This is a genomic window from Micromonospora sp. CPCC 205561, assembly GCF_036906775.1.
In the GTDB taxonomy this organism is placed as follows: Bacteria; Actinomycetota; Actinomycetes; order Mycobacteriales; family Micromonosporaceae; genus Micromonospora.
On the sequence record NZ_JBAKHV010000001.1, the window covers coordinates 401048 to 457931 of the forward strand.

49 protein-coding genes and 2 tRNA genes (1 of these 51 only partly in view) are annotated in these 56884 nt (G+C 72.6%); 32 read left to right on the plus strand and 19 right to left on the minus strand.

The window, feature by feature from the left end; all coding sequences use genetic code 11:
* The 4 genes in view from V6V16_RS01805 to V6V16_RS01820 are tightly spaced (at most 31 nt apart) and all read right to left on the minus strand, a layout consistent with a single transcriptional unit that may run on beyond the window.
* A protein-coding gene (locus V6V16_RS01805) for a hypothetical protein (RefSeq protein WP_334558889.1) crosses the window boundary here: on the minus strand, window positions 1-911 show its 5' portion. It extends 187 nt beyond the left edge of the window; only the first 911 of its 1098 coding nucleotides appear in the window; it begins with the start codon at window positions 909-911; the stop codon falls past the left edge of the window.
* Window positions 908-1624: a DsbA family protein gene (locus V6V16_RS01810; RefSeq protein ID WP_334558890.1), complete on the minus strand. Its 717-nt coding sequence runs from the start codon at window positions 1622-1624 to the stop codon at window positions 908-910. The genes V6V16_RS01805 and V6V16_RS01810 overlap by 4 nt, the downstream gene beginning before the upstream one ends.
* The gene (locus V6V16_RS01815) at window positions 1617-2141 is read right to left on the minus strand and encodes a MauE/DoxX family redox-associated membrane protein (RefSeq protein ID WP_334558892.1); all 525 of its coding nucleotides are present in this window, start codon (window positions 2139-2141) and stop codon (window positions 1617-1619) included. Before V6V16_RS01815 ends, V6V16_RS01810 begins: the two co-directional genes overlap by 8 nt.
* Window positions 2142-2172: 31 nt before the next feature.
* Window positions 2173-2763 (minus strand): sigma-70 family RNA polymerase sigma factor, encoded by a 591-nt coding sequence (locus V6V16_RS01820; RefSeq protein ID WP_334558893.1) that lies wholly within the window; start codon window positions 2761-2763, stop codon window positions 2173-2175.
* A 107-nt stretch (window positions 2764-2870) separates the two neighbouring features.
* On the opposite strand from V6V16_RS01820, the gene V6V16_RS01825 reads away from it, so the two are divergent.
* The 4 genes from V6V16_RS01825 (at window position 2871) to V6V16_RS27820 (ending at window position 7312) form a co-directional block, all read left to right on the plus strand.
* Complete coding sequence (locus V6V16_RS01825; RefSeq protein WP_334558895.1) at window positions 2871-3515, plus strand: zf-HC2 domain-containing protein; 645 nt, start codon at window positions 2871-2873, stop codon at window positions 3513-3515.
* A gap of 114 nt (window positions 3516-3629) precedes the next feature.
* Window positions 3630-5294, plus strand: a complete 1665-nt coding sequence (locus V6V16_RS01830; protein WP_334559002.1) for a copper resistance CopC/CopD family protein — start codon at window positions 3630-3632, stop codon at window positions 5292-5294.
* Window positions 5295-5310: 16 nt separating this feature from the next.
* A complete protein-coding gene (locus V6V16_RS01835; RefSeq protein WP_334558896.1) occupies window positions 5311-6054 on the plus strand; it encodes a YcnI family copper-binding membrane protein in 744 nt (247 codons plus the stop codon).
* Window positions 6055-6193: 139 nt separating this feature from the next.
* Window positions 6194-7312: a hypothetical protein gene (locus tag V6V16_RS27820; RefSeq protein WP_442934005.1), complete on the plus strand. Its 1119-nt coding sequence runs from the start codon at window positions 6194-6196 to the stop codon at window positions 7310-7312.
* A 191-nt stretch (window positions 7313-7503) separates the two neighbouring features.
* On the opposite strand, the gene V6V16_RS01845 is transcribed toward V6V16_RS27820, so the two are convergent.
* Window positions 7504-8772 (minus strand): glycosyltransferase family 87 protein, encoded by a 1269-nt coding sequence (locus V6V16_RS01845; protein WP_334558897.1) that lies wholly within the window; start codon window positions 8770-8772, stop codon window positions 7504-7506.
* 68 nt (window positions 8773-8840) lie between these two features.
* Between V6V16_RS01845 and orn the strand changes: the two genes are divergently transcribed.
* Window positions 8841-9437: an oligoribonuclease gene (gene orn, locus V6V16_RS01850; protein WP_334558899.1), complete on the plus strand. Its 597-nt coding sequence runs from the start codon at window positions 8841-8843 to the stop codon at window positions 9435-9437.
* A gap of 130 nt (window positions 9438-9567) precedes the next feature.
* Window positions 9568-9640 (plus strand) — tRNA-His (locus V6V16_RS01855).
* 50 nt (window positions 9641-9690) lie between these two features.
* Here the strand turns inward: V6V16_RS01855 and V6V16_RS01860 are convergent.
* Window positions 9691-10989 carry a L,D-transpeptidase gene (locus tag V6V16_RS01860; RefSeq protein ID WP_334558901.1) on the minus strand — a complete coding sequence of 433 codons (1299 nt, stop codon included), beginning with the start codon at window positions 10987-10989 and terminating at the stop codon, window positions 9691-9693.
* Window positions 10990-11358: 369 nt separating this feature from the next.
* Window positions 11359-12624, minus strand: a complete 1266-nt coding sequence (locus V6V16_RS01865; RefSeq protein WP_334558902.1) for a L,D-transpeptidase — start codon at window positions 12622-12624, stop codon at window positions 11359-11361.
* 186 nt (window positions 12625-12810) lie between these two features.
* On the opposite strand from V6V16_RS01865, the gene V6V16_RS01870 reads away from it, so the two are divergent.
* Window positions 12811-12886, plus strand: a tRNA-Lys gene (locus tag V6V16_RS01870).
* A 678-nt stretch (window positions 12887-13564) separates the two neighbouring features.
* Here the strand turns inward: V6V16_RS01870 and V6V16_RS01875 are convergent.
* Window positions 13565-14746: a right-handed parallel beta-helix repeat-containing protein gene (locus V6V16_RS01875; RefSeq protein WP_334558904.1), complete on the minus strand. Its 1182-nt coding sequence runs from the start codon at window positions 14744-14746 to the stop codon at window positions 13565-13567.
* A gap of 740 nt (window positions 14747-15486) precedes the next feature.
* Here V6V16_RS01875 and V6V16_RS01880 point away from each other — a divergent pair.
* Window positions 15487-16014, plus strand: a complete 528-nt coding sequence (locus V6V16_RS01880; RefSeq protein ID WP_334558906.1) for a GNAT family N-acetyltransferase — start codon at window positions 15487-15489, stop codon at window positions 16012-16014.
* A 72-nt stretch (window positions 16015-16086) separates the two neighbouring features.
* Here V6V16_RS01880 and rfbD read toward each other — a convergent pair whose 3' ends face one another.
* The 4 genes from rfbD to V6V16_RS01900 form a co-directional block, all read right to left on the minus strand.
* A complete protein-coding gene (gene rfbD / locus V6V16_RS01885) occupies window positions 16087-17091 on the minus strand; it encodes a dTDP-4-dehydrorhamnose reductase (RefSeq protein WP_334558908.1) in 1005 nt (334 codons plus the stop codon).
* Between the two features lie 422 nt (window positions 17092-17513).
* The gene (locus tag V6V16_RS01890; protein WP_334558910.1) at window positions 17514-18080 is read right to left on the minus strand and encodes a dTDP-4-dehydrorhamnose 3,5-epimerase family protein; all 567 of its coding nucleotides are present in this window, start codon (window positions 18078-18080) and stop codon (window positions 17514-17516) included.
* 677 nt (window positions 18081-18757) lie between these two features.
* A complete protein-coding gene (locus V6V16_RS01895) occupies window positions 18758-19897 on the minus strand; it encodes a hypothetical protein (protein WP_334558911.1) in 1140 nt (379 codons plus the stop codon).
* A 30-nt stretch (window positions 19898-19927) separates the two neighbouring features.
* A complete protein-coding gene (locus V6V16_RS01900; RefSeq protein WP_334558912.1) occupies window positions 19928-20797 on the minus strand; it encodes a hypothetical protein in 870 nt (289 codons plus the stop codon).
* Window positions 20798-20899: 102 nt separating this feature from the next.
* On the opposite strand from V6V16_RS01900, the gene V6V16_RS01905 reads away from it, so the two are divergent.
* The 3 genes from V6V16_RS01905 to V6V16_RS01915 are packed head-to-tail and all read left to right on the plus strand — an operon-like array spanning window position 20900 to window position 23144.
* Window positions 20900-21247 (plus strand): hypothetical protein, encoded by a 348-nt coding sequence (locus V6V16_RS01905; RefSeq protein WP_334558914.1) that lies wholly within the window; start codon window positions 20900-20902, stop codon window positions 21245-21247.
* The gene (locus tag V6V16_RS01910; RefSeq protein ID WP_334558916.1) at window positions 21244-21870 is read left to right on the plus strand and encodes a tetratricopeptide repeat protein; all 627 of its coding nucleotides are present in this window, start codon (window positions 21244-21246) and stop codon (window positions 21868-21870) included. The genes V6V16_RS01905 and V6V16_RS01910 overlap by 4 nt, the downstream gene beginning before the upstream one ends.
* Window positions 21867-23144: a glycosyltransferase gene (locus V6V16_RS01915; RefSeq protein ID WP_334558917.1), complete on the plus strand. Its 1278-nt coding sequence runs from the start codon at window positions 21867-21869 to the stop codon at window positions 23142-23144. The genes V6V16_RS01910 and V6V16_RS01915 overlap by 4 nt, the downstream gene beginning before the upstream one ends.
* A 542-nt stretch (window positions 23145-23686) precedes the next feature.
* On the opposite strand, the gene V6V16_RS01920 is transcribed toward V6V16_RS01915, so the two are convergent.
* Window positions 23687-24703: a glycoside hydrolase family 11 protein gene (locus V6V16_RS01920; RefSeq protein WP_334558919.1), complete on the minus strand. Its 1017-nt coding sequence runs from the start codon at window positions 24701-24703 to the stop codon at window positions 23687-23689.
* Window positions 24704-25459: 756 nt separating this feature from the next.
* On the opposite strand from V6V16_RS01920, the gene V6V16_RS01925 reads away from it, so the two are divergent.
* The 7 genes from V6V16_RS01925 (at window position 25460) to V6V16_RS01955 (ending at window position 33685) form a co-directional block, all read left to right on the plus strand.
* On the plus strand, window positions 25460-25732 hold the full coding sequence (locus V6V16_RS01925) for a GlsB/YeaQ/YmgE family stress response membrane protein (RefSeq protein WP_334558920.1): 273 nt from the start codon (window positions 25460-25462) through the stop codon (window positions 25730-25732).
* A gap of 627 nt (window positions 25733-26359) precedes the next feature.
* Window positions 26360-27643, plus strand: coding sequence for an MDR family MFS transporter (locus V6V16_RS01930; protein WP_334558921.1), 1284 nt, complete (start codon window positions 26360-26362; stop codon window positions 27641-27643).
* Between the two features lie 370 nt (window positions 27644-28013).
* The gene (locus tag V6V16_RS01935; protein ID WP_334558922.1) at window positions 28014-28817 is read left to right on the plus strand and encodes a phytanoyl-CoA dioxygenase family protein; all 804 of its coding nucleotides are present in this window, start codon (window positions 28014-28016) and stop codon (window positions 28815-28817) included.
* A 155-nt stretch (window positions 28818-28972) separates the two neighbouring features.
* On the plus strand, window positions 28973-30022 hold the full coding sequence (locus tag V6V16_RS01940) for a PLP-dependent cysteine synthase family protein (protein WP_334558923.1): 1050 nt from the start codon (window positions 28973-28975) through the stop codon (window positions 30020-30022).
* A 67-nt stretch (window positions 30023-30089) separates the two neighbouring features.
* Window positions 30090-31307: an ATP-grasp domain-containing protein gene (locus V6V16_RS01945; protein WP_334558925.1), complete on the plus strand. Its 1218-nt coding sequence runs from the start codon at window positions 30090-30092 to the stop codon at window positions 31305-31307.
* Between the two features lie 27 nt (window positions 31308-31334).
* Window positions 31335-32354, plus strand: a complete 1020-nt coding sequence (locus V6V16_RS01950; protein WP_334558927.1) for an ATP-grasp domain-containing protein — start codon at window positions 31335-31337, stop codon at window positions 32352-32354.
* 14 nt (window positions 32355-32368) lie between these two features.
* Complete coding sequence (locus V6V16_RS01955; protein WP_334558929.1) at window positions 32369-33685, plus strand: hypothetical protein; 1317 nt, start codon at window positions 32369-32371, stop codon at window positions 33683-33685.
* Window positions 33686-33843: 158 nt separating this feature from the next.
* On the opposite strand, the gene V6V16_RS01960 is transcribed toward V6V16_RS01955, so the two are convergent.
* Window positions 33844-35223: an MFS transporter gene (locus tag V6V16_RS01960; protein ID WP_334558930.1), complete on the minus strand. Its 1380-nt coding sequence runs from the start codon at window positions 35221-35223 to the stop codon at window positions 33844-33846.
* Window positions 35224-35328: 105 nt separating this feature from the next.
* Between V6V16_RS01960 and V6V16_RS01965 the strand changes: the two genes are divergently transcribed.
* Together V6V16_RS01965 and V6V16_RS01970 are read left to right on the plus strand one after the other, a co-directional pair.
* Complete coding sequence (locus V6V16_RS01965; RefSeq protein ID WP_334558931.1) at window positions 35329-35913, plus strand: TetR/AcrR family transcriptional regulator; 585 nt, start codon at window positions 35329-35331, stop codon at window positions 35911-35913.
* Between the two features lie 164 nt (window positions 35914-36077).
* The gene (locus V6V16_RS01970) at window positions 36078-36314 is read left to right on the plus strand and encodes an MbtH family protein (protein WP_442934006.1); all 237 of its coding nucleotides are present in this window, start codon (window positions 36078-36080) and stop codon (window positions 36312-36314) included.
* Between the two features lie 160 nt (window positions 36315-36474).
* Here the strand turns inward: V6V16_RS01970 and V6V16_RS01975 are convergent, their stop codons facing one another.
* Entirely contained in the window at window positions 36475-37413 is a 939-nt protein-coding gene (locus tag V6V16_RS01975; RefSeq protein ID WP_334558934.1) for an isopenicillin N synthase family dioxygenase, read from the minus strand.
* Between the two features lie 152 nt (window positions 37414-37565).
* On the opposite strand from V6V16_RS01975, the gene V6V16_RS01980 reads away from it, so the two are divergent.
* The 7 genes from V6V16_RS01980 to V6V16_RS02010 all read left to right on the plus strand — a co-directional run bounded on the left by V6V16_RS01980 (window position 37566) and on the right by V6V16_RS02010 (window position 46785).
* The gene (locus tag V6V16_RS01980) at window positions 37566-38507 is read left to right on the plus strand and encodes a helix-turn-helix transcriptional regulator (protein ID WP_334558936.1); all 942 of its coding nucleotides are present in this window, start codon (window positions 37566-37568) and stop codon (window positions 38505-38507) included.
* A 242-nt stretch (window positions 38508-38749) separates the two neighbouring features.
* A complete protein-coding gene (locus V6V16_RS01985; RefSeq protein ID WP_334558937.1) occupies window positions 38750-41764 on the plus strand; it encodes a non-ribosomal peptide synthetase in 3015 nt (1004 codons plus the stop codon).
* Window positions 41764-42522, plus strand: a complete 759-nt coding sequence (locus V6V16_RS01990) for a leucyl/phenylalanyl-tRNA--protein transferase (RefSeq protein WP_334558938.1) — start codon at window positions 41764-41766, stop codon at window positions 42520-42522. The genes V6V16_RS01985 and V6V16_RS01990 overlap by 1 nt, the downstream gene beginning before the upstream one ends.
* An 18-nt stretch (window positions 42523-42540) precedes the next feature.
* Window positions 42541-43284, plus strand: a complete 744-nt coding sequence (locus tag V6V16_RS01995; RefSeq protein WP_334558940.1) for an N-acetyltransferase — start codon at window positions 42541-42543, stop codon at window positions 43282-43284.
* Window positions 43281-44330, plus strand: a complete 1050-nt coding sequence (locus V6V16_RS02000; RefSeq protein WP_334558941.1) for a methyltransferase — start codon at window positions 43281-43283, stop codon at window positions 44328-44330. The genes V6V16_RS01995 and V6V16_RS02000 overlap by 4 nt, the downstream gene beginning before the upstream one ends.
* A gap of 95 nt (window positions 44331-44425) precedes the next feature.
* The gene (locus tag V6V16_RS02005) at window positions 44426-46153 is read left to right on the plus strand and encodes an acyl-CoA dehydrogenase family protein (RefSeq protein WP_334558943.1); all 1728 of its coding nucleotides are present in this window, start codon (window positions 44426-44428) and stop codon (window positions 46151-46153) included.
* Window positions 46153-46785, plus strand: a complete 633-nt coding sequence (locus tag V6V16_RS02010; protein WP_334558944.1) for a hypothetical protein — start codon at window positions 46153-46155, stop codon at window positions 46783-46785. Before V6V16_RS02005 ends, V6V16_RS02010 begins: the two co-directional genes overlap by 1 nt.
* Window positions 46786-46812: 27 nt before the next feature.
* On the opposite strand, the gene V6V16_RS02015 is transcribed toward V6V16_RS02010, so the two are convergent.
* Genes V6V16_RS02015 through V6V16_RS02025 form a run of 3 tightly spaced genes read right to left on the minus strand, consistent with a single transcriptional unit; the run spans window position 46813 to window position 48661 of the window.
* Window positions 46813-47301, minus strand: coding sequence for a pyridoxamine 5'-phosphate oxidase family protein (locus V6V16_RS02015; protein WP_334558945.1), 489 nt, complete (start codon window positions 47299-47301; stop codon window positions 46813-46815).
* 2 nt (window positions 47302-47303) lie between these two features.
* Window positions 47304-47801 carry a YbaK/EbsC family protein gene (locus V6V16_RS02020; protein ID WP_334558947.1) on the minus strand — a complete coding sequence of 166 codons (498 nt, stop codon included), beginning with the start codon at window positions 47799-47801 and terminating at the stop codon, window positions 47304-47306.
* Window positions 47798-48661: a 3-hydroxybutyryl-CoA dehydrogenase gene (locus V6V16_RS02025; protein ID WP_334558948.1), complete on the minus strand. Its 864-nt coding sequence runs from the start codon at window positions 48659-48661 to the stop codon at window positions 47798-47800. The genes V6V16_RS02020 and V6V16_RS02025 overlap by 4 nt, the downstream gene beginning before the upstream one ends.
* A gap of 243 nt (window positions 48662-48904) precedes the next feature.
* Between V6V16_RS02025 and V6V16_RS02030 the strand changes: the two genes are divergently transcribed.
* From V6V16_RS02030 to idi, 5 genes are all read left to right on the plus strand, one after another.
* Entirely contained in the window at window positions 48905-50137 is a 1233-nt protein-coding gene (locus V6V16_RS02030; protein WP_334558950.1) for a cytochrome P450 family protein, read from the plus strand.
* 759 nt (window positions 50138-50896) lie between these two features.
* A complete protein-coding gene (locus V6V16_RS02035; protein WP_334558951.1) occupies window positions 50897-51070 on the plus strand; it encodes a hypothetical protein in 174 nt (57 codons plus the stop codon).
* 51 nt (window positions 51071-51121) lie between these two features.
* Window positions 51122-51922 carry a thioesterase II family protein gene (locus tag V6V16_RS02040; RefSeq protein WP_442934007.1) on the plus strand — a complete coding sequence of 267 codons (801 nt, stop codon included), beginning with the start codon at window positions 51122-51124 and terminating at the stop codon, window positions 51920-51922.
* Window positions 51923-51966: 44 nt separating this feature from the next.
* The gene (locus V6V16_RS02045) at window positions 51967-54699 is read left to right on the plus strand and encodes a helix-turn-helix transcriptional regulator (protein ID WP_334558955.1); all 2733 of its coding nucleotides are present in this window, start codon (window positions 51967-51969) and stop codon (window positions 54697-54699) included.
* Window positions 54700-54747: 48 nt separating this feature from the next.
* Window positions 54748-55332, plus strand: coding sequence for an isopentenyl-diphosphate Delta-isomerase (gene idi, locus V6V16_RS02050; protein ID WP_334559004.1), 585 nt, complete (start codon window positions 54748-54750; stop codon window positions 55330-55332).
* A gap of 13 nt (window positions 55333-55345) precedes the next feature.
* On the opposite strand, the gene V6V16_RS02055 is transcribed toward idi, so the two are convergent.
* Entirely contained in the window at window positions 55346-56530 is a 1185-nt protein-coding gene (locus tag V6V16_RS02055) for a sensor histidine kinase (protein WP_334558956.1), read from the minus strand.
* Window positions 56531-56884 lie beyond the last annotated feature (354 nt).

Here is a 56884-nt window from a genome sequence, read left to right on the forward strand (position 1 = left end):
ACCCCGGCGAAGAGCGCCAGGCAGGCCCCGGCCAGCGCCAGCGCGAAGTCGGCGGCCGGCCGCCGGGCCAGCGCGAAGAGCCCGGCGGCGATCGCGCCGAGCCCGGTCAGCAGCGCCCAGACCTGCCCGCCCAGCAGGCCGGTCAGCACCCCGCCCACTCCCCGCGCGCCGGCGTCCAGCTCCCGACCCACGGTGAACACCACCGCGGCCACCCCGCCGACGACGAGCAGCCCGCCGAGCCCGGCCAGCGCCCGCGCGCCCGGCCCGGACCCGGCCGGCAGCAGCCCGAGCGCCCCCACGGCGAGCAGGCCGACCGTGGCCGCCACCCACCAGACGTACGCGTCCGGCGGCGGCACCCAGTCGAGGGTGCCGCGGATCTCCCCGGTGTCGGTGCCGACGCGCAGCGGCACCGCCCAGTCCCGCACCCGGTGCTCCCGATCCGGGGCGGCCCGGACCTGCGGCGGCGGCGCCGCCTCCCGCCAGAGTGCCCGCTGGTCGTGCCAGCGCACCGTGGTGGAGCCGTCGACCCGCCGCCACTCGGGGGCGGCCGCCGGGTCGGCCTCGGCCGGCAGCCTGGTGTCCCCGGCGATGGTCCGGTTCAGGTACGTCGCGGGCGAGCGGACGTTCTCGTACACGCCGTCCGGGGCGACGCGCAGGTAGGGCTCGCCCGAGTAGCCGATCACCTCGACGGGTCGCTCGCCGGCGTTGGTCAGCTCCAGTCGCGCGCCCGCCTCCACCACCCGTACGGTCACGCCGGGCAGGGTCGGGCCGACGGCGCTCACCCGGGTGCGGTAGTCGGTGCCGTCGGGGGCGTCCGCGCCGTGCGCGAGCGCCGGCGCGGCGAGCGCGAGCACGCCGGCAAGCGCGCCGGCGAGCACCAGACCGGCGCGGGTCATCAGGTCGCGGATCACCTGCCGGCCGCCTCCACCGCCGCCCTGATCCCCTCCGGGCTGCGGTCGGCGACGGGCCGGCCGTCGACCAGGATGGTCGGCGTGCCGGTGATGCCGGCCTTGCTGGCCTCCTCGGTCACGTGCTCGGTCCACGGCTTGAAGGTGCCCTCGCGCAGGCAGGAGGCGAACCCGTCCCGGTCGATGCCGGTGGCCGCCGCGATGTCGACCAGCTCGTCGTCGCTGAGCCCGGCGCCGCCCTCGGGCGGCTGCCGCTCGAAGAGCGCCTTGGCGTACGGCCGGTACCGGCCGCCCTCCGCCGCGCAGCCGGACGCCGCCGAGGAACGGGTCGAGTATCCGGTGGTGGAGAAGCGGTCCAGGTACGCCACCGGGTGGTAGACGACCCGGACCCCGCCATCGCTGATGAGCTGGTCGAGTGTCGGGCCGGCGGCCTGCTCGAACTGCTTGCAGGCGGGGCAGAGGAAGTCCGCGTAGACGTCCACGGTGACCGGGCCCGATCCGGCGACGACGCCCGTGCCGGCCTCGTTCGAGCCGGTCGGCGGGGTGAAGTCGTCGGAGCGCTGGCTGGTGTAGACGCTCCAGCCGACGAGCCCGGCGATCACCAGGACCGCCACGGCGGCCACGGAGACCCAGATCGTCCGCCTGCGCCGCTGTTCCCGGGCCAGCTGCTCGCGGACCACCCGGGCGGCGCCCTTCTGCCCCTTGCGACTACTCATCGTCGTCCTCCACGGGTGCGTCCCCCGTCAGCCAGCCGTCCACCGAGACGGGGGTGCGGGGCCAGATCAACAGGAACCCGGCCAGCGCCAGGAAGCCCAGGTCGCGGAGGATCTCCGGGAGGTAGCTCGGGGCCTGCCCCTCGGGGAGCTGCCCGCCGCTGCCGAAGCAGCCGCAGTCGATGGCGAGCCCCCGGCTCCAGGCGGAGACGATGCCCACGACGAAGACCACCAGCAGCGCCGCGGAAACCCCCGCCGTCAGCCGGGTGGCCAGCCCCAGGAGCAGCAGCAGACCCAGCGCCAGCTCGACGAAGGGCAGCGCCGCGCCGATGACCATGGCGAGGTCGTACGGCATGACCTGGTACGCGTTGACGGCGCGGCCGGAGGCGGCCAGGTCACCGACCTTGCTGCCGCCGGCGAAGAGCCACACGGCGGCCAGGCCCAGCCGTACGGCGACGCCGAGCCAGGGGCGGACGGCGGGCCAGCGGGCGGCCCGGGCGGGCGGTGCGGTCACGATCATTGGTCGTCCCCTCCCCGGCGGAAGTTCCCGGTCATCCGGCGCGGGCGTCGCCGACCGCCTCGACGAGGTCGTTGCGGGCCCGGGCCACCCGGGAGCGGATGGTGCCCACCGGCACCCCCTCCACGGCGGCGGCCTCGGCGTACGACAGGCCGAGCAGCTGGGTGAGCACGAACGCGGAGCGGCGTTCGGCGGGGAGCCGGCGGATCAGGTCGGCGGCGCCGAGCTGGCCGGCCGGGTCCGGATACGCCCGGTCGTGCCAGGCGTCGGCGGCGAGCCGCTCGCCGAGCCGGCGCCGACGCACGACGGTCCGTAGGTGGTCGGCGCACGCCCGGCGGGCGATGCCGAGCAGCCAGGTGCGCGCGGTGGAGCGCCCCTCGAACGCCGGCAGCGCCCGGAACGCCCGCAGATAGGTCTCCTGGGTCAGGTCGTCGGCGCTGTCCGGATCGACCAGCGCGGCGGTGAAGCGCCACACCTCGGCCTGGGTGAGCCGGACGAAGGCGGCCTGGGCGACGGGGTCGCCGTCGCGGGCCGTCAACGCCCACTCGGTCGCGGAATCCCGCGCGGCGTCGCCCGCGTCACCGGTCGGACGGGCGGCGGGGGTCTCGCGCGGAGCGGGGATCACGACAGTCCAGGTTACGCGGCGCGCGGGAGCCGGGCGGGGCCCTTCGGCCCTTCCATGGCCTGCGCCACGCCGGGAACTATTCCGGCCGAGCGGCCGACTACCCCCTCATGACATGCGACGACGTACGCGCGGCGCTGTCTGCGCGGCTGGACGGCGAGGACGCGTGGGCGGCGTCGGCCGTGTTGGACGCGCACGTGGAGAGCTGCCCCACCTGCCGCGCCTGGCTGGCCCGGGCAGAGCAGGTGACCCGACTGGTCCGGGTGCAGGCGGTGGCGGTGCCCGACCTGACCGCGTCGGTGCTGGCGGCGGTGGCCGCCGACTCGCTGGCGCCCGGGCGCGTGCGTACCGCGACCCGGGCGGCCCGCTGCCAGGTGTTGCGGGTGGCGGTCGCGGCGGCCGCGGTCGCCCAGCTGACGATCGCCCTGCCGGTGCTGCTCGCCGGGCTCGGCGTGACCCTCGACCCGCACACCAGCCGCGAGATGGCCTCCTTCGACGTGGCGTTGGCCGTCGGCTTCGCGCTGGCCGCCTGGCGGCCCGAGCGGGCCCGGGCGTTCGTGCCGGTGGCCCTGGTGCTGGCGGTCTGCCTGGCCGGCACCAGCGCGGTGGACATCGCCAACTCGACCACCGCCCTGGTGCACGAGGTCGGCCACCTGGCCGCGGTGGCGCAGGCGGGTCTGCTCTGGGCGCTGGGGCGGGTCAGCGACGACCCGCACCGCGAGGCCCCGATCACGCTGCTGGCCCGCCATGGTTGACGTCGCGTCGGCCACCCGGGCCCGACGCGGCCCGGCCGCGACGGCGCGACCTGGGCGGGCTCCGGCGGGGCTCGGCACGGCCGGACTCGCGCCGGGCGGTTCGCGTCCGGAAGCATTGCCGGCATGAGTGTCGCCAACCGCCGCCGGATCGCCCGGCTGATCGCCACCGCCGGCCTGCTGGTCACCGTCGTCGCCCTGCTGATCGCTCCCGCCGGCCCCGCCAGCGCCCACGCCGTGATGGTGAGCAGCAGCCCCGCCTCCTCCACGGTGGTGCCGAACGGGCCGTCCGAGGTCGTGCTGACCTTCAGCGAGTCCGTGCGCAAGGTGCCGGGCAAGATCCGGGTGATCGCGCCGGACGGCTCCCGCGCGGACCGGGGCGAGCCCACCTTCGAGGGCAGCGTGGTCAGCATCCCCGTCGATCCGGCCGGTGCCCGCGGCACCTACCTGGTCAGTTACCGGGTGATCTCCGCCGACAGCCACCCGGTCTCGGGCGCGCTCACCTACTCGGTCGGCGCGCCTTCGACGCCCCCCGTGGACAGCGGGGACGACAGCCGCGCCGACCCTGTCGTCGGCAACGCGATCAAGGTCGTCAAGTCCCTCGGCTACGCGGGGCTGCTGCTGCTCGTCGGCCCCGCGCTGGTGCTCGCCGCGCTCTGGCCCCGGCGGCTGTCCCGGCGCGGCGCCGGGCGCCTGGCCTGGGTGGGGCTCGGCCTGGTGGCGTTCTCCACCGTGTCGAACCTCTGGCTCCAGGTGCCCTACACCGCCGGCGGCGGCGTGTTCGACGTGACGGGCGAGGGCCTGAGCGAGGTGCTGGGCACCTCGTTCGGCGCCGCGCACCTGGTGCGGCTCGGCCTGCTGCTCGCGACGGCCTTCCTGCTCCGGCCCCTGCTGGGGGGGTCGGTCGAGCGGAGCGACCTGGTCATCCTGGGCGTCATCGGCGGTGCCGCGTTGGTGACCTGGCCGCTGGCCGGGCACCCGGCGGTCTCGCCCGCCCCGGCGGTCTCGGTCGTCGTCGACGCGGTCCACCTGGGCTCCATGGCGGTCTGGCTGGGCGGGTTGGTGATGCTCGCCGGCTTCCTGCTGCCCCGGGCCGACGAGCGGGAACTGGGCGCGATCCTGCCGATCTGGTCGCGCTGGGCGGCGCTCTCCGTCTCGGCGCTGCTGCTCGCCGGCACCGTCCAGGCGCTGATCGAGGTGGCCACCCCGAAGGCGCTGTTCGACACCACCTACGGGCGGCTGGTGCTCGCCAAGGTCGGGCTCTTCGCGCTGGTGATCGCGGTGGCCGCGTACTCCCGGCAGCTGGTGCGCCGACGTATCGCGGCCGGCCGGCCGACGCCGATGCGACGGGCGGTCTGGGCCGAGCTGGCGATCACGGCGGTGGTCCTCGGCCTCTCCGCCGTCCTGGTGCAGACCACCCCGGCCCGCACCGCCGGCGCCGACGTGGCCGGCGCCTCCGAGGGCTACTACAACGCGACGCTCTCCAGTCCGAACTTCTCGGTGCAGGTCGAGATGGACCCGGCCGAGCGAGGCAACAACACCATGCACTTCTACGCGTACACCAAGGAGAACAGTCCCCAGCCGGTGGTGGAGTGGCGCGCCACGGTCGCCCTGCCGTCGGCGGGGATCGAGGCGATCCAGGTCCCGCTCCTGCCGCTGACCGACAACCACGCCACCGGCGAGATCAACCTCCCGGCGGCGGGGGAGTGGCAGCTGCGCATCACCGTCCGCACGTCGGACATCGACCAGGCCACGGTGACCGCCACCGTGCCGATCGGATGACAGGAAGGCCCGTACCATGATCCGTCACCGGCGCACCGCAGGCGTCGCCGCCGCGCTGGCCCTCGGCGCCGTCGCCACCGCCGTCCTCGGCTTCGCGGCGCCCGCCTCGGCCCACGTCACGGTCAACCCGCAGGAGGCGACGCAGGGCGGCTACGGCCGGTTCGCCTTCCGGGTGCCGAACGAGAGCGACACGGCCTCCACCACCAAGCTGGAGGTGGTGCTGCCGGAGAACGCGCCGGTCGGCTCCGTGTCGACCATGCCCGTGCCCGGCTGGACGGTGGCGGTGGAGAAGCGCAAGGCCGACCCGCCGATCGAGGTGCACGGCAGCCAGCTCACCGAGGTCGTCGCCAAGCTCACCTGGACCGCCACCGGCAACGCGGCGGTGAAGCCGGGCCAGTTCCAGGAGTTCCCGGTCTCGATGGGGCCGCTGCCGCGGGTCGAGACGATGGTCTTCAAGACGCTCCAGACCTACTCGGACGGCAACGTGCAGCGGTGGATCGAGGAGCCCGTCCCCGGCGGCGAGGAGCCGGAGAGCCCGGCCCCGGTGCTCACCCTCACGGCGGCCGCGCCGTCGGCCGGCCCCACCGGCGGCCCCATCGCCGCCGCCGCGGCGCCCGCGGACGACGATGACGACGAGGGCGAGGGCGACGGCCCCGCCACCGGGCTCGCGGTCGCCGGGCTGGTCGCCGGCGTCGGCGGGCTGCTGCTCGGCGGGCTCGCGTTCGCGCGGACGCGGCGGGAGCCGACGCCGAAGGCCTGATCCCGCACCCGCCCACCGGCCCGTCGGAGCACCCGGCGGGCCGGCCGCTTTCCGGGTCCGTGCCGTGGATATCCGCTGATCGGCCGCCCCGCGTCGGTAAGGTCGGCCGGGTATCCGGACACGGAGGGAGACGAGGCGAATGCGGTTCGTGCGGACGCTCGTCGGCATGCTGCTGCTGACCGTCGGGATCACGGCGCTGCTCGCCGGCGGAGGGCTCGCGCTGCTCGCCCGGCAGGCCGACCCGGGCGGCGCCTTCAGCGCCCGCTTCGAGACCGTGCGCACCTCGGGGCACGCGGTGGTCGTCCGGGACGTCGACGAGCTGCTGCGGGCCGAGGCGCCGTTCGTCCGCGCCGGGCAGGCCCGGCTCCGGCTCGAGGCCCGTACCCCCGACGGCCCGGCCTTCGTCGGGCTGGCCCCGGCCGACGAGGTGCGGCGCTGGCTCGACCCGGTCCCGCACGCCGAGGTGCGCCGGGTGGCGCTGGCCCGGGGACCGCTGCCGGTCCGGCTGGAGCCCGCCGGTGCGGCGCCGTCCGCCGCCGCGGCCCCGCCCGCCGGGCCGATCGGCCGGCCCTTCTGGGTACGCGAGGGGATCGGCGCGGTGGAGTGGTCGCCCGCGGAGCTGGCCGACCGGCGGCTGAGCCTGGTGGTGATGCGGCCCGACGGGCGCGCCGACCTCGCCCTGGAGCTGCGGGCGGGTCTGCCCGCCGGCTGGGCCGCCCCGGCGGGCGTGGGCCTCCTGGCCGCCGCGGTCCTGGCAGCGGCGACGGCCCTGCTCCTGCTGCGCCCGGTGCGACCCCGCGAGGTGGTCTTCGTGGTCGAGCCCGACCAGGTGCCGGTCCTCGCCGGCCGCCTCGGGGTGACCTCGCTCAGCGGCCTCGGCGCCCAGCCGACCCGGGACGACGACCGCTCCCGCCTGGTCGGACGCCAGCTCGCCTCGGTGGGCGCGGCTCCCGTGGCGGCCCGTACCGCGATCGGGCCCGTGCCAGCGCGGCGTCCCGAGACGCTCGCCGACCTCGCCGAGGGCGGCCCGGCGATCCGGCTGCCCGAGGTGAACCTCACCCTGGCCTGGCCGCCCGTCGCGCCCGGGGTGAGCGGTCCCGGGGACGGCGTCTCCGGGGTCGAGTGCCCGGCCGACGATCGCGGGGACGGCGTCGCCGGGGCCGAGGGCGGGCGCCCGGCCGGCCCGGTCCCGGCCGAGGGTCACCTCCGCCCGGCCGCGCCACGCGCGGAACGGCGGCCGCCCGGCTCCTCGGACTGATCAGGGGCCGCCCGGCTCCTCGGACCGATCGGCGGGGCAGGACCGATCGGCGGGGCGGGGCCGGTCCGGAGCGTGGCCGCGACGGCGGACGGCCCTCCGCGCTGCCGACGCGGAGGGCCGTCCTCACCGGGGGATCGGTGCTACCCGAGAGGCGTCAGAGGTAGTTGTGACCAGGTTAGCGACGAAGAGGGCTACTTGGGAAGACTGTCCAGTTGTCGCGACCTGTCGCCCTGGCGCCGCACGGGCAGGCCGACCAGCAGCAGGAGGCTCAGCAGCACGTACGTGTTGCGCACCAGGAACTCGCCCGGCGAGTCGGTACGCGCCGGGGCGACCCCCCAGTCGTAGAAGGTCACCACCCCGTACACGATGAGGACCGACGTGCCGACGGCGAGCGCGGCCAGCCGGCGACGCCGACGGACTCCCTCACCCGTGGCGGGGTCGACGCTCAGCGCGGCGTCCGCCAGCACCACGACCGCCGGGATGAACCAGTAGATGTGGTGGGTCCACGTGATGGGGCTGACCAGCGCGCCGACCAGCCCGGTGAGGGCGAGCCCCGCGAGCGGGTCCCCGGCGCGGGCGGCCCGCGCGGCGCGCCACAGCCCGTACCCGGCGACGACCGCCACCAGCAGCAGCCAGAGCAGCTGGCCCGGCTTCTCCGGCGCGGTGATCCGGCTGAGCAGGCCGAAGAGCGACTGGTTGCCGGTGTAGTCGGTGCGGCCGACCCGGTCGGTCGCCCACAGCTCGTGGGTCCAGAACCGCCAGGAGTCGCGCGGCGCGACCGCCGCGGCGAGCAGGGTCGCGGCGGCGGCCGTCCCGCTCGCCACCGCCGCCGCCCGCCACCGGCGGGTGACCAGCAGGTAGACGATGAAGATGCCCGGGAAGAGCTTGAGCGCCGTCGCCAGCCCGACGCCCACGCCGGCCCAGCGACCGGACCGGGGTACGGCGAAGAGCAGGTCCGCCAGGATCAGCACGACCAGCAGCATGTTGATCTGACCGAAGGTGATCGTCTCGCGGGTGCTCTCGACGGCCAGTACGAGCAGCACGGCCACGGTGAGGCTGAACACACGGGGCAGGTCGTGCCGGGCGATCACCGGGGCGAGCAGCCACCGGGTCGTGACCACCACCGCCAGTCCGGTCAGGACCGTGAAGATCGTCACGGTGACGCCCAGCGGCAACAGCGCGAACGGGCGCAGCAGCAGCGCGCTGAACGGTGGGTAGGTGAAGTAGAGCTCGCCCTGCACCCGGTCGGGCTGGACGTAGTCGTAGAGCGGGTGGCCGGCCGCCCACCAGTCCATCGCCCGCATGTAGATCTTCAGGTCGAAGAAGTCGTGCACCAGGCCGGGCAGGTAGAGCGCCGGAAGCACCGCGGCCAGCGCCAGCACGGCCACGAGCCGGCGGACCGTACGGCCACCGGGAGCGTCGTCGGTGACGGCGGGCAGTGCGGCGGGTTCGGCTGGCACGGGGAAACCCTAGCGGTCACCTCGCGCCTCGGTGCGCGGGCGCGCGGCCGGTGGGCTGCGCGTAGGCTGTGCCGGTGGCTGATCTTCTCGTCTGGATCGACTGTGAGATGACCGGGTTGGACCTCGGCAGCGACAAGCTGATCGAGGTCGCCGCGCTCGTCACCGATCCCGATCTCAACGTGCTCGGGGAGGGCGTCGACGTGGTGATCCACGCCGACGACGCGGCGCTGGAGGCGATGCCGGAGATCGTGGCGACCATGCACGCCAAGTCCGGCCTGACCGAGGAGGTCCGGCGCTCGACGGTGACCCTCGCCGAGGCCGAGCAGATGGTCCTGGAGTACGTGGCCAGCCACGTGAAGGATCCCCGTACCGCCCCGCTGTGCGGCAACTCGATCGCCACCGACCGGGGCTTCATCACCCGGGACATGCCCCGCCTCGACGCCCACCTGCACTACCGGATGATCGACGTCTCGTCGATCAAGGAACTGTGCCGCCGCTGGTACCCCCGGGTGTACTTCGGCCAGCCGCAGAAGGGGCTCGCGCACCGGGCCCTTGCCGACATCCGCGAGAGCATCCGGGAGCTGGAGTACTACCGGCGGACCGTCTTCGTGCCACTGCCGGGCCCGGACGTGGAGACCGCCAAGGCGATCGCCGCCGAACTCTGAGGCGCCCGACTGAACCCGCTGGACGCGGCGGGCGGGGGTGGGGCTATTATTGATCCGCACCCAGCCCGGGGCGATCGACCGGGCGCGGATCCATCGGGTGTGAACGGATCCATCGGGTGTGAACGGCATGGTGGCTGTAGCTCAGTTGGCAGAGCACCGGGTTGTGGTCCCGGTTGTCGTGGGTTCAATTCCCATCAGTCACCCGGAGACCGAAGGCCCCCTCCGCGCGGAGGGGGCCTTCGGCGTTTCCGGCTCAGGGCGTCGGGGTGGCGGCGGGCTCGCCGCTCTCCTCCGGGGCGGTATCGGACGGCGGCTCGTACGGCAGCGCGCTGCCCTTGACGTACTGCTCCCAGCTCATGTTCCAGTCGGTCCAGCCGTTGCCGTTCTGGAGCCTGCGCTCGGTGCCCTTGACCGTGATCGGATCGCCGACGCGGGTGTTGGCGAACAGCCACGCCCCGTTGGCCATGGAGACGTTGACGCAGCCGTGCGAGACGTTCACCCGGCCCTGCTGCCCCTCCGACCAGGGCGCGGCGTGGATGAACTCGCCGCCCCAGGTCAGCCGCTGGGCGTAGTCGATCTTCGTGCGGTAGCCCTCCTCGGGGCCCAACTCCTCGAAGGTGTCGAAGACCGTCTTGCGCAGCTTCTCGATCACCACCATCGTTCCGCTGGAGGACGGGGTGCTCTTCTTGCCGAGGCTGACCGGGATGGTCTTGACCACGGAGCCGTCCCTGGTGACGGTCATCCGCTTGGTCTTGTTGTCCACCGTCATGACCACCGCCGGGCCGACCTTGACGTCGACGGTGAGGTCCGCCCGGCCGTACCAGCCGTCGCCGAGCGGCAGGCCGCCGGCCTGGACCCGGTACGAGACCTTGCTGTTCGCCTGCCAGAACTCCTTCGGGCGGTAGCGGACCTCGGTCGGGCTGACCCAGTGCCAGATCCCCTCCTGCGCCGGCGAGGAGGTGACCGTCATTCGGCTCTGCACGTCGTCGCGGTAGTCCTCGGCGATCGCCCGGCCGAACTTGACGATCAGCGGCATGCCGACGCCGACGACCTGGCCGTCACCGAGGAAGCTGGTGACCCGGACCTGCTTGTCGGGCTTCGCCATGGTGGTGAAGGTGCTGCTCGTCGTGGCCGGCCGGCCGTCGTCGCCGGTCGCGGTCACCGTCGCGGTGTACGTCTCGCCGTACTCCAGCGCGCCGGCGGGCAGCCAGTTCCTGCCGTCGGCGGCGAGCGTGCCCTCGACGGCCTTTCCGGCGGAGTCCTTCAGCTCGACGGTGGTCTCCTGGGCGTCCTTCGTGGTGAAGGCGATGCCGGTCGAGGCGGGCACGTCCTTCGCGTCGGGCGCGGGCTGGACGATCGTGGCCGCCGCCTTCGGTGCGGCGGGCTGGTCGTCGCCGTTCTGCCAGCCCGACGGCTTGCCCCCGCCGCCGCCGTCGGTGCAGGCGGAGGCCAGCACGAGCGTCACGGCGAGCACCGCCGCCGCGAACCCGCGGCGTCGGCCACCCCGCCGCTCGCCCCCGCGCCGGATCAGCTGGTCCTGGACAGCTCGCATGATTTCCTCACAGTCGTGTTCCCCGGTTGCCCATCGTCCCTCACTGACGCACGCGGACAGATACCCGTTCCGGAAGGTGAACCGAAACACTCCGTACGAGATGTCCGGATGCTGATAGAAGCGGCGGCCGGGAGAGGGCGCTTCCGGAGCCGCTGGCGGGCGGCGGAGGCGGCCGCGGCGGGCGGGCGCCGCAGGGGCGCGGGCGGTGCAGGGGCGCGGGCGGTGCCGACGCCGCCGGCTGACGGCGGAGGCATCGGCGGCGGAGGCGCGGGCGGTGCGCGGGTGGTGCGGGGACCGTCCGGACCCCGCGACGGCGCCGACCGGCCCGCGCGGGTGCGGACCGGTCGGCGATCGTAGGCAGGGGCCGGGTCAGAAGGTCGGGGTCTCGCCGCCCTCGGGTACGGGCACGGCGCTGCCCTTGACGAACTCGGACCAGCTCTGGCTCCACGCCGTCCAACCGTTGCCGGGGGCCAGCTTGCGCTCGGTGCCCTTGATCGTGATCGGGTCGCCGATCTTGGTCTTCCCGAACAGCCATCTCGCGTTCGCCGTGGAGACGTTGACGCAGCCGTGTGAGACATTCACCCGGCCCTGCTGCCCCTCCGACCAGGGCGCGGCGTGGATGTACTCGCCGCCCCAGGTCAGCCGCTGGGCGAAGTCGATCTCCGTGACGTAGCGGTTCGCCGGATCCGGATCGTCGCGGGTGTCGAAGACCGTGGACTCCATCTTCTCCATCACCACCATCGTGCCGCTGGAGGAGGGGGTCTTCTTCTTGCCCAGGCTCACCGGCACGGTGCGGACGACCTGGCCGTCCTCGTACACCGTCATCTTCTTTGTGGCGTTGTCCACCTGCATCTCGAAGGCCCGGCCGATCTTCGCGGTGGCCGACCGGTCGACGTTGCCGTGCCGGCCGTTGCTGAGCGGGATGCCGGCCAGCGCGATCCGGACGGTGAGCGTGGTGCCGGGCTTCCAGTACTCCGGCGCGCGGTAGTAGGCCTGGGTGCCGTTCGCCACCCAGTGCCAGGCGCCCGGCTGCGGCGGGTCGGTCTGCACGAACATCCGCCTCTGCACCGCGGCCCGGTCCTTCTTCGGAATCCCCGGATGGAACTCGGTGACCACCGGCATCGCCACCCCGTACGTCCGGTCGTCGAAGAGGTAGAGGCCGGAGCTGATCATCGACCTGGGCTTCGCCATCGTCGTGAAGCTGCTGGTGCCCTGGCTGGTCGAGCCGTCGGCGCCGGTGGCGCTGACCGTGGCGGTGTAGCGGGTGCCGTACTTCAGCGGCTTCGACGGCACCCAGGAGGAGCCGTCGGCACGCAGCCGCCCCTCGACCCGGCTGCCGCTCGCCGTGGCCAGCGTCACGGCCGACACCTTCGCGCCGCCGGGCAGCACGGCGCTGATCTCGGCGCTGACCGGCCTGTTCTTGGCCCCGTCCGCCGGGCTCACCGTCAGCGGCGGACCGCTCGGCGCGGCGGGGGAACCGGACTCGACCGCCGGACCCGGCGACGTGGACGTGGCCGGCGCGGTGGCGCCGACGAACTCCGCCTTCTTCTGCTCCGCGCCGCAGCCCGTCAAGGCCAGCGACGCCACCAGGCCGAGGGCACCCACCATCGCCCCGGCCCGCGCGAACATGCCCATCCCCACCTCTGTTCTCGCGTACCTGGCGCACATCGTGCCGCATGGCCGGCGGATCCCCCGCCCCGTCGTCCTCCACCCGGCGGTTTTGCCCCCCGATGCCCGTTAAGCTCGACCGAAGGGGGGAGCCGGGGATCGGATTGGAAACCCGTTCAGAGGGCGTGCTAGTGTTCTCCCCGTTGCCAACGAGCGCCGCTAGCTCAACTGGCAGAGCAGCGGACTCTTAATCCGCGGGTTCGGGGTTCGAGTCCCTGGCGGCGCACCAGCAATAAAGGCTCTGGCCTGGTGGTTCACACCGGGTCAGGGCCTTTTCGCGTACGCCGTTGGTGGGTGGTCGCTCGGTGGGTGCTCAGGAGCCGTTGGACCGCTCTGGCGTTGCAGGACTGGACGCAGGCTCGTGGACGCGCGGCGCACACCGCTGGTTCTTGCCCGGTGCGGGCCAAGATCGAATGACACCGATGTTGGTTCAACATCCCTGGCGGTTGCGGGCGTTGAATTTCTGGCGAGGGGGTTGATCGCACGACGAGTGCGGTGAGCAGTCATCGGATCTCCGGTGCCCTGTAGCCGATCATCATGCCGTCGGCGAGGCTGGTTCCCCTTCTGCGAAGGGATCGGGCCGCGGACAGCCAGGCGTGGCCGGCCATGGTGACCTCAACCAGGAGGGTTACGCCGAAGTCGCGATCGGTCACCCGAAGCAGAACCGGATCTACGTGATGTACGGCGGCCCGGACGGCCGCGACACCCTCGAGTCCCGGCGCGACCAGCTGGGCACGCTCGGCGGTCCGACCGGGGCAGCTTCGGCAAGTACCTCGTCGGCTGAAGGGCCGACCCGATCGGTCGGCCCTTCGCCGTACCTCTGCGCAACTCACCAGTTCAAGCGGGGTTGCTTCGTCGGTCGACCCGGCCCCCGGAGGCCTGGCCCGGCGAGCCCCCGCAGCCACGGTCAGCCGAGGACCGACACCGAAGAGTTGGCACCGACCGTGCCGGAGATCAGCCGCTGGAAGGGGGTGGGCCGGCCCGCCCCGGTGACCAGTCGGACGGAGAGGTAACTGCTGCCTGGGGCCAGGAAAAGGGCGCACCGCATGCCCGGCTCGTTGCTGACGATCCACCTCGCACCACCGCCGGACCGCTGGAACGAGCCGCCCTCGATGCTCACCGCGGACGCGGCCACGTAGAAACCCGCCGACTCCGAGTCTTCGCCGGTGCTGCCGCGCCCGGTCGAGTCGGCGGTGCAGCCGGAGAGCGTGACGTTAGCGGCGCGGATCTCGAAGCCGTTGCCGATGGTGTCCTGGGCTTCGCAGCCCACGACGGTCGCGCGTGCGGAGTCGATCCGGAAGGCGGGGGCGGAGGTTGCCGCGGTGCCGATGCCGTACGCCTTGCTGCCCCACATCTTGATGTTGCCGCCCCCGAGGAGGTAGCCGCCGCCCGCGCAGCCCTGGGCCGAGCATCCGCTGACGAAGCCGTCCGACGCCTGGAAGTTGTAGGCCCAGCCGCCCACCTTCTCGACCCGACAGTCGGTGATCTTGAACTCTCGCTGCCCACCCGCGTACGTGCCGCCGAGGAAGAGACCGTCGCCGGTGGTCCGGGTGACGAAGACCCGGGTCAGCCACGGCGCCGGGTCCGGCCCGAATGAGGCCGGCTCGGCGTTCATCTGGAGGTTGACCCCGTTGGCCACCCGGTTCGCCCCGTCCAGCCCGATGTCGGTCACGCACTGCCGGGTCGCGCCGGCCTGGGCGCCGGACCACGGGTTGACGACCAGGGCCGCCCCGCTGAAACCTGAGGCTGCGGTCAGCATCGTGACCAGCGGGCCGGCGCCGATCAGGGCCTGCTTGTCACCGAGCACTACCGGGGCCTTGAGGTCGTAGCTGCCGGGGGCGACATAGACGGCCCGCCGGCTGCTCGTGCCCAGCGCCGCGTTGATGGCCGCCTGGGCGCCCAGGGTCTCGTTCACCTCGAAAGTGGCACCGGAGCCCGCCGGACCGACCCAGGGGATCGCGCCGGTGGTGGCGAGCGCGGCGGCCTGGGCGGGCGTGACGCCACCCAGCGCGGGCGCCACCACGGCGGCACCGGCGGTGACCGCCGCGGCCCGGAACAGTTCGCGACGCGGCGAACGCTTCTCCTGCATGCTTCCTCCTGAGGGGTGACCGCCCTGGTCAAGGCCGGTCGAGGTGCTGATGGGCACGAGGAAGCGGACCGGTCGACGACCAGCCCGGCGCGCGCCGGGCTGGTGTGGTCTATCCGGTTGTGACGATCCCCCGTGGCGGCGCCGTTCCGGCGCCATCAGCGGCCATCTTTCCATCTCCCGGGCGATCCGTGGTTCCCGCCGCTCCCCGGCACCGGGCCCGACCAGCATCGATGCGGGTGCGCGTGGTGACGCGTCGACCCACCGTCCCGAGCCGTCCAGGCGGGTGGCTCCGGACGCTCCACCGGCCGCCGCGACCACCACCGCACCCGACGGTCCGACCGGGCCCGCGCCGTCCGGCGCCCCGGAGGCAGGTGCGGCGGCAGATCGAGGAGATCGGTGCCCGCGGCGGCGCGCCGGACGGGCAGGGTGCCGGCGTAGTCGCCCTCGACGAGCCAACCGCCGCTGGCCACGAGCGCTTCCTGGTGACTCGGAAATCCCCGCGACGAACGACCCGAGGGTCGATACGCTGGCGCCTCGATCGATCATCGCGGATCCTGCCCGCAGGCGGGCCCGGTCTGCTCTCCAGGTGCGATCTCGTCCTGGGGCCGCGCCGCGCCCGGGGGCGACAGTGGTGTGGCACGGGATCTCCACGGGACGTGGCCGTCGCCTCGCGGACGTGCCGAACCGTGGCGTACGGGAGGTGGGGTCGAGATTTGTTGTCGATCTTCGGGGGAGGGCTTGTGAACGCGTTGGGTGAGCTGGTGGAGCTGCGGGCGATGCGCCCGGGGGACGCCGACGCGCTGTGGCGGTGGAACCATGATCCGGAAGTCATGCGGTACATGTGGGAGGGATATCCGCAGACGCCGGAGTCCGTTGCGAAGAGGCTCGCCGAGCGGCCGCGGAACTCGTACGGTGACACGCTCTTCGGGGTGGAGAGCCGAAAGGACGGCAAGCTGATCGGCCTGATCGCGCTGCACGGCGCGGAGCCGGAGACGGGGACCGCCGAGCTCGACATCTACCTCGGTGAGAAGGACTACTGGGGTCAGGGGTACGCCACCGACGCCATGCGGACCGCCTGCCGGTACGGCTTCAACAAGATGCGTCTGCACCGCATCTGGCTGACCGTGGTGGTCGGGAACGAGGCCGCGCACCACGTCTACCAGAAGATCGGTTTCGTCGACGAGGGACGGCTCCGCCAGGCGTTCCGCCGGGACGGAGTGTGGATGGACGCGTACCTGATGGGCCTTCTGGCCGGCGAACTGCGCTGAACGTGCCACGGCGGCCGGGCCGGTGTCTCTCCGCCCGGCTCACGCTCGGACGCTCAGGCCGACAGGCGGTGCTCACCCGAGTTGCGGACCGTCACCCGAGTTCGCGGCCATCTTCGCGGTGGAGGGTGTCTTCGACCTCGCACCGGGCGCGACGCCCCTGCCCGGTGGTGCCGCGCCGGCCTTGACCGCTCTCGCGGCCTCGGCCAGTTCGGCGAGGCCGGGGCGGCGCAGAGCGGCCCGCAGTTGGCTGCGCCAGTCGTCCATCAGCTCGAGACCGGCTTCCGCCCACCGTCGGCGGGCGAGCACGCTGAATGCCGGCCGACGCGCCGGACGCGGGAACCGGTCGGTGGTGGTCGGCCGGACGCGGTCCGGGTCCAGACCGCATTCCTCGTACACGGCGCGCGCCAGGCCGTACCAGGTGGTGCGCCCTCCGGCGACGCCGTGGTAGATCCCGGCGGCGAGCCGGCCGGCACGGGCGGCGCCGCCGAGGTCGACGATCCCCTCGGCGAGCGCCGCCGACCACGTCGGCTGCCCGTGCTGATCGGCCACCACCCGCACGTCGGGGCGGCTCGCCGCGAGCAGGAGCATGGTGGCCACGAAGTTGGGGCCGTGCTCGCCGTAGAGCCACGCCGTGCGTACCACGTGACCGGTGTGCGGCAGGACGGCGCGCACCGCCCGCTCGCCGGCGAGTTTGCTGCGCCCGTACGCGTTGACGGGTGCCGGCGGAGCCGCCTCGTCCAGCGGTGCGTCCCCGTCCCCCGTCAGCACGTAGTCGGTGGATATGTGGACCAGGTGCACGCCGTTGTCGGCGCAGGCGCCGGCCAGGTGTCCCACGGCGTGGCCGTTGACCGCCGTGGCGAGATCCTCCGCCGCCTCGGCGCCGTCCACATCGGTCCAGGCGGCGGCGTTGACCACGATGTCGTGCCCCGGGACGGCCCGGGCGACGGCCGCCGCGTCGGTGATGTCGAGCTCGCCGTGACCGGCGGCGGTGACCACCGCCCCCGGGCGGGTCCGCAACACCTCGACGATGTCACGCCCCAGCATGCCGCCGGCCCCGGTGACGAGCCAGCGGGTCATCGGGTCGCCGCAGCGGCCGTGGGCGGGCGGTCTGGCACAGCCGCCGGACCGGGCGGGGCCGCCACCTCCCGGGGCGCCGCGGCGGCGGCCTCGGCGAGGACGGGTCTGCCGGGCAGGTGCTGCACGTCCAGGGCCGACAGCAGGCCCTCGGCTCCGGCTCCGGCGACGGAGGCGGTGGTCGCGCTCGGTAGGTCGCGACCGGCCGCTCGGGCCGCCCCGACGAGAGGCACGACCGGCAGCACCGGACCGCATCCAGGCCCGGCGGAGAAGACGACTCCCACGAACGGACGGTCACGCATTCCTCGCCCTCCTCCACAAGCCCTGCGACGAGGAGGTACGGCACCCCGGCGACCGGTGCGCGCTGCTCCGGGAAGCGGGTTCCCGCCGTACGGTGCGTACCGGCACGCCCGTCGTGCCGCTCGTCACTCCCACTTGGGGAGCAGGCCCGAGTCGGCCATCTCCGCCAGGGAGCGGGCGCCACGGTCCTTCTCCGACATCACCGGCGGCCCGGGCAGCTCCCACGGCAGGGCGAGCTGCGGATCCAGAGGATCGACCTCCAGTTGGGCGGCGGGGTCGAAGAGCGTGGACACGGCGTACAAGACGCAGGTGTCGTCGGCGCGGACGTGGAAGGCGTGGCCCACGCCGTCGGGGATGTAGAGGGCCCGTCCCCGATCCTCGACGAGTTCCGTGACCACGTACCGTCCGAAGGCCGGCGAGCCCATCCGCAGATCGACGATGATGTCGCGGATGCCACCCCGCAGGCAGGTGACGAACTTCTCCTGTCCCGGCGGCACGGCCGTGCTGTGGATACCGCGCAGAGTGTTCCGGCGCGAGACCGAATAGTTGATCTGCCCCACGACGAAGGAGTGCCCCAGGTGGGGTTCGAGCAGGTCGGCGCGGAGCAGTTCGAAGAACGCACCCCGGTCGTCCGCGTGGGGCTCCAGGTCTATGACGTACGCCCCGGGAATCGCCGTCTCGGTGATCCGCATCTGAGGTTCTCCTAGTAGTGCTTCGTCATCAGCTGAGCCGGGCGGCGGGCTCTTGAGATCAGCTGGATCATCACGAGGACGGTGCACTCCAACCTCGTCCCTGGTGGTGTCAACGAGGCTGACTCCGCTGTCCGTACTAGCCTTCATCAAAACGTGACAAAGCACTACGAGTGCGAAGACCCCAGGCGAATCGGCCTCGGTCGGCGTTCGTTGGGGCATGCCGGGTACGGGTTTGACGTTGACCGGCGGGCCGGGAGTTGGCCGTCGCACGCGCTGAGGGCCTGGTTCCGCCGGGCGAGGCCGCGGCGGCGTGGTGCGTCGGCGCGTACGGCGTGGTCGCCACCGGGATGACCGCGATCCGGCGCGGGCGGTGTCAGCTGGACCTGCGCGCGCATGGGGCGGAGGCTCATCCTCGGGTCAGCCCGGGTCTGCCGTACCCGAGGACGCGGATGCCGGAGCCCGTCACCTTATCGAAAGAAGGACTCACCTTCGCCTGAAAACGTCGAGATGCCGCCATAAACACCTCGGCGGACGAATCCGTCCAATACGGTACAAGTCGTCGACGGGCAACCGTACATCACCAGTAGGTAGCTGGGTGCGTCCGAGGTGGCTCTGGAGGGATCGTGAGCAACAACCGACGGCTACGGCGAGGGCTGAAGCATGGCCGCGCCGCCGCTTCAGGGCTGGGTTCTGCCCTGCTGGTAGTCGGGATGACGGGTGGGCCCGCAGCCGCGGCGCAACCTGAAGAGGCGAAAGCGTCTCCTCTGGGCATGCACATCGGTACGCCCGGTCCGCTCGGCCAGTTCGGCGGGCAGGCGTCGTACTGGTCGGCTGTCCACCGGGACGGCGACGGACCTGACGATTCCTGGAAGCCCGACCCCGACAGGCCACCGGACTACGGGCCGCAGGGCTGGCAGGGCCCGTGGGGTGGGCACGACGGGGGCAAGCGGCCGAAGCGGGGCTACCCGCATGGCTCCAAGGGCAGTCAAGGCCCTCAAGGCCCTCAAGGCGACGCAGGCGCCCAAGGCGCGCGGGGCGACACCGGCGCTCAGGGTGCCCAGGGCGACGCGGGCGCTCAAGGCAGCCGGGGCGCTCAAGGTTTCCAGGGCGTTCAAGGCGACGCAGGCGCCCAAGGCGCGCGGGGCGACACCGGCGCTCAAGGTGCCCAGGGCTTCCAGGGCAGCCAGGGCGAGACCGGTGCGCAAGGCACCCAGGGCGCTCAGGGCGAGTCTGGAGCCCAGGGCGCGCAGGGCGATACGGGCGCTCAAGGCGCTCAGGGGTCTCAGGGCGACACGGGCGCTCAGGGCGCTCAGGGGTCTCAGGGGGCACAGGGTTTTCAGGGCACGCAGGGTGACGTAGGTGCTCAAGGTGCCCAGGGTGCGCAGGGCGACACTGGCGCTCAGGGGGCCCAGGGCTTTCAGGGGAGCCAGGGCGAGACCGGCGCTCAGGGGCCGCAGGGCGTTCAAGGTGCGCAGGGCGACACGGGTGCCCAGGGTGCCCAGGGAGTTCAGGGTGCTCAAGGCGACGCGGGTGCTCAGGGGGCCCAGGGCTTTCAGGGGAGCCAGGGCGAGACCGGCGCTCAGGGGCCGCAGGGCGTTCAAGGTGCGCAGGGCGACACGGGTGCCCAGGGTGCCCAGGGAGTTCAGGGTGCTCAAGGCGACGCGGGTGCTCAGGGGGCCCAGGGCTTTCAGGGGAGCCAGGGCGAGACCGGCGCTCAGGGGCCGCAGGGCGTTCAAGGTGCGCAGGGCGACACGGGTGCTCAAGGTGCCCAGGGTGCCCAGGGTGATGTAGGCGCTCAGGGGGTTCAGGGTTTTCAAGGCTCTCAGGGCGAGACCGGTGCTCAGGGGTCACAGGGCGTTCAAGGCAGTCAGGGCGAGACCGGCGCTCAGGGGCCGCAGGGCGTTCAGGGTGTGCAGGGCGTCACTGGTGCTCAGGGCGCGCAGGGTGACGTGGGCGCTCAGGGGGCTCAGGGTTTTCAAGGCAGTCAGGGCGACACTGGCGTCCAGGGGCCGCAGGGCGTTCAGGGCGCGCAGGGCGTCACCGGCGCTCAGGGTGCTCAGGGCGATGTAGGTGCTCAAGGCGCTCAGGGCTTTCAAGGTAGCCAGGGCGAGACCGGCGCTCAGGGGCCGCAGGGTGATGTAGGCGCTCAGGGGCCGCAGGGGGTTCAAGGCAGCCAGGGCGACACTGGCGTCCAGGGGCCGCAGGGCGTTCAGGGCACGCAGGGCGACACCGGTGCCCAGGGCGCGCAGGGCGAGACGGGCGCTCAGGGACCGCAGGGCGTTCAGGGTGTGCAGGGCGAGATTGGTGCTCAGGGCGCCCAGGGTGACGTGGGTGCTCAAGGTGCTCAGGGTGACGTGGGTGCTCAAGGTGCTCAGGGTGACGCGGGTGCTCAGGGGGCTCAGGGTTTTCAAGGCGTGCAGGGCGAGACGGGCGCTCAGGGGTCGCAGGGCGTTCAAGGTGTGCAGGGCGACACTGGTGCTCAGGGGTCGCAGGGCGTTCAGGGCGTGCAGGGCGAGACTGGCGCGCAGGGCGACGTGGGCGCTCAGGGCGCCCAGGGTTTTCAGGGCGCCCAGGGCGAGACCGGTACCCAAGGGCCCCAGGGCGCCCAGGGCGCGATTGGCGCCCAGGGAATCCAGGGCGCCCAAGGCGACGCGGGCGCTCAGGGATTTCAGGGGGCCCAGGGTTTCCAGGGCGCCCAGGGCGACACCGGTGCCCAAGGGCCCCAGGGCGTTCAGGGCGACACCGGCGCCCAGGGGATTCAGGGCCCCCAGGGCGATACCGGCGCTCAGGGACCGCAGGGCGCTCAGGGAGTGCCGGGGGTGTCGGGTAACGGAATTGACGCCGCCTACATCCAGGGCCCGCTGACCGTGATCGCGGACACCCCCGTTGATTTCGGTTGCCAGGCCGGAGACATCGCTGTGGGAACCGGATATCAGCTTTCAGGTGCGGGAGTCAATCCGGTGCTGATCCAGCCGCTCTCGGTCAGTGGCTACCAGTTCACCTTCACCGGCGGAGGCGCCGACATCTGGGTGTCCTGCATCTCGCTCACCACACCGGTGGCGTTGGGGGCTGCGGCCAACACGTCGGACCGCGCGGCCGACAGTAGCAGGGCCAGCCGGCCGAACGGCACGTCGGACCGCCCCGTTACCGTCAAGGAGAAGAAATGAGCATGCGTCAGATACTTGGGTCACTCGCCTGTGGTGCGGTCTTGCTGACCGGAGCCGCGGCATGCAGCGAGAAGTCCGCCGAGAAACCACAGGCGAGCAAATCCGGAAACAGTGACAAGGCGAACGGCGGCGCCAATACCGGAACCGCGCCGGCGGATCTGCTGAAGCTCGGCGTCGAACAGGGTCAGGCCGGCAACCTCGACGCCGCGAAGGCCACATTCGAGAAGGTGCTGGCCGCCGACGCCGACAACAAGTTCGCCTGGTTCAACCTGGGCTTCATCGCCCAGTCACGTAACCAGGCCGACGAGGCGATCAGCAACTACGACAAGGCCCTGGCGGCCGACGCCAGCTACAAGCCGGCTCTCTACAACAAGGCCATCGCACTGGAACGTACGGCGCCGACGACGTCGATGGACATCTACCGCAAGGTCGTGTCGATCGACAACAAGTCATCGACCGCCTACCTCCGGCTGGGCTTGCTGCTGTCCCAGACCGGTGACGCCGCGGCGGCGCGGGATGCCTTCAAGGCGGCGATCCGGTTGGACAAGCGGCTCGCCTCGTCCGTTCCCGAGAAGTACCGCACAACCCCGTCCCCCTCGTCCTCGGCTCGGACGGGCAGGTGAACGGCTCGATGCGCACACCGCGTGTGACGGTCTTCACAGGAAGCAACCGCACCCGTTTCATCGACGAATGCTTCCGATCGCTGGTTGCGCAGACCTTCACCGACTGGGAATGGGTGGTCGTGCTCAACCAGGGGTCTCGTTGGCGGCCCGAGAGACACGACGATCGGGTCCGGCTCATTGTCCAGGACGACCTGAACGGCGTCGGCGCCGTGAAGGGGTACGCCTGCGCCGAGGCCGCCGGGGACATCCTGGTCGAGCTGGACGACGACGACCTGCTCAGCAGCGACTGTCTGCAGGAGGTCGTCGATGCCTTCGACTCCAACCCGGAGGTGGGGTTCGTCTACAGCGACACCGCGCAGATCCAGGAGGACGGCGGCCGCTGCGAGGACCGTTTCGCGAGTTCGTTCGGCTGGCGGCACTACGACGAGAAGGTGGACGGTCGCGAGGTGCTGGTCTGCCGGGCGCTGCCGCCGACGCCGCACAACGTGAGCTACATCTGGTACGCGCCGAACCATGTGCGTGCCTTCCGCCGGGACATCTACGAGAAGGTCGGCGGATACGACGAGTCGCTCGACGTCGCGGACGACGCCGATCTCATGGCCCGGATCTACCAGGTGAGCGAGTTCCATCACATCCAGAAATGCCTGTACCTGCAGCGCATGCATGCCAAGAACACGCAGCGCATTCCGGATGTCAACGCCCGTATCCAACAGCGTACCGTGGCGATTTACGACCGGAACATTCAACAGAACGCGCTGACCTGGTCACGGCGGCAGGGGCTGCTGGCGCTCGACCTCGGTGCGGCCCACAACAAACCGGAAGGTTATCTGGGCCTGGACTGCCGCGACGGGCCGGGAGTCGACATGGTCTGCGACATAGTGAGGGGAGTGGACCTGCCCGACAGCAGTGTCGGGGTCATCAGGGCTGTCGACTTCCTGGAACACGTTCCGGACAAGATCGCCTTGTTCAACGAGCTGTACCGACTGCTCGCGCCGAACGGGATGCTGTTGTCGCTGACGCCCAGCACCGACGGCCGGGGCGCCTACCAGGATCCGACGCATGTGGCGTTCTACAACGAAAACTCGTTCTGGTACTTCACCGACGCCAACTACTCCCGTTTCGTACCTGAAATAGAATGTCGGTTCCAGGCCTCACGGCTGGTCACGTACTTCCCGAGCGAATGGCACCAGACGCACAACATCCCGTACGTCTCCGCGAATCTTATCGCGATCAAGGACGACGCCCTACGCAACGGCGGCCTGTTGAAGATATGAATGCCGGCGGGGCGGCCGGCGGTCAGGTCCTACGAGACAGCCGGTCGCGCTACGCGGCAGGAGTGCCCGGCCTGTGCTGGCCGGCGAGCGCAAGTCGATCAGCCCCGCGCGCCCCGGTCTGTGTACCGTCGGCTGTGCCTCACGCTCGGGCGACGAGCTCTTCGAGACCGGCCAGGTGGGCGTCGGACGCCGTACGCCCGTAGTCAGTGAGGCGGACGGACGTCTGCGCCGGATGCTGCGGTTCTCGTGGATCTCCACGTAGCCGGTCCGTTCCAGTGTGGTGAGTCGCCTGGAGAGCGCGGAGTCGATGCTGTCGCGCAGAAGAACGGCGACCACTCGGCCGGGGCGAGCAGAGCGAGATGTCCAAGCGGGCGGGGGTGTGCGGGAACGCGTCGAGGCCGGCGGCGGGTGGACACGTCGCGGTGAGTACTCGCCGTCCGGCTCGGGCCACGACCGGCCGGCCATGGCCCGAGGACGTCCGGAAGGGCGCGACGGCCCAGGCCGCCGCGCCCTTCTGGTGCGGTGTCGGGAGCTTTTCGGGGTCAGCCCGTTCGGCAGGTGACCGTCGGCCAGGTCCAGTTGCCGTTGGCCATGATCGTTATGCCGAAGTTGTTGCCACTGCCGTTCGGTCTGGCGGTGATGGTTCCGGTCGTGCCGCTGACCGAGGCGTTCCAGCTGTTCTGCAGGCTCTGGCCGCCGTTCAGGCCGAGGGACACGACCCAGTTGCTGGCGCCGCTGACCGCGACGTTGAGGTTGAACCTGTCACCCCACTGCTGGCCGGCCGACAGCGTCGCGGTGCAGTCGCCGGTGCCGGGTGGGTTGGTCGGGGTGGGGCCGGGGCCTCCGCCGGTGCCCTCCCGGACGGTGATGTCGGAGCTGCCGCTGCTCTGATAGCCCTCGGTGGCCATGATCTGGTAGCTGTGGTTGGTGCCGAGGCTCAAGCCGGCGCGGGCCCAGGCGTCGAAGTGGTTGGCGGTGGTGATGGTGCCGCCGGTGCGCTTCTGCTGACGCACGCTCCAGAACTGGTAGAACGTGGCGGTGCCGTCGATCGACGGCTGGTTGACCCGCAGGCTGCGGTAGATGTCGTAGGTGCTGCCGTCGGTGGTGACGGAGCCCATCCGGGTGGCGCCGCTGCTCGGGTTGTAGGTGCCGAAGTTCTCCACGACGTAGTACTCGATGAGCGGGTTCCGCGTCCAGCCGTACAGCGCGAGGTAGCTGTTGCCGTTCGGGCTGTAGGTGCCCGAGTAGCTGATCGTCCTTCGGCTACCGGTGGCCCAACCCTTGCCGCCGACCCAGTTGTTGGTGCCGCTGCCCCAGTTGCTGGAGTACCGGCCGTCGGCGCGCAGCGTCATGCTGGCGTTGCCACTGTCCTTCCAGAACGAGAAGAAGTAGCCGTTGTGCGTGCCGGTGGTGTTCGAGCTGACGGTCCGGTCGGCCTCGGCGTACGCGCTGGGGGCGGCTACGACCGTGCCGCCGACGGCGAGCGCCGCGGCGCACGCGGCCCCGAGGAGCAGCCGCAGGCGGCCGCGCCTCCTCGGTGTGGTCGAGATGTCGTTCATGTGGTTGCTTCCTCCTCGTGACGGCTGGCGGGATGCCAGCGGCGCGGCGGGCTGTCGCTGGCCAGAGGTGCGGTGGCCGGACACTCGGCGTCGTGCCACGTGGTGGGCCGGGCTGGTCCTGCGCGACCGGGGGAGCGGGTCGCGGTGGGTGGCATCGACGGTAATTGAGCCCTGTCGATGGCGACGATATTTAGGGTCGCGCCGGCGTGTCAACGAGTTTCGGAAATGTTTCGGAGTCGTATCGATGGCGGAGGGCTTCCGTCCAGCGAAGCATCTCCAGCTGGGCGTGCGGGACATGGTGAATCTTAGCCGGCGAGATCGACTGGCCGCTTCCTCCGGAGGCTTGGTTTCCCAACGGATATCGCCGGAAGTTTCGGAACCTTTCCGGACCCTGCCCCTGCTGACCGGGTGGGGGGCCGATGACGGCGGTCGCGCCCGGGAGGGGTCGAGGGCCGCCGGCCGCCCGCTCCGGCAGGTTCCCGTGCGCTCGCGGAAGCCCGGCGACGACCGTGCACTACGCAGAGTAGCTGCGGCCTGCCGTGGTCCCGCTCGGCCCGGCTCGACGGCGGTCCTGCGGCCGGCGCGCTTCGCCAGGCCAGCCCCGCCGCCGGCCGCCGGTTGTGTCGATGACGAATCCTGCGCGGCTCCATGACAGTTGTATGAAGAAGCTGTGGAAGTGACCGTCGGTGGTTTCGCCGCCCTCCCGGCGGGGGCAACACCCAGCTCGACGACAACTCTCCGGAAGGACGGCTCCACGTGGAAGTCACCGGTTTCTTCACCGCCATCATCATCGGTCTGATCATCGGGGCGTTGGGTCGCCTGGTCGTGCCCGGCAAGCAGCACATCCCGATCTGGCTCACACTCCTCATCGGTGTGGTGGCGGCGATCCTCGGCACACTCGTCGCCGCGGCTCTGGGCGTCGACGACACCAGGGGGATCGACTGGATCGAGCTGGCCCTCCAGGTGGTCTTCGCGGCGATCGGCGTCGCCATCGCCGCCGGTGCCTACGGTCGTCGACGCGTACGCTGACCCGCGCGTTCCCGGCGCCGGCCCACCCTCGCCGTGGGGCGGCGGCGTTTTCTGTCCACCGTCGCGGGCGGACCGCCGACGCCGGGCTGCCCGGCCCCGCCGGGCCGCCCGGCGTCGCGACGGGTCGCCGGTGGTCCGGATGGGTCGGTGTCGCGTGTGGCCTGCCCCGACCGGGTGCGCGCCGGTGCCGACGCGCCCGATGACGCGGTCGCCGCGGGGGTGGTCCTCCGGCGGCGGCGGTGGACCACCGCCCCGATGCAGTTGCCAGTCTTTTGCAACAAGCCCCATCCGTGTCAGGATGTGACCATGGACGTCGCGTTCCGTGTTCGGCCGGCCTGCTCGGCCTCGGGCTGCTCGCCCGGCCGATCCCGCGGTCCGGGGCGGTGCGGGGCCTACGGGCGGGTGGGTCCCGCCGCCACGCGGCGTGCGGCCCGGCGGCCGCCCGTCGGTCGCGCGTGGACCTGACCGCGCGCCGCCACGTCGGGCGTCTCCGCTCGGTGCGCCGCTGTCCATGTTCGGCTCCGCTCCCGGCGTTCTCCGCACCGAGGCCCGGCACGGCGGGGATTGTCGCTGTTCAGGTGATGATGGGGGATCCTCATGCCGGTCGTGTCCGGTCGACTCCGTCCGGTGAGTTCGCTGAAGGAGGCGGTGTCGGGCCTGCCCCGGGAGTTCTGGTGGCTCTGGGCGAGCACGCTGATCAACCGGCTGGGTGGCTTCGTCACCACGTTCCTGTCGCTCTACCTCACCGCCGGCCAGGGCTACTCGGCGAGCTATGCCGGCCTGGTGGCCGCGATGTACGGCCTCGGCGGGGCCGTCTCCGCGGTCGTGGCCGGCGTCCTCGCGGACCGCTTCGGCCGGCGTCCCACGCTTCTCGTGTCGCAGCTGGCGACGGCGGCGGCCATGGCGACCCTCGGCCTGATGCAGCATCCGGTGGCCATCGTCGTGGTCGCCACCATCCTGGGCCTGACCGCCAACGCGTCGCGCCCCTGCATCCAGGCCGTCATCGCCGACCTGGTGCCGCCGGCCGACCAGGTCCGCGCGTTCTCGCTGAACTACTGGGCGATCAACATCGGCTTCGCGGCGGCGTCGGCCACCGCCGGATTCATCGCCGAGAGCGGCTACCTCTTCCTGTTCTTCGGCAACGCCGCCTCCGTGCTCGTCTGCGCCCTGCTCATCTACCTCAAGGTCCCGGAGACCAGGCCGGACGACGCGTCCGCCAGAGTGGGCGGGGGCGGCGACAAGGCGGTGGGCGCGCGAGCGGGGCGGCCCTCCACGGGGCTGGGCGAGGTGCTGCGCGACGGTAAGTTCATGGTGGCCGTGGGGTTGGCGTTCCTGCTCGCGATGGTGTTGATGCAGTACACGACGTCGTTGCCGGTGAGCATGGGCCGCAACGGCTTCTCCAGCGCCGACTACGGGCTGGTGATCAGCATGAACGGTCTGATGGTCGTGGTGGCCACGATCCCACTGACCCGGGCGATCAAGCATCGGAACCCAGTCCACGTGCTGGTCGTGGCCGCCCTCCTGTCCGGGTACGGGTTCGGGCTGACCGCCTTCGCGGACTCCGTGCCGCTCTACGTCGCCACGGTGTGCATCTGGACGGTGGGCGAGATCCTCAACTCTCCCACCAGCATGGCCCTCGTCGCCTCCCTCTCGCCCGCCCATGCCCGGGGGCGCTACCAGGGCATGCACACCTTCGCCTGGTCGGCGGCCACCTTCGCCGGCCCGTTGCTCGGTGGCCTCATCATCGACCACCTCGGCGACAGGTCCCTGTGGCTCGCGTGCGCCGCGCTCGGCACGGTGGTGGCCGTGGGCTACTACCTGCTGCGCGGCACGTTGAACGCGACACGACACCCCCCGGTGGCGCCGGTCGTCGCCGCGGAACGGGAACTCGCCCACGACCACCAGGGCTGAACCCGTCGTGACCGAATGGCGGGCCTCCGGGTTGTGGCCGATCAACGGTTCCCCCGGGCCCGGCCCGTGCCCCAGGGGCCGGGCCGGGCCGGGCGACGCCCCGCCACCGGGGTCCACCGAACGGCAGGCCGCGCCGGCGCCCGGGCGGTGGTACGGCCGCGCGCACGGACAGCTCGCCACGCCGCGGTCCGGTCGGTGGTCCGCCTGGTTGTCCAGCGGCGACGCGGCCACGGTGAACGGCCGATATGACCCACGGTCATGGAGCCGGGACCGACAGTGATCTGTGCCACAGGTATTTCCATTGACACTCTTCAGTGAATAGGCATAGCGTTTCTCGCGACACGACGAGATTACGGGGGTGTAACACGCTATGTCGGAGACCATTGGTGCGCTCAAGCCGGTAAAAGATGAATATGATGTTACGGGCTGGTGTCGCAATCCGGAGTCGCTCAGTATCGAGAACGTCGAAAAGCTGCGCGAAAGCATCGATCGGATCAGTCGCGAAAATCGACCCGAGGTGGTCTACGAGCAGGGCACGAATGTGGTGCGGGCCGTGCACGGTTGCCATCTCTTCGACGAGACCAGCGCGAAGCTGGTACGACTTCCGCTGCTCGTCGAACTCGCCGAGGCGCTCGTCGGGGAGCCGGTCTACGTCTACCAGTTCAAGGTCAACCTCAAGCAGCCGTACGAGGGTGCGGCCTGGCCGTGGCACCAGGACTACACCTTCTGGCGCCACGAGGACGGGATGACCGACGACCGCGCGGTCAACATCGCGATCCTGCTCGACGACACGCACGAGGGCAACGGCCCCCTGCGCGTGCTGCCCGGCACGCACCGCCTGGGCCTGATCGAGGCCGCCGAGGACCGGTCACGCAGCGGGGACTGGCGCAAGCACGTGTCGGCCAACCTGGAGTACACCGTGGCGGACGCCGACGCGGAGCGGCTGGAGAAGGAGTACGGCAGGGAGCTCGTGGTCGGTGCAGCCGGGTCGATCTTCGCCTTCCACCCGAGCATCGTGCACTCCTCCTCGTCGAACACCTCGCCGGATCGCCGCGCCCTGCTCCTGGTGACCTACAACGCGGTCAGCAACGCCCCGGGTTCGTCGCCGCGGCCGGAATTCCTCGTGAGCAGGGACACCCGGCCGGTCGTGCCCGCCGAAGACAATTTCCTGTGACCGTCGGGCCGCGTGATCCGTCCCGCCGCCACGGCCGTGCCGGATTGCGCGACAGCCCGAACTGATCGCAATTCCGGCGCCGCGTCCAGCGGGTCGCGGCGTCGACCACCGCTGCCGCAGGTGGCAGCTGAATCGTAAGCATTTACGGGGGTGGAATGATCTACGAGTCGATTCTCGATACCGTCGGGCGCACTCCGGTGGTCCTGCTCTCCAAAGTCAACGAGCTCGCCGGGTGTGAAATACTCGTCAAACTCGAGTCGTTCAATCCGGGTGGCAGCATCAAGGATCGCGCCGCCCTGTCGATGGTCACCCAGGCGGAGCGGGACGGCCGCCTGAAGCCGAACGGCACGATCGTCGAGTCGACCTCCGGAAACCTCGGCAAGGCGCTCGCGTTGATCGGCGCGGCGAAGGGCTACCGGGTCGTGGTGGTCGTCGACCCGAAGGCGCCCCAAAGCATGATCAACTTTGTGTCGGCGCTGGGCGCCGAGATCGAGATGGTCGACACGCCCGACGAGAACGGCGGGTTCCAGCGACCGCGGCTCGAGCGGGTCCGGCAACTGCTCGGCGAGCTCCCGGACGCCTTCTGGCCCGACCAGTACAACAATCCCGACAACCCCCGCGCCCACGCCGAGGTGACGGCGGCGGAACTGCTCGCCGACGTGCCGAGGTTCGACGCCCTCGTCGCCGCCGTCAGCACCGGGGGGCACATCAGCGGGTTGGCCGCGACCGTCAAGCGGCACCTCCCCGAGGTGGTGACCGTCGGGGTGGACGCCGAGGGGTCGGCCGCGTTCGGCCACCGCCCCGGGAAGTACGCGATGCGGGGCCTAGGCCTCGCGTGGCCCCCGGGCAACCTCGACCGCTCGCTCGTCGACCGGCTGCACAGGGTCGCCGACAGCGAGGGGATCGCGACGATGCGCCTACTGGCCCGGGCGGAGGGGATCCTGGTCGGCGAGTCCGGCGGCGCCGCCGTCTTCGCGGCACTGCACCACGCCCTCCGCCACCCGGGCAGCCGGATCGTGGTGGTAGCGGCCGACGGGGGCACGAACTACCTTGACGAATCCTTCCGGGCCGACGCCGGGAGCGGCGACCGGCCACCCCGGGAAGCCGTACTCGCCGACCTGCTCGCCGAGGCGGCGGCTCCCCGGCACGGGCAGGTGCTGCTCGACCTCGACCGGCCGGCGGCGTCGTCGGGTGTCGTCGGTTGAGGCGGCCCGACCCGACGCAGCCGACCCGAACAGACGTCCCCGACGGAAGGCAACACAGGTCAGACAGATGAGCATCGTCTTCATCGAAGCGAACTCCACCGGCACCACCTCCGACGCGATCAGGCTGGCGCGTCGGCGGGGTCACCAGACCGTCCTGGTCACCATGCAGCCCGAGTTCTACGCGACCCTGCCCGACAATCCGCTCGACCTCTGCGACCGCGTGATCCACAGCGACACCTACAACGTCGCGGAGATCCTGCGGGCGATCCGCGGTATCGACGTCGAGGCCGTGATCGCCTTCGACGACTACCACCTGAGCGTCGCTGCTCTCTGCGCGATGGCGCTCGGGTTGCCCCACGCGGACGTCCGAGGCCTGGTGGCCGCCCGCTACAAGGACGTCGCACGGGAGCGCACCGCGCCGGTCGCCGGCGCGGTGCGCGCCCAGGTGGTGGCCGAGGGGCGACTCGGCGAGGTGGATCTCGACGCCCTGCCGTACCCGGTGATCGTGAAGCCGGTGGACGAGAGCAGCAGCGTCGCGGTGCGGCTCTGCCACCGGCCCGAGCAGGTGGCCTCCGCCTTCGACGACTACCGGCACCACGTCGTCAACGCCCGCGACTACCGGCCGGTGCGGGCCCTGCTGATCGAGGAGTTCGTCGACGGCGAGGAGTACAGCTGCGAGCTCTACTTCGATCGCGCCGCCGGCTGGCGGGTCGCCGCCCTGACGCGGAAGTTCGTGACGCCGCCCCCGCACTTCGTGGAGGTCGGCCACCTGGTGCCCGCCCCGGTCCCCGCCGCGCTCCGTGAGCGCGTCACCGCCCGGGTGGTGCAGTGGCTCGATGCGGTCGGGCTGCGCGCCGGGGCCGCGCACGTCGAGCTACGGATCAGGGACGACGAGGCGTACCTCATCGAGATCAACCCGCGGCTGCCCGGCGGCCACATCACCCAGCTCGTCGAGTGGTGCACGGGGATAGATCTCGTCGGCCGCTACCTCGACTTCCACCTGGCCGGCGGCGGCGCGCCGGACGAGCGCGAGCCGGCGTTCGCGGTCGCGGCCAGCCGGTTCGTGCTGCCCGAGGAGGTGGCGGCCGAGAAGACGAACAACGACGTCTACAAGTGTTTCACCGAGCTCTCCACCTTCCAGCGGGGCCGCGTGCAGCCGGGCGACCGGACGGTCCACCGCTCGCACAGCAACTACGACCGGGTCGGTTACGTGCTGCTCGCCGGGTCGGACGAGGAGACCGTCGAGGCCGACCTCGGCCTGCTCGTGCAACGCCTGAAGTCCTGAGAACAACGACGAGTCCTGGAGAGGCCCATGGGTTACAAGGTTCTGGTTCTCATTTCGCGGATGGACGAGTACCGGCTCGACAACCATTCGCTGATCCCCAACGGACTGCTCCGCTGCGGGCACGACGTCCACGTGGCCGACATCGAGACCCTCGGGGTGTACGACGGCACGGTCGTCTGCGACATGTTCCGCCTCGACCGCGAGTACAAGGACGGGGTGCCGTTCCCCGACCTGAAGCTCGCCCGGGGCAACGCCGAGGACTTCGACCTGGTGTGGCTGCTCACCAGCCCGCACCCGAACCTGTTCCTCGAGACCTACCAGTTGCTCTGGGTGCTCAACCAGCGGGTGCCGTTCGTCAACGACGCCAGCGCGGTCCTCTTCCTGAACAGCAAGATCGCGCTCATCGCCGGCGTCGACCGCGCCCACCTGCCGAGTTCCTACGTCTCCAACCAGTTCGACGTGCTGAACGACGTCGTGACCAGGGACGCCTCGCAGTCCTGGATCATCAAGCCGGGCAACGAGGGCTGCGGCGCCGACATCTACTTCGTCAACGCCCGGGAGAAGAACTTCCGCGCGCTGCTCCAGTCGGCCACCGGCAACGAGGTGTCGCGCTACGAGAACTACGGCCGTCCCGCCGTCGGGCTGTCCCGCAAGTACGTGGCGATGCAGGAGTTTGTGCCGACCGTCTCGCAGAACGAGAAGCGGGTGCTGCTCTCCGGCGGCGTACCGGTGTGCGGGTTCCGCCGGTTCCACAACGACGACGACCACCGGGCCAACGCCACGCTCGGCAACAAGTTCGCCGAGCTGGTGCTCACGGAGGAGGAGGACGCCTTCTGCCGGGAGCTGGGCCGCTCGCTCATGCGGCAGGGCATCTACTTCGCCGGCGTGGACCTGGCGTTCCCGTACGTCCTGGAGCTGAACCTGGAGAACCCGGGCGCGATCAACTGGACGATCCGCTCCACCGGCGTGGACAAGTCGCCCGAGGCCGTGGACCTGTTGATCACGGCCCTCGAACGCGACGGCCGGTTGAAGCCGCGCGGCGCCTGACGGACGGAGGGGACGTGACCATGTTGCACCCGGGCCTGCGCGACAGCTGGGCCGAGTACGAGAAGACGGTCGGCGCCGAGGCCGCCGAGGACGTCGAGCGGTTCAAGGCGGCGATCTACCGGGAGAGGTTTCCGCACCTGTTCCCGCCGCCGCTGTTCGACGGCGCGTTCGTCGCGGAGCTGACGGCCGACGCGCAGTCGCTGCTGCGGCTGCTCTACTCCCTCCCGGACCGGATCTTCGACGGGAACGTGGCCGCCTGGATGGAGTTCCAGGGCCTGCCGGGCGACGAGCGGGACCTGCTCTCCAGCCTGCTGTCGGAGCGGAACCTGCTGGTGGCCCGGCAGTTCGCCCGGCCCGACTTCCTCCTGACCGCCGAGGGGCCCCGACTGGTGGAGGTGAACGTCTCGGCGCCGCTGGGCGGCCTGAACACGCACGACCCGTACGTCCGGCAGTTCCGCAGGTCCGGCTATCACGACCATCTGCTGCGCGCGGGCTTCCCGGTCTCCGCCCCCGACATGACGAGCGTCTGGGGGGCGGCGCTGCGGCAGTTCGCCCGGGTCCGGCCGGAGACCGGCCGCCCGGTGTTGTACGAGGCGATCGCCAACCCCGAGGACATCAACTCCGGCCGTACGGCGTTCGAGCAGCTGGTCGGTGAGAACGGGTACGACTACGCCAACGGCCTGGTGCAGAGCCTGGACGTCACCGACGCCGGGGTGTTCCTCGACGGGCGTCGCATCCACGCCATCTTCACGATGTACACCTGGAAGGAGGCGCGCGAGTTCGTCCCCCCGGCCCTCACCCGGGCGCTGGCCGACGCGGACGCCGCCGGGCTGGTGGACTTCGTCGCGCCGCCGACGTACGCGCTGTTCGACCACAAGTCCAACCTGGAGCTGCTCTCGTCGCCCGAGTTCGCCGGCTTCTTCAGCGAGCCCGAGCGGCGGCTCATCCGCCGCTACGTGCCGGAGACGTTCCGGTTGACCGCCGCCAACGCCGAGCGGGTGGTGGGCGAGAAGGACCGCCTGGTGCTCAAGCCGGCCTCGGAGTACGGCGGGCGGGGCATCCTCTTCGGCGACCAGATGTCTCCCGGGGAGTGGGCGGGGGCCGTCCGCGCCGCGGTCGCCTCGGGCGAGGGGCACGTCTGCCAGGAGAGGCTGGCGGAGCTGTGGCGGTATCCGGGGCCCGACGGCCGCGAGTACCACGTCGTCCTCGGGCCGCTCGTGTTCGCCGGCGAGTACGGCGGCACGCTGGTGCGCTGGACCGACGTCGAGAGCCGTAACCTGCTGATCAACGTGCGCAACGGTGCCGAGGCCGGTGCGCTGCTGAGTGCCTGACGGAGCGCGGCGCCGGGGCACCCCGCCAAGGTCGGGGTGCCCCGGCGCCGCGCGTCCTTCCGGCGAGGCGGTGCACGCGTGTCGCAGTGCGTGCCGCCGCCGGCCGGTGGCCGACCCGGTGGCCGGTGGGCGGGCCCCCACCGGCCACCGGGCCGGGGTCAGTGGGCCGGACGCGGGGTGATGACGAAGGCCAGCACCGCGGCGGCGACGGCGATGACGGCACCGGTGGCGAAGCCGCGCGAGAAACCGGCGGTGCCCGTGCCGGCGATGCTCGCCGCGGCCATGCTCGACACCACGGCCGCACCCAGCGAGGCGCCGAACTCGTGGAAGGTGCTGACGATGCCGGACGCGAGCCCGGCCTCGTGCGGCGCGACCTGACCGAGTGCGACGGCGGAGGCGACGACGAAGAGGACGCCCGTGCCGCAGGCGGCGAGGCTCACCCCGATCACGAGGGCCACGGTTCCGTCGACGGCGGCGGGGACCGCCATGCCGGCCGCCGCGACGAGCAGCCCCAGGACGCCGAGGGTGCGGGCCCCGATCCGGCCGATGACGCGGCCGGCGGCGTTCGCGCCGACCATGGTCGTGATCGCCACGGGCAGGAAGAGCAGCCCGGTGCGCAGGGCGCCGTAGCCCTGGTGGTCCTGGAGGTAGAACGTGCCCAGGAAGAAGACGCTGATCATCAGCGCGGTCGCGACGAGGATCAGCAGCGCCCCGGTCGCCACCGGCCGGCGGACCAGCAGCCGTACGTCCATCAGCGGGCTGGCGGCGAGGCGCTGGCGGAGCACGAACGCGGCGTAGAGGAGCAGCGCGGCCGCCAGCAGCGCCAGGATCGTCGGGCTGCCCCAGCCGACGTCGCCGGCCCGGATCAGCGCGTAGATCAGCGCTCCGGTGGCCGCCGTCACCAGCACCGCGCCGGGCACGTCGAGCCGGGCCGTCGCGCCGGTGGGCGCCTGGGGCTGGAGCTGCATCCGCAGGGCCAGCAGCAGGATGATCCCGACCGGCACGTTGATGAAGAACACCCAGGGCCAGCCGGGCCCGGCGGTGAGCAGGCCGCCGAGGAGCACGCCCAGGGCGGCGCCACCGCCGCCGAGCGCCGACCAGATGCCGAGCGCCTTGTTGCGCTCGTCGCCGTCGAAGATCGTCACGACGAGGGAGAGGGCGGCGGGGGAGAGGATCGCCGCGGCGACACCCTGCCCGACGCGACCGCCCAACAGCAGGGGCCCGCTGGTCGCCAGGCCGGCGACCAGGGAGGCGACGCTGAACAGCAGGAGCCCCGCGAGGACGAGGCGGCGGGCTCCGAAGAGGTCGGCGGCGCGGCCGCCGAGCAGCAGCAGGCCGCCGAAGGCGAGGGTGTATCCGCTGACGACCCAGGTCAGGGCCTCCCGCTCCAGCCCGAGGTCGGCGCCCATGTGCGGCAGGGCGATCGCGACGACGGTGACGTCCAGGATCAGCATCAGCTGGGCGATGCCGACGAGGCCAAGGATGCGCCAGCGCTGCGGGTGGGGACTCGCGGGCGCGGGGCTTTCGGTTGCGGTCACAGGTTCCGCCATGGCTGCCAGGCTCCTCCACGAAGTCGAACGGTAGTGTTCGAGTTGTCCGTCGAGATTAACTCATGCACGCCTGTTCGACTTAGGGGAGGTTCCATGACTCGCCCATCAACCAAGCCGACGCGCCGGGCCGACGCCCAGCACAACGTGGAGCGGATCCTGGCCGCGGCCGTCAGCTGCCTCGGCCGCGATCCCGACGCGAGCGTGAGCGAGATCGCCCAGGCGGCGGGGGTGGGCCGGGTGACGCTCTACGGGCACTTTCCGTCCCGGGACGCCCTGGTCGAGGCGGCGCTGACGCGGGTGCTCGCCGACGGCGAGAGGCTGCTGGCGGGTCTCGACCTCACCGGCGACCCGCGAGACGCGTTGCGCGTCCTGATCGGATCGAGTTGGCTGCTCATCGCCCAGTCGAGCGCGCTGCTGGAGGCGGCGCAGGCGTCGTTGCCCCCCAACCGGGTCCACGAACTCCACGCCGAGCCGGCCCGGCGGGTCGACCAGCTGATCCGCCGCGGCCAGGCCGAGGGCGTTTTCCGGGCCGACCTGCCCGCCACCTGGCTGACGAGCGTCCTGCACCATCTCATGAAGGGCGCCGCCACCGACGTCGCCACGGGCCAACTGGATCGTGCGGAGGCCCCGCGCCTCATCAGCGAGACGGTCCTCGCCGCCTACCGCGTCGGCGGATAGCGGGCGCCGGGCGGGACGACGCTGGCGTCCCCGGCGGCCCCGCCGTATCGTCGCGATCCGATGCGCGAACCGGGCGGTCCGCCCGGCGGAACGCAACCGGGTCCGCGACCCGGTCCGCGCGGCGCTCCCGTGTGCCGCGCCTCCCCCTCGACCAGCGGAAAGGTGTGACGGTGACCCAGGAAGACGACGTCGTGTACCGGGTGGTCCTGAACGACGAGGAGCAGTACTCGATCTGGCCGGCGGACCGTGACGTGCCGGCGGGTTGGCGCGCCGCCGGCCACACGGGAACCAGGGCGGAGTGCCTGGAGCACATCGAGCGGACCTGGACGGACATGCGGCCGCTCAGCCTCCGCCGTGCCCTCGCCGGGGAGGCCGGGGAGGCCGGGGAGGCCGCGCGGTAGGGGGACCGCCCGCGCCGGGGCCGCGCGGCGCCTTCGGGCGTACGTCCGGCGGGGTGTTCGACCCCGCGGCGCGGGCGGCTACCGCCTAGACGGTGGCCCGGCGCGGGACGGCCGGCGCCACCGTCGGGCCGTGGCGGGCTGCCCGCGGTGCTGGCTCGGGCTACGCGGAGGCCTGGTAGGTCGACTGCATCTTGTGTGAGAACCACTCGCCCACGGTCACCCGGTCGAGCCCGGCTTCGGCGCTCGCCTGCGCGAGCGGCTGGATGGGTTCGATCGTGGCGTCGTGGTTGGGCAGGTAGAAGAAGGGGATGGAGACCCGCGAGGGCGCGTCCGGCCCTTCCGGGTTGACCACCCGGTGCACCGTCGACTTCCACCGGCCGCCGGTCCAGAACGCCATCAGGTCGCCGATGTTCACCACGAAGCTGCCGGGGATCGGGGGGACGTCCAGCCAGTCGTCGCCGTGCTGGACCTGGAGCCCGCCCAGCTCGTCCTCCACGTAGAGCACGGTCAGGCTGCCCCAGTCCGTGTGCGTCTCCCGGCGCAGCACGCCGGCGTCCGGCGACGGGTAGTAGTAGTTGGCGATGATCAGCGACACGTGGGCGTCGAACTTGCCGTCGAAGAACCTCTCCGGCAGGCCGAGCGCGAGCGCGAAAAGCCGCATGATGTCCGCCGACAGCTTGGTCATGGCCGCGATGTACTCGTACCAGACCGCCTTGAAGTCGTCGTCCGGCCAGATGTTGGCCGCCTTCCAGGTGGCCGGGTGCGTGCCGAGCCCGGCCCGCTCCTCGTCGCTCAGGTCACCCGTCACGTGCGCCGCGAACGCCTCGTACGGACCGCCGGGCCGGCGCAGGCCCGACACGCCGGAGCCGCGGTTCGCGCTCCGCTCCTTCTCCTCCTCCGGCTGGGTGAAGAACGCCTTGGTGGTGGTGTACATGCGGCTCACCAGGTCCTGCTGCACGCCGTGCCCCACCACGGTGAAGAACCCGGACCCCTCACACGCCGCGCCGATCGCGCCCGCGATGGCCGCGCGCCCCTCGGCGGTGTCGCGGCCTGACAGGTCGATAGCCGGTACGAAATCATGGACCTCAACGGAAGCCATGGCTCTCCGCCCTCTCTCGCGACGTCTGGTACATCGATCGAAGCAATCCCCGGTCATCGGACGGGAATGTCCGCCGCACCACGTTGGCCATTTTCCGGTAATCAGTGGACGCATCTGTCGGTAACGGATTGTTGAGGCACATAGACATTCACATGCACGATTACGTTGTGCTGTACGACGACGAGCAGTGGACGCAGGTGGTCGGGACGCTCGCCGAGGTGGCCGGTAGCCGCGCGGCGCCGGCCGAGGGGGCACCCGGCGCCGGGCGTGGCGCGGTCGGGTCCGCCCCGCTGCCCCGGGACGCCGTGGGCCGGCTCGTCGCCGAGGCACTGGGCACCCGGGTGGAGCCGGCCGTGCGGGCGCTCGTCGCCGCCGCCGACGGGCACCCGGTGCTCCTGGCCGAGCTGCTCGAAGGCGTCCGGACCGAGGGGATCACGCGCGGCCGCGGTCGGGCACGGACGCCGAAGCGCGTCCAGGACATGGTGCGGACCGGGCTGGGCGCCGCGCCGGCCGGCTCCTGGCAGCTCCTGCGGGTGGCCGCCGTGCTCGGCCGCACCTGTCAGCTGGCGGAACTGGGGGCGATGACCGGGCGTAACACCGCCCAGATGCTGCCGGACCTCGACGCGCTGCTCGACGCCGGCCTGCTGCACTGGGCGGGGGACGACCTCGCCTTCCGGCACGAGCTGGTCTGGTGGGCGGTGCTCGACGCGCTGCCGCCCGCGGTGTGGCGCGCGCTGCACGCCGACCGCGACCGCCTCCGCCGCGCGCCGGCCCGGGCCGGGGTGCGCCCCGCCGGCGGCCCGGCGATGGAGCCCGTCGACCGGGCCCCCGCCGAGCTGCGGAAACGGATCGCGCTGCGGGCCGCCCCGGGGGTCCGCCGGCCGGACGGTGGCGGCGCGTGGGACTCGTTCAGCGGCGTCGAGCGGGCCATCGCCCGGCTCGTCGCCGAGGGCATGACCAACCGGCAGATCGCGACCCGGGTGCGGCTGTCGCCGCACACGGTCAACTACCACCTGCGCGGCCTGTTCCGCCGGCTGGGCATCTCCTCGCGGGCCGAGCTGGTCCGGCACGTGCCGGTCTCCTCCGCGGCGTAGGGGCGTTCCGCCCGCCCGCACTTGTCGCGACATCGCTTTTTTCGGCGCCGTTCAGTCAAATTCGACAGGGGGTGCGGCGCGCCCCGCGGACTACTCTGTTGAGTAGTGCGGATTCGGAAAACGTGCTCATTCTGGTAGTCCGGGGAGCCGCCGCGAGGCAGTAGTGTCCCCCATACCGAATTTCGTTGGGTCAGCGGCAGGTAAATCCACGGGTACGACCGTGCTCACACCCGAGGGAACACATGAACATCCGTACGCAACCGCGTGTCCACGAACTCATCGCCAACCGCGCGGCGTCGCAACCCGACCGCACCGCGGTCGTGCAGGGCGACGCGCGCATCAGCTACGCCGAGCTGGAGCGCCGGGCGAACGGCCTGGCCCGCCGCCTCGTCGACGAGGGCGTCGGCATGGACTCCGTGGTCATGGTCCACCTGGAACGCTCCGTCGACGCCGTCGTCGGCCTGCTCGCCGTCTGGAAGGCGGGCGCGGCCTACCTCCCGGTGGAGCCGGCGCTGCCGGACGGCCGGCTCGAGGCCTTCGTCAAGGAGACCGGCTGCGCGACCGTCCTCACCCACGGGCGCGACCTGGCACGCTTCGCCGACCTGCCGGTCACGGCACTCACCGCGACGGACCCGGCCACCGCCACGACCGCCCCGGACGTCGCGGTGGGCGACGACGCCGCCGCCTACGTCATCTACACGTCGGGCTCCACCGGTACGCCGAAGGGCGTCGTGGTGGACCACGGATCGCTGAGCTACCTCTGCGGCGAGCTGGCCGGCCGCTACGGCGTGACCCCGGACGACCGGGTGCTCCAGTTCGGCGCGCTCTCCTTCGACACCTCCATCGAGCAGATCACCGTCGCGTTGCTCGGCGGCGCGACCCTCGTGCTGCCCGAGCTGAGCTGGGCGCCCAGTGAGCTGCCGGAGCGTCTGCGGCACTACGGGGTCACCGTGATGGACCTGACCCCCGCGTACTGGCGTCGCTTCCTCGCCGAGCTCGCCACGACGGGAGCCGGGGACCTGCCGGTGCGGATGGTGATCGTGGGTGGCGAGGCGGTCAACGCGGAGGACTGCCGCACGGCGCTGGAGCTGATGCCCGGGGTGCGGCTGGTCAACGCCTACGGGCTCACGGAGACCACGATCACCTCCTGCCTGCTGGACCTCACCGCCGACGTGCTGCCCGCGCGTGGCGCCGCCCCGGTCGGCCGGCCGCTGCCCGGCACCGCCGTCTACGTCCTCGACGAGCAGGGCCGGCCGGTGGCCCCCGGCGAGCGCGGCGAGATCCACATCGGCGGTCGCGGCGTGGCGCGGGGTTACCTCAACGAGGACGCCGGCCGCTTCCTGCCGGACCCGTTCGCGCCCGGGCCCGGCGCGCGGATGTACCGGACCGGCGACCTGGGCGCCTGGACCGCCGAGGGCAACCTCGAGGTGGTCGGGCGCATCGACCGGCAGGTCAAGATCCGTGGCTTCCGGGTGGAGCCCGGCGAGATCGAGGCGACGCTCGCGGCACACGACGGCGTCGACACGGTCGCCGTCACCACGTACGAGCAGAACGGCCAGCGGCGCCTCGCGGCGTACTACACCGGCCCCCGGCCCCTGGACTCCGCCGAGCTGCGCGACTTCACCGCCCGCCACCTGCCCGACTACATGGTGCCGACGGCGTTCGTCGCCCTCGACGAGCTGCCGCTGAAGACCAACGGCAAGGTCGACCTGGCCGCGCTGCCCGCGCCGCCGGCCGCGACCGGGGCGACGGGCGAGGCGGACGACGCGCCCGTGGACCTGGTGGAGCGCGGCGTCGCCCGGCTCTGGGGGCAGGTGCTCGGCGTGCCCCGGGTGCTGCCCGACGACAACTTCTTCGCGCAGGGCGGCAACTCGATCCTCGCCGCCGAGCTGCTCGCGAAGATCCGGGGCTCGTTCGGCGTGCTCATCACGCAGGTGCGTCCGCTGATCCGGCTGCTGCTGGAGGACGCGACGCCGCGCGGCCTGGCGCGGGCGGTACGCGACGCCCGGGAAGGCACGCTCGCCGGCGACGACACCCGCAAGCGGGTGGACTTCGCCGCCGAGACGGAGCTGGACGTCCCGATCCGCCGCGAGGTGTCCGACGAGCCGCGCTGGCAGGACCCGCGGCACGTCCTCCTCACCGGCGCCACCGGCTTCCTGGGCATCTACCTGTTGCGGGAGCTGCTGGAGAGCACGGACGCCGTGGTGCACTGCCTGGTGCGCGCCGACGGGCAGGAGCGGGCGATGGCCCGCATCCAGGCCAACGCGCGCCACTACTTCGGCGACGACCTGGCGGCCCACGCGGCGACGGGCCGGATCGTCGCCGTCCCCGGCGACCTCGCGGCGCCCGGGCTGGGCCTGCCGGAGGCGGTCTTCGACGAGCTGGCGCGCACGGTCGACGTCATCCACCACCCCGGCGGCGCCGTCAACTTCATCTACCCGTACGCGCACATGCGGCCCGCGAACGTCGACGGCACCCGCGAGATCATCCGGATGGCCGCGCGGCACCGCAACGTCCCGATCCACTACACCTCGACCATGGCGGTGGTCGCGGGCTTCGGCACCGCCGGCGTCCGGCACGTCGACGAGGACACCCCGCTGGCGTACGCGGACCACCTCTCGGTGGGCTACGTGGAGAGCAAGTGGGTCGCGGAGGCGCTGTTGCACAAGGCGGCGGAGCGGGGGCTGCCGGTGGCGGTCTACCGCGCCGCCGACATCTCCGGCGACCGCGTCAACGGCGCGTGGAACACCGCCACGGAGATGTGCGCGATGAAGAAGTTCGTGGTGGACACCGGCACCGCCCCGGTCGCCGAGCTGCCGCTGGACTACACGCCGGTCGACGTCTTCGCCGCCGCCGTCGCGCACATCGCCAGGGCGTCCCGGCCCGCCGGCGAGGTCTACCACCTCACCAACCCCGGCAAGGTCAACATCTCGATGCTCGTGGAGCGCCTGCGGGCGCACGGGCACGACATCCGCGAGGTGCCGTGGGCCGAGTGGCTCGACGAGATGGTGCGGGTCGCGGTCGAACAGCCCGACCACCCGATGACCCCGTTCGCGCCGCTCTTCATCGACCGCTGCGCGACGGGCCAGATGAGCGTGGCGGAGATGTACCTGGAGACGACGTTCCCCGTCTTCTCCCGGGGCAACGTGGAGCGGGCGCTGCGCGGCAGCGGCATCGAGATCCCGCCGGTGGACGCCGAGATGCTCGACCGCTACATCGGCTACCTCACCCGCACCGAGTTCCTGCGGGCCGCGTGATGGGCTGGGAGACGCTCGACCTCACCGACGCCCCCGCCGAGGGCCCGGTCGCGTTCGGCGACGACCTCTCCGCGCCGACGCTGCTCGGCGCGTACCGGCACGGGCTGTTCCCGTTCCCGGCCGACACCGAGGAACGGAAGATCGTCAGCGAGTTCACCTACGAGGCGGACGTCGCCGCCGGTCGGATCGCGCTGCTTCCCGGCAGCGTCGACCCGTACGCCGTCGCCTGGTGCTCGCCCGACCCGCGCCCGGTGATCCACGTCGACCGGGCCCGCATCCAGCGCAGCCTGCGCCGGCAGCTGCGCAACAAGGTCGAGTGGACGACGACCCTCGACGCCTGCTTCGACCGGGTGGTGCAGCACTGCCGGGAGGGGCGCGAGCCCCGGTGGCTGACCGACCGGCTGGTGGCCGCCCTGCGTCAGCTGCACGCGGCGGGGCACGCGCACAGCGTCGAGGTGTGGGAGGACGACGAGCTGGTGGGCGGCACCTTCGGCGTACGGGTGGGCGGCGTGTTCAGCGCCGACTCCCAGTTCGCCCTGCGCAGCGGCGCGGCGAAGGTGGCGGTCGCCTGCCTGGTGCGGCGCGTCGGGGAGAGCGGCGGGGTGGCGGTCGACGTCCAGCACGACGGAGACCACGCGAAGCTCATCGGCGCGGTCGCGGTGCCCCGTGCCGAGTACCTGGCGCTGCTGCGCCAGCACGCCGACGACATCTGCGCCATGCCCGCGGACCCGCTGCCCGCGCGCAGCCTGGCCGCCTGACCGACGGAGGTGACCCCCGTGCGCGTGCTGACGCTCGCGGAACGACCGGACCTGCGGGACGGGATGCTCCACATGGAGGCCTCGTGGCCCGAGTACATCCCGCCCGAGCCGATGGTGATCGGCTGGGCCTTCGACCGGTACCCCGAGCACCAGCTCGTCGTCCTCGACGACGACGACAGGGTGGTCGCCCGCGCGGCCAGCGTGCCGTTCGCGTGGGACGGCGACCCGGCGAGCCTGCCCGACACCGGCTGGGACGCGACGCTGGGCTTGAGCATGCTCGACACCTACGCCGGCCGCGAACTCACCGCGCTGTGCGCGCTAGAGATCGCCGTGGTGCCGGGCATGCAGGCCCGGAACATGTCGGGCCGCGTCCTGGCGGCGGTCAAGGACAACGCCCGCCGGCACGGCTACCGCGACGTCGTGGGGCCGGTCCGGCCCAGCGGCAAGCACGCCGAGCCGCACGAGCCGATGACGGGGTACGCCGCCCGTACCCGCGAGGACGGGCTGCCGGTCGATCCGTGGCTGCGCGTCCACGTCCGGGCGGGCGGGCGGGTCCTCCAGGTCTGCCCGGCCTCCATGACGATCTCCGGCAGCCTCGCGCAGTGGCGCGCCTGGACCGGGCTGCCGTTCGACACCAGCGGACCGGTCGTCGTGCCGGGTGCCCTGACCCCGGTCGCGGTGAGCGTCGAGCACGACCACGCCGTCTACATCGAGCCCAACGTGTGGGTTCGACACCCTCTCGCGGAAAGGCATGACCGATGACCAGCACCGTTCCGGCCACCCTGGCCACCAAGATCCGCAACCGTGCCGCGCTGATCGAGATCATCGGCGGGTACATGGCCTCGCAGTCGCTCGCGCTCGCCGCCGAGCTGAAGCTCGCCGACCACATCCACGACGGCCGTGTCACGAGCGCGCAGCTCGCCGAGGCGACGGGCACCCACGCGCCCTCGCTGCACCGGCTGCTGCGGACCCTCGCGGCCATCGGCCTGCTGGCCGAGCCGACGCCGGGCGAGTTCCGGCTGACCGAGGTGGGCGAGCAGCTGCGCACCGACTCGCCGAACTCGTTGTGGGCGTTCACCCGGTTCTTCACCAACCCCACGCTCTTCTCGTCCTGGCAGCAGGTGCGGCACTCCATCGAGACCGGCGAGTGCGCCTTCGACCACGTGCACGGAAAGAACGCCTACGTGCACCTCGCCGAGCACCCCGAGCTGTCGGCGCTGTTCAACGTGGCGATGGGGCAGGAGTCGAGGGCGTCCGCCCAGCTCGTCGCGGACGGGTACGACTACTCCGGCGTCCGTACCGTCGTGGATGTCGGTGGCGGCGACGGGACGCTGCTCGCCGCGATCCTCGGCACCCACCAGCACCTGCGGGGGGTGTGCTTCGACAGCGCCGCCGGCGTGGCTGAGGCCGCCGGCGTGCTCGCCGCCGCCGGGGTCGCCGAGCGCTGCGAGATCGTCGCGGGCGACTTCTTCTCGTCGGTGCCGGACGGCGGCGACCTGTACATCATCAAGAGCGTCTTCCAGGACTGGGACGACGAGAACGCCCGGAAGCTGCTGGCCACGGTGCGCGCGAACATGCCCGACGGGGCGACGCTGCTGATCGTCGGCTCCGTGCTGCCGGACACCGCGAACACCGACAACAAGGTGATGTTCTACACGGACATCAACATGCTGGTGACCGCCGGCGGCCGGGAGCGGACCGAGAGCGAATTCCGGTCCCTGCTCGCCGAGACCGGCTTCACCGTCGAGTGGTGCGGCCACGGCGCCGCGGGCCCCCTCTCGCTGATCAAGGCCGCACCGGCGAACTGACCGCCTCGACGACGGACCACGTCCGCACCGCCCCGGCGGGCGGGCGTGGCCCGTGCGCGTCCCGCACCAGACCACCCGCCGACGGGGAGGCAACGATGTCCAGACCGAGTTTCGGCAACGAACTCCTGCGCGGCAGACTGCGGATCGACCTGCTCGACCCGCTGCCCGACGCCGGGATCGACCCCGCCGGCGAGGCGTTCCTCGCCCGGCTGCGCGCGTTCTGCGTGGACAAGGTGGACGGCCGGCTCATCGAGCGCGAGGACCGGATCCCCGATGAGGTCGTCGACGGCCTGCGCGACCTCGGCGCGTTCGCCATCAAGCTCCCCACCGAGTACGGCGGGCTGGGCCTGTCGGGGGTCTGCTACCACCGCGCGCTGATGATCGTCAGCACCGCGCACTCCTCGCTCGGCGAGCTGCTCGGCGCGCACCAGGCGATCGGCCTCATCCAGCCGCTGCGGCTGTTCGGCACCGACGCCCAGAAGCGCGAGCTGCTGCCGAGGTGCGTACGCGAGATCTCCGCCTTCGCCCTCACCGAGCCGGACATCGGCAACGACCCCTTCCGGATGCGGACCACCGCCACCCCCACCGACGACGGCGGCTACCGGCTCGACGGGGTGAAGCTGTGGACCACCAACGGCACCATCGCCGACCTGATCGTGGTGATGGCCCTGGTCCCGCCGTCGGAACGTGGGCCGGGAGGCATGTCCGCGTTCGTGGTGGAGGCCGCCGCGCAGGGCGTCACGGTGGAGCACCGCAGCTCCTTCCTCGGGCTGCGCGGCCTGGAGAACGGCGTCGTCCGGCTGCACGGCGTCGTGGTGCCCGCGAGCCGCCGGATCGGGCCGGAGGGGCAGGGACTCCAGGTGGCCCTCGCCGCCCAGGACACCGGCCGGCTCTCGATGCCCGCCGTCTGCGCCGCGGCGGCCAAGTGGAGCCTGAAGATCGCCCGCGAGTGGTCCGGCGTCCGGGTGCAGTGGGACCGGCCGATCGGCGAGCACGAGGCGGTGGCCGGCAAGATCGCGTTCATCGCGGCGACCGCGTTCGCCCTGGAGGCCATGGTCGAGGTGACCGGCCGGCACGCCGACGCCGGTCTGCTGGACACGCACACGGAGGGCGAACTCGCGAAGCTGTTCGGCTCGGAACAGGCGTGGCGGATCGCCGACGAGCTGATGCAGATCCGCGGCGGTCGCGGGTACGAGACCGCCGAGTCGGCCGCCGCGCGCGGCGAGCGCGGCGTCCCCGTCGAGCAGCTCTTCCGGGACCTGCGCATCGGCCGGATCTTCGACGGCTCCAGCGAGGCGCTGCGGGTCTTCGTCGGCACCGACGCGCTCGCCGACGAGGCGCCGCCGGTCGGGCGGTCCACGCCGTTCGCGCCGCCGCCCGGCTTCGGCGCCCTGGCCGGGCACCTGACGTACGTCGACGCGACGAGCGCCGAGCTGGCCCGGCACCTCGCCGACGCCCGGGAGCGCTGGGGCGAGGCGGTGGCCGAGCGGCAGCTCTTCCTCGGCCGGGTCGTGGACGTCGCCGCCGAGCTGTACGCGATGACCGCCGCCTGCGTGTACGCCAGGGCGCTCGGCGGATCGGCGGTCGAGCTGGCCGACGCGTTCTGCCACCAGTCCCGGCAGCGGGTGGCCGAACTGCGCCGGCGGCTCTGGGCCAACACCGACGCCGACGACGCCGCGCTCGCCGGGCGGGTGCTCGGCGGGAACTTCACCTGGCTGGAGGAGGGCGTGCTCGACGCGTCCGTCGAGGGGCCGTGGATCGCCGAGCCCGCACCGGGGCCGGCGACCCGCCCGAACCTGCACCGCACCTACGGAGGTGGCTGATGGACGAGCACGTGGCAGAGCTGGTGGCACAGGGCCGGCGGTCGCTGGAGCTGGCGCCCAACCGGTTCCTGGAGCTGCTGGAGCGCGGTGAGGTGTCGGCCGGGCGGCTGCGGGCCCTCGCCGGCGAGCTGCACCACCTGGTCGCCAGCGACCGGCGCAGCTTCGCGTACCTGGCGGCCCGCTTCCCCGATCCGCTGTTCCTGGCGATGGCGGGCGCCGAGGAGGAGGCGCTGAGCCTGCTGCCGGCGTTCGCCTCCGCGGTGGGGGTGGGGGAGAAGGAGCTGCGGGCGTACGAGCCGCGACCGCTGGCCCAGGCGTACCCCCACTTCATCGTGCGGACCGCCGTCTTCGGACCGCGCTCGGCGATCCCGCTGGCGCTGCTGGTCAACGTCGAGGAGTCGGGCGGGTTCTACGCCCGGATGGCCGACGCGCTCCAGGCGCGGTACGGGTTCTCCGACGCGGCGGTGGCCCACTTCCGCTACTTCGCCGAGACGCCGGACGAGGTGCTGGAGCAGGCGGCCGAGGTGGTCTCGGCGGGTCTGGCCACGGGCGACGACCCGGCCGAGGCCCTGCGGGCGGCGCGGATGGTGCACTCGTACGAGGCGGTGTTCTGGGCGACGATGCTGGAGTGAGTCCCCCGGACCGGGGTGGACCGCCCGTCAGGGCAGGTCCACCTCGATCCGGCGGTCGATCCGGTCCTCCAGCCAGGTGGTGGTGTCCACCAGCCAGACGCGGTCGACCGTGATCTGGTAGATCCGGTGCTCGGCGGGCGGCAGCAGCGCCGACACGGGCAGCGTGTACTCCGCCCGGCTCGCCTCGTCCGGCAGCAGTGCGTCGTAGAACGTCCCGTGGTGCGCGTGCACCTCGTCGGCGGTCAGCTCCCGGCAGGTGCCGGTGAACTGGGCGCCGTCGACCTGGGTGAGGCCGCCGTCGCCGGCGACGAAGAGCGCCCCGCTGACCGCGGGCCGGGCCGCCACGTGCCGGCTGTGCCGGGACTGAGTCGCGGAGCCGAAGAGGAAGCGCAGCGGGTCGGGCAGCCACGCGTACTGGAGCACCGACGTCCACGGCCGGCGCCCGGAGGTCACGGTGGAGAGGGAGAGGTACTTGGCCTCGGCGAGGACCCGGTGCAGCCGGTCGGCGAGTTCCATGATCAGCCCACCTCCGCGAGGGGCGCGCCGACGATGTGCGCGACCCGGGGGGCCGCCAGGCGTACGTAGTCGCGGGTGTCCAGCGCGATCGACATGTCGAGCCGGGCGGCGTTGAAGTAGATGAGCGGCTCCGCCAGCAGCAGCGGGTCCACCACCAGCTCGAGGTCGTGCCGGAAACTGAACGGGATGATCGTGCCGCTGGGGCAGCCGGAGAGCCGCTCGGCGGTCTCCCGGGTGGCGAACGAGACGTAGCTGCCGCCCCACATCCCGCGCAACGCGTCGAGCGCCACCAGCCGGTCGCCGGGCACGACGGCCAGCACGAACCGATTCACCTTCTTGCCGACCTTGACCCGCGCGACGATGCACTTCGCCGCCTGGGACAGCGGATGCCCGCGCAGCCGGCTGGCCGGGGAGGTGACGCCCTGCGGCTCGTGCGGGATGAGCCGGAACGCCGCGCCGTGGGACGCCAGCAGACCGGTCAGCCGCTCGTAGCTGTTCATCGCCCGTACTCGTAGAAGCCCCGGCCGGACTTCTTGCCGAGCAGGCCGCCGGCCACCATGCGGGCGAGCAGCGGCGGCGGCGAGTAGAGCGGCTCGCGGAACTCCCGGTACAGCGACTCGCCCGCGGCGGCCACGATGTCGAGCCCGATGAGGTCGACGAGGCGCAGCGGACCCATCGGGTGCGCGCAGCCCAGCGTCATCGCCTTGTCGATGTCGGCGACCGACGCCATCCCGGACTCCACCATCCGGACGGCGGAGATCAGGTACGGGATCAGCAGCGCGTTCACCACGAAGCCCGCCCGGTCCTGGGCGCGGACGACCTGCTTGCCGAGCACGCCGGTGACGAAGGCGTCGACCGCGTCGACCGTGCGGGGGTCGGTACGCACCGAGCCGATGACCTCCACCAGCGGCAGCACCGGCGCGGGGTTGAAGAAGTGGATGCCCACCACCCGCTCCGGGCGGCTGGTGACGCCGCCGAGCTGCACGATCGGGAAGGACGACGTGCAGGAGCCGAGGATCGCCTCCTGATCCTCGACGACCTTGTCGAGGGTGGCGAACACGTCCAGCTTGATCGACTCCTGTTCGGGCGCGGCCTCGATCACCAACTGCCGGTCGGCGAAGTCGGCCAGGTCGGCGGTGAAGGCCACCCGCGCCAGCGCCGCGTCCCGGTCCGCACCGCTCAGCTTGCCCCTGTCCACGGCCCGGTCGAGCGACCCGGTGAGCCGCGCCAGGCCGGGCGCGACGGACGCCGGCCGGGACACCGCGACGAGCACGTCCAGCCCTGCCCTCGCGCACGTCTCGGCGATCCCGGCGCCCATGACGCCGCACCCGACGACGCCGACCCGACGAATCCTGTCCATGTTTTTCTGCCTCCGCACACGCGTTCGCACAAATGGTCTGTCGCGGAATTCGACGAGCGGGGCGGGATCGCCGCCTCCGGACAAGTGTCGTGGGATGGACGATAGGGTGGCCCGGCGGCGGGTCGCAATGAGCTGCGCCATTGTCCAGTCACATTCGTGGCGGCTGCGAGAATTCCGTTACCGGACAGTTCCCGATCGACGGTTACCTTTCTCTGCGTTCCCTCACATCGTAGGAGGCGCACTATGGTCGACTTCAGCGCTGCCCCCACCGCCCAGATCGACAGCCGCGGCGGCACCTGCCTGTACGCGCAGATCGACGAGTTCCGCGCGGCCGGCCCCGCGGTGGCCGTCGAGCTACCGGAAGGCATGCTGGCTTGGTCGATCACGCGCGGCGACGTGGTCCGGCGCCTGCTGACCCACCCGGGGGTCTCCCGCAACGTCAAGAAGAACGTGCCCAGCTACACCCCCGGCGAGATCAAGTGGCTGTCGCCGTGGGTGGACGTCGAGTCCATGTCCACGGCGGAGGGCCGCGAGCACCAGCGCCTGCGGCAGCTCGTGGCGCCGGCGCTGACCCCGAAGCGGATCGACGCGATGCGCCCGCACCTGGAGCTCATCGCCGGGCGGCTGCTCGACGACCTGGCAACCCGCCCGCCGGACGAGCCCGTCGACCTGCACACCACGTACTCCCAGCAGCTGCCGACCAGGATGATCTGCGACCTCTTCGGGGTGCCGGACGACCTGCGGCCCGAGGTGCTGCGCATCCTGCGGGTGGTGCTGAACACCGACAACGTGCCGGAGGAGGAGTCGGCCGCGGTCTACGTCGACATGAACGTCGCCATGCGTACGCTCATCGACCTCAAGCGCCGCGAGCCGTCCGACGACCTGACCAGCTTCCTGATGGCGGCCCGGGTGGAGGGCGAGGAACCGCTCAGCGAGCAGGAGCTGGTCGACATGCTGCTGCTGCTCATCGGCGGCGGCAGCCAGACGACCGTGACGCTCATCGACCACACCGTCCGCGAGCTGCTCGCCAACCCGGACCAGCTGGCGACCCTGCTGGCCGACCCGGCCCGCTGGCCGGACGCGATCGAGGAGGCGCTGCGGGCGCACTGCCCGGTGGCGGCGCTGCCGATGCGCTGGGCGAAGGAGGACATCGACCTCGGCGAGGGGGTCGTCATCCGGGCGGGCGACGCCATCCTGATCAGCTACCTGGCGCACGGCCGGGACCCGGCGGTGCACGAGAACCCCGAGGTGTTCGACATCGACCGGGAGAACAAGGAGCACCTCGCGTTCGGGGCCGGCCCGCACTTCTGCCCCGGCGCCCGGCTGGCGCGGCTGGAGGCGGCCGTGGCGGTGCCGGCGCTGTTCGCCCGCTTCCCGCGCCTCGCGCTGGCCGTGCGGCCGGAGGAGATCCAGCCGCTGCGCTCGTTCATGGCGAACGACGTGGCGTCGCTGCCGGTGCTGCTGCGCCACCGGTAGCCGGGGCACCGCGTACGGCCGGCGACCGCACCGCGTCCCGTCCCGTACGGCTCGACACCGCGCGGGCAGGCCCGGAGACCGCGCGGGTGGCTCCGACGGCGGTGTGCCGCGGGCGCGGCGGTTCCCGGCGGGAACCGCCGCGCCCGCGTGTCCGGCCAGGGGAGGGCGCTCGACCGGCGGGCAGCGGACGGGCGCCACGCCGGGTGCCGCGCGGGCGCGCCGTCGGCCCCCGGGCCGCCGCCCGCCGGTGGCCATCGGCGGGGCACCCCCGGGTCATCGCTCGGGCACGGCCGGCGCACGGCGGGGGCCATCGGTCGGTGCGGCTCGTCCCGGCGGGCGGCGGTCGACCGGCGGCGGGCGTGAAGCCGTCACGTGCGGCCGGGTGAACGACGCGCGACGGGGCGGGGAACGGCGCCCGTCGGCCCGGCGAAACCGTACGCGTCCGGTGCCGGCGGACGGACTCCCGCGGCTCGCCGCGCGGGCCGGAGCACCGCGCGTACGCCCTGCCCGGCGGCGGTCACGCGGCGACCGGGCCGAGGCGCGGAGCGGGCCGCCGACGCACCGGCGGTACCCCGGTGCGGTTTCGCGTCTTGACAGCCGGCACCTATTCTGCCGTGCCCGGGGGCATGAGCGATTCACGAATGCGTTGTGATGAATGGTCGTGCAGCCGATGAGCGCAGACCTTGTTGGAACACGCGCCATCCAGGAGGTTTAAGTGGCGCTCAGCATCGAGGCCGTGTACCGCGAGAGGGGACTCCCATGCCGATCAATGCTACCGAGATTCTCAATGCCTTCTTCTTCGACGGTGCCGAGGTCCCGGCGGACGCGGACCTCCGCATCGACGTGGTGGACAGCTGGAGCACCGGCGACCTGGCCGCCGTCCGACCCACCACCATCAGCTGGAGCGAGGTCCGGGTCGACGCGGGCCGCTGACGGCACGGGCGGCACCGGCACCGGCACCGACACCACGAGCGGAATCGCGGGGTGAACGAGATGACAGACACCGACCTGTGGGTGCACCGCTTCCATCCCGCGGACGAGGCGCCGACCAGGCTGCTGTGCCTGCCGCACGCCGGCGGCGCGGCGAGCTACTTCCTGGGGATGGCCAAGGCGCTCGCGCCCGAGGTCGACGTGCTCGCCGTGCAGTACCCGGGCCGTCAGGACCGGATGCGGGAGCCGGGGATCACCTCGGTCCACGAGATGGCGGACCGGCTGGTGGCGGCGCTGCTGCCGCTGGTCGACCGGCCGCTGGCCGTGTTCGGCCACAGCCTCGGCGCGATGATCGGTTTCGAGGTGGCGATGCGGCTGCGGGAGGCGGGCAAGACCCCGACCGGGCTCTTCGTGTCCGGCCGGCGGGCGCCGCACCGGCGCAAGCTCGACCGGATCCACCTGCGCGACGACGCCGGCCTGATCGCCGAGGTCCGCGCGCTGGCGGGCACCGACGACGCGGTGTTCGACGACGAGGAGGTGCTGCGGATGGTGCTGCCGGCCATCCGTTCCGACTTCACCGCCGCCGAGACCTACGTGTACCGGCCCGGCCCGCGCCTCGCCTGCCCGATCGTCGCCCTCGTCGGCGACGAGGACCCCCGGGTGACGGCCGACGAGGCGCGCGCGTGGCAGGAGCACACCGACGACACGTTCGAACTCGCCGTTTATCCGGGCGGTCACTTCTACCTGAACGACAACATGCCCGCGGTGCTGCGCCGGATCCGGGCGCACACCCGGTCGTCCGGCGAGGCAGCGGGTGGCGACACCGCGCTGGCCCGCGCCGCGCAACCGGGGTGAGTCGCCGGTCGACCGAACCTCAGGAGTGTCCGGAGGTGTCCCACATGGCACTGATCGAGAGAGAACACCTGCTGGCCGACCTCGCCGAGACGTACGCGACGGCCGCCGCCGGCCAGGGCCGGGTGGCGCTCGTCGACGGCGGGGTGGCCAGCGGGAAGACCAGGCTGGTGAACGCCGCCGCCGAGGTGGCCGCCGGCGCCGGCGCGCTCGTGCTGACCGCCGCCTGCTCGGTGGCGGAGAGCACCATCCGCCTGGGTGTCATCGGGCAGCTCTTCCACAGCCTGCGGGCCCAGACCATGTCGGCCGACCACCTGCCGCTGCTGCGGCGCGACGACGGCCCCGGCGGCGACCCGGAGGCACCCGCCCTGCGCCACCACGAGGCGCGGCTGCTGGAGGACGTCTGCCAGGTCCTGCTGGACGTCGCCGCGGAGCGGGCCCTGGTGGTCGTCGTGGACGACGTGCAGTTCGCCGACCCCCTGTCCCTGCAGGCACTGCTCTACCTGCAACGGCGGATCCGCTTCGCGCGGATGATGCTGGTGCTGAGCGGCTGCGTCGGCGCGCGGCCCGAGGCCGCCGCCTTCCGGGCGGAACTCACCCGGCAGCCGCACTGCCGCCTCCTGCGGCTGCCGCCGCTGTCGCCCGACGGCGTGGGTCGCCTGCTGGCCGAGCGGATCCCGCCGGATGCCGCCCGGCGGCTCGCCGCCTCCGCCCACGTGCTCAGCGGTGGCAACCCGATGCTCGTGCACGCGCTGGTCGAGGACTCGCTCGCCGACGCCGACGACGCTGCCGCGCCGACGGTGGGCGAGTCGTTCGTGCAGGCCGCGCTCGCCTGCCTGCACCGCAGCGACCCGCGACTGCTCGACGTGGCCCGGGCACTGGCGATCGTCGGCCCGTCCGGGTCCGCCGGGCTCGTCGCCGGGCTGGTGGGGCTGAGCCCGGCGGCCACCCGCCAGGTGCTCGGCGCGCTGGCCGAGGCGGGCCTCACCCGGGGACCCGCCTACCACCACCCGGCCGTCCGTGCCGCGGTGCTGGACGACTGCCCGCCCGACGTCCAGTCGGCCCTGCGTACCCGGGCCGCCCGGCTGCTGCACGAGGAGGGCGCCGGCGCCGCCGAGGTCACGGCCCACCTGTTGCGCGCCGGCGAGCCGGCCGAGCCCTGGGCGACGCCGGTGCTGGTCGCCGCCGCCCGGGAGGCAGTCACCGGCGGCGCCGTACGCCAGGCGGTGGACTGCCTCGAACTGGCACTGCGCTCGACCGGCGAGGGCGCGGCGCGGGCCGCGGCGCAGGCGGCGCTCGTGCGGGTGCACTGGCGCACCGAACCCGAGGCGGTCCCGCGCCACCTGCCGGCGTTGCTGGAGGCGGCCCGCGCCGGCCTGCTCGACGAGGCCGACACGCTGCTGCTCGCCCGTTCGCTCGCCTGGCACGGTCGGCACGCCGAGGCGGTGGAGGCGCTCGGCACGGTGGGCGACCTGGCCGGGCACCCGGACCCGGACCTGGGCGCGGACTACCTGGCCACCCGGGACTGGCTGCTGCACTGCCGCCCGCGGGGCGGCGGCGCACCCGGCGGGCCGGGCGCCGGCCGGGGCGGCGCCGTGGACCGCGCGGAGGAGGTGCTGCAACGCGCCCGGGCGGGCGACTCCCCACTGGTGTCCGTGTGGCACGCGCTGCGGGTGCTGGTGTACGCCGACCATCTCGACCGCGCCACCGAGTGGTGCGAGAAGCTGGCCGAGGAGGCCGAGGCGGACGGCCTCGTCAGTTGGCGCGCCGTGCTGACCGACGTGCGGGCCGCCATCGCCCTGTGCCGGGGCGACCTCGCCGCCGCCGAGCGGCACGCGGGGGACGCGCTGGCCGCGATGCCGCCCGCCGCGTGGGGCGTCGCCGTCGGCTCGCCGCTGGCGCACCTGGTGCTGGCCCGCACGATGACCGCGCAACTGTCGCTGGCCGAGGCGGCCCTGCGGGAGCCGACGCCGGCCGCGATGCGGCAGAGCCTGTTCTGGCCGCAGTACCTGCGCGCGCGGGGCGTCTACTACGACGCGGTGGACCGGCGGCACGCCGCCGTCGCGGACTTCCAGAACACCGGCCAGCTCGCCGTGACCTGGGGCGCCGACGATCCCGCCGCGCTGCCCTGGCGGGTCGACCTGGCCCGGCTGCACGTGCGGATGGGCCGCCCGGACCGGGCCCGGAAGCTGATCGCCGAGCACCTGGCGCTGCCGGGCGGCGACGCCCCCCGGGTCAAGGGGATGGGGCTGCGGGCGCTGGCCGCGGCGTACGCGCCGAAGCAGCGTCAGGTGATGCTGCGCGAGGCGATGGATCTGCTGCACGCCAGCGGGGACCGGCACGAGCTCGCGCACGTCTTCGCGGACCTGAGCCAGACCGGGCACGCGCTCGGCGAGTTCGGGCGGGCCAAGATGATGGGCGCGCACGCCCTCCAGCTCGCCGAGGGCTGCCACGCCGAGCTGCTTCGGCGCCGGCTAAAGCCGTCCCACGACACGCTCGACCCCGCGGTGGCCGGCGCGAAGGACGGCCTGGCCACCCTGACCGACGCGGAGCGCCGGGTGGTCAACCTGGCCGCCCGCGGCCACACCAACCGGGAGATCGGCGACCGGCTGTTCATCACGGTCAGCACCGTCGAGCAGCACCTCACGCGGGCCTACCGCAAACTCAAGATCAGCACGCGGACGGAGCTGGTGCACATCGACGCGCCGAGGACCGCCCGGACGAGGCGGCGCCGGCGGGACGTCGCCACGGCGGAGCCGGCGGGGGACGCCGGACCGTGACCGGTCCCGCCCGGTCGAACTGAACCCGTTGGGAAGGACCCCGTGACCATGCCGCAGGTCGTGCTACTCGACGAGCAGGGGCGGCCCGTCGGCGCCACCGAGGGGGCGACCGTGCACCACCTGCGTACGCCGCTGCACCTCGCCTTCTCCTGCTACGTCTTCACCAGCGACGCGAAGCTCCTGCTCACGCTGCGCGGCACCCGGACGCGGACCTGGCCGGGAACCTGGACGAACTCCTGCTACGGCCATCCCGCGCCGGGCGAGCCCGTGGCCGCGGCGGTCACCCGTACCGTCGGCGCGGAACTCGGCCTCGCCGCGCCCGCCCCCGAGCTGGTGCTGCCGGCGTTCCGCTACCGCGCGGTGATGGACAACGGGGTGGCGGAGAACGCCGTGTCGCCGGTGTTCCGGGTGGTGACCGACGAGCGCCCGGACCCGGACCCGGCGGTCGTCGACGACTTCGAGTGGGCCGACTGGGCGGACTTCGTGTACGCGGTGGACACCGGGGACATCTCGCTGTCGCCGTGGTGCCGCCTCCAGGTCGCGGAACTCGTCGCGCTGGGCGATGACCCGACGCGCTGGCCCACCGCCGACGAGTGCCTCCTGCCCGGCGCCGCGCCGGGCCTGCTCGGCTGAACCGCCGGGCGGGTCAGGGCTCCGCCCGGACGACCGCCTGCACGGTGCAGATCCCGCCCGCCCGCCAGGTCCTCAGCGTGCCACCGGCCTCCCGCACCCGCTCGGCCAGCCCCGCCAGCGAGCCGTCGTCGTTCGCCGTCGCGTCGGTGGCGCCGTCGTTGGCGACCGTCAGCCGGGCCGTGGAGCCCTCGCGGGTGACCTCGATCGTGCACCAGCGGGCCTCCTCGTGGCGCAGCACGTGGGTGCCCGCCTCCCGTAGCACCGAGGCCAGCGGCGCGGTGAGCGCGGGCGGCAGCTCCTCGTCCGGTTGCGACACGGTGCACCGCAGGCCTGCGGCGCCCAGTACCCGTGCCACACCGAGGACGTGCTCGCGCAGCTCGACGTGGCGGTATCCGTGCACAGCCTCGCGCATCCGGGCCAGCGCGGTCGCCGCGAGTGCCCGCATCTCGGCGGTCTCCTGCCGGGTCCGCTCCCCGTCCACCAGCGCCAGCCGCGACGCCAGCTCGGCCTTGAGGATGATCGCCGCGAGGTGGTTGCCGAGCAGGTCGTAGACGTCACGGGCGAAGCGCAGCCGCTCCTCGGTGGCCGCCAGCCGGGCCAGTGCGTCGCGCCCCTCCCGGGCCTGGCCGAGGAACGTCCAGAACCAGAGGTGCAGCACGTTCCACAGCGCCACCGACAGCCCGAGCACCACCGTGACGGTCACGGCCCGGCGTACGGAGCCCTCCAGCGCCCAGGCCGTCGCCGCGGCGAGCAGTGCCGTCGCGGCCATCGGCGGCACCGCGTACCGGACCGGCAGCAGCAACGGCGCGACCCCGACCAGCCCGGCACCCACGAACGACCAGGCGAGCCCGGGGGTGCCACCGGCCGGCCCGACGAGCGGGACGGAGAGCAGGGCGGCCACGGCGGCGCCGGCGAGCGGCCGGCCGGGCGCCGCGAGGGTCGGCCCGGGGGTGACCGCCCGGTACAGTGCGACGGCGAGCGCCGCCGCGAGCAGCAGTATCCCGGTGCCGCCGAGGACCATCCACCGTGGATCCGGCGCGCGCGTGATCTCCAGACACGCGACGACGAGGCACGCGGCGGCCCCGCTCGCGGCGCTGGCCAGGGTGCACCAGCGCGCCTGGCGCATGGCGGGGGTCGACGGGAGGCGGGCCAGCTCGTCCGTGACCGTGGCGGCGGCCTGGTGTCCGGTGAGCGTCAACGCGGGGACCTCCGGGGTTCCGGACGCGCGGCGGGCGGCACCGGCACGCCCGACGCCGCCGGACGCACCGGTGTGGACGGCAGCGCGGTCAGCATGGTCGCCTCCAAGTCCCCTGGGCTACTCATCGCATCGTAAGGGTCACTGAGGGTGGGGGCAGCAGCGAGTCCGTCCGTCGCCGGCGCCCCGCGCCGCCCGTCCGTGGATCACGGCGGCGCGCGGTGCCAGCATGGCGGTGTACGACGGCCGCTTCCCATCCGCGTCGTGTCATGCCCGGTCCGGGAAGAATTGCATGGGTTGACCGTGTGCGGACGGTTCGCCGAAGCCGTCGGGAAATTGCGCCTTCCATCGCCCCGA

Excerpts from the sequence above, each read along its gene's own strand:
- V6V16_RS02030 (WP_334558950.1), top strand. The coding sequence starts at position 48,905 with ATGGTCGACTTCAGCGCTGCCCCCACCGCCCAGATCGACAGCCGCGGC.
- V6V16_RS01950 (WP_334558927.1), top strand. The coding sequence starts at position 31,335 with ATGGGTTACAAGGTTCTGGTTCTCATTTCGCGGATGGACGAGTACCGG.
- V6V16_RS27820 (WP_442934005.1), top strand. The coding sequence starts at position 6,194 with ATGCGGTTCGTGCGGACGCTCGTCGGCATGCTGCTGCTGACCGTCGGG.
- V6V16_RS01835 (WP_334558896.1), top strand. The coding sequence starts at position 5,311 with ATGATCCGTCACCGGCGCACCGCAGGCGTCGCCGCCGCGCTGGCCCTC.
- V6V16_RS01945 (WP_334558925.1), top strand. The coding sequence starts at position 30,090 with ATGAGCATCGTCTTCATCGAAGCGAACTCCACCGGCACCACCTCCGAC.
- V6V16_RS01815 (WP_334558892.1), bottom strand. The coding sequence starts at position 2,141 with ATGATCGTGACCGCACCGCCCGCCCGGGCCGCCCGCTGGCCCGCCGTC.
- V6V16_RS02025 (WP_334558948.1), bottom strand. The coding sequence starts at position 48,661 with ATGGACAGGATTCGTCGGGTCGGCGTCGTCGGGTGCGGCGTCATGGGC.
- V6V16_RS01825 (WP_334558895.1), top strand. The coding sequence starts at position 2,871 with ATGACATGCGACGACGTACGCGCGGCGCTGTCTGCGCGGCTGGACGGC.
- V6V16_RS01985 (WP_334558937.1), top strand. The coding sequence starts at position 38,750 with ATGAACATCCGTACGCAACCGCGTGTCCACGAACTCATCGCCAACCGC.
- V6V16_RS02020 (WP_334558947.1), bottom strand. The coding sequence starts at position 47,801 with ATGAACAGCTACGAGCGGCTGACCGGTCTGCTGGCGTCCCACGGCGCG.
- V6V16_RS01975 (WP_334558934.1), bottom strand. The coding sequence starts at position 37,413 with ATGGCTTCCGTTGAGGTCCATGATTTCGTACCGGCTATCGACCTGTCA.
- V6V16_RS01860 (WP_334558901.1), bottom strand. The coding sequence starts at position 10,989 with ATGCGAGCTGTCCAGGACCAGCTGATCCGGCGCGGGGGCGAGCGGCGG.
- V6V16_RS01940 (WP_334558923.1), top strand. The coding sequence starts at position 28,973 with ATGATCTACGAGTCGATTCTCGATACCGTCGGGCGCACTCCGGTGGTC.
- idi (WP_334559004.1), top strand. The coding sequence starts at position 54,748 with ATGCCGCAGGTCGTGCTACTCGACGAGCAGGGGCGGCCCGTCGGCGCC.
- V6V16_RS01990 (WP_334558938.1), top strand. The coding sequence starts at position 41,764 with ATGGGCTGGGAGACGCTCGACCTCACCGACGCCCCCGCCGAGGGCCCG.
- V6V16_RS01810 (WP_334558890.1), bottom strand. The coding sequence starts at position 1,624 with ATGAGTAGTCGCAAGGGGCAGAAGGGCGCCGCCCGGGTGGTCCGCGAG.
- V6V16_RS01890 (WP_334558910.1), bottom strand. The coding sequence starts at position 18,080 with ATGCGGATCACCGAGACGGCGATTCCCGGGGCGTACGTCATAGACCTG.
- V6V16_RS02035 (WP_334558951.1), top strand. The coding sequence starts at position 50,897 with ATGCCGATCAATGCTACCGAGATTCTCAATGCCTTCTTCTTCGACGGT.
- V6V16_RS01920 (WP_334558919.1), bottom strand. The coding sequence starts at position 24,703 with ATGAACGACATCTCGACCACACCGAGGAGGCGCGGCCGCCTGCGGCTG.
- V6V16_RS02000 (WP_334558941.1), top strand. The coding sequence starts at position 43,281 with ATGACCAGCACCGTTCCGGCCACCCTGGCCACCAAGATCCGCAACCGT.
- V6V16_RS02045 (WP_334558955.1), top strand. The coding sequence starts at position 51,967 with ATGGCACTGATCGAGAGAGAACACCTGCTGGCCGACCTCGCCGAGACG.
- V6V16_RS02005 (WP_334558943.1), top strand. The coding sequence starts at position 44,426 with ATGTCCAGACCGAGTTTCGGCAACGAACTCCTGCGCGGCAGACTGCGG.
- V6V16_RS01910 (WP_334558916.1), top strand. The coding sequence starts at position 21,244 with ATGAGCATGCGTCAGATACTTGGGTCACTCGCCTGTGGTGCGGTCTTG.
- V6V16_RS01980 (WP_334558936.1), top strand. The coding sequence starts at position 37,566 with ATGCACGATTACGTTGTGCTGTACGACGACGAGCAGTGGACGCAGGTG.
- V6V16_RS02010 (WP_334558944.1), top strand. The coding sequence starts at position 46,153 with ATGGACGAGCACGTGGCAGAGCTGGTGGCACAGGGCCGGCGGTCGCTG.
- V6V16_RS01875 (WP_334558904.1), bottom strand. The coding sequence starts at position 14,746 with ATGCAGGAGAAGCGTTCGCCGCGTCGCGAACTGTTCCGGGCCGCGGCG.
- V6V16_RS01965 (WP_334558931.1), top strand. The coding sequence starts at position 35,329 with ATGACTCGCCCATCAACCAAGCCGACGCGCCGGGCCGACGCCCAGCAC.
- V6V16_RS02015 (WP_334558945.1), bottom strand. The coding sequence starts at position 47,301 with ATGGAACTCGCCGACCGGCTGCACCGGGTCCTCGCCGAGGCCAAGTAC.
- V6V16_RS01935 (WP_334558922.1), top strand. The coding sequence starts at position 28,014 with ATGTCGGAGACCATTGGTGCGCTCAAGCCGGTAAAAGATGAATATGAT.
- rfbD (WP_334558908.1), bottom strand. The coding sequence starts at position 17,091 with ATGACCCGCTGGCTCGTCACCGGGGCCGGCGGCATGCTGGGGCGTGAC.
- V6V16_RS01865 (WP_334558902.1), bottom strand. The coding sequence starts at position 12,624 with ATGGGCATGTTCGCGCGGGCCGGGGCGATGGTGGGTGCCCTCGGCCTG.